Consider the following 51,094-nt stretch of genomic DNA (forward strand, 5'->3'; position numbering starts at 1 on the left):
GCCCCGTACCGACGAGCGATACGGGGCCGATGCGCGTTCCGGTACTCAGTGGTGCCCGAAGTTGGGATCCCGCTTCTCGGTGAAGGCGGCCATGCCTTCCTTCTGATCCTGGGTTGCGAACGCCGAGTGGAACACTCGCCGCTCGAAGCGCACGCCCTCGGACAGCGTCGATTCGAACGCGCGGTTGACGGATTCCTTGACCATCATCGCGATCGGCAGCGACATGTCGGCGATCTTCGACGCCGTGGCGATGGCCTCGTCCATGAGGTCGATCGCCGGGACCACCCGCGCGACCAGACCGGCCCGCTCGGCCTCCTCGGCGTCAATCGTCCGCCCGGTGAGGCACAGGTCCATCGCCTTCGCCTTCCCGACGGCCCGCGTGAGTCGCTGCGAGCCACCGATACCCGGGAGGACACCCAGCTTGATCTCGGGCTGACCGAACTTCGCCGAATCCGCGGCGAGCAGCACGTCGCACATCATCGCGAGCTCACAGCCGCCCCCGAGCGCATACCCGGCGACGGCGGCGACGATGGGCTTGCGGGCCGCGGCCAGCCGGTCCCACGCCGAGAACCAGTCGTCGAGGTACATCTCCATGAACGACTTGCTCTGCATCTCCTTGATGTCGGCGCCGGCCGCGAACGCGCGATCCGAGCCGGTGATCAGGATGGCGCCGATACCGCGGTCGCGCTCGAAGTCGTCGACGGCGGCCACCACCTCCGACATCAACTGCGCGTTCAGCGCATTGAGCGCCTCGGGACGGTTGAGCGTGATCATGCCCACCCGACCCGTGCGTCCGACCAGAATGGTCTCGTAGTCCGTCATCGAGTGCCTCCGTTCGACCTGTCCCTGATGTCCCTGATGATCGCCGAGAAGTCCTCCCCGCCGTGTCCGGTCTCGTGGAACCGCCGGTACAGCTCGGCCGCGCGCATGCTGAGCTCGGCATCGACACCGTTGGCGCGCAACGCGTTCGATGCAAGACCGAGATCCTTGTCCATGAGCGCCGCAGCGAACCCCGGCTGGTAGTTGTTGTTCGCCGGGCTCGTCGGCACCGGTCCCGGGACCGGGCAGTTGGTGGTGAGCGCCCAGCACTGCCCCGACGCGTTGGATGCGACGTCGAACAGTGCCTGGTTGCTCAGGCCCAGCTTCTCGCCCAGCACGAACGCCTCGCTGATCGCGATCATCGAGACGCCGAGGATCATGTTGTTGCAGATCTTCGCCGCCTGGCCGACGCCCGGACCGCCGCAGTGGACCACCTTGCGGCCCATCACCTCGAGCAGCGGGTGCGCCGCCTCGAAGTCCTCGTCGGCGCCGCCGACCATGAACGCGAGGGTGCCCGCGCTCGCGCCCATGACACCGCCTGACACCGGAGCGTCGACGCTGCGGTGTCCGGCCAGCTCGGCCAGCTCGTGGGCCGCGCGGGCGTCGGCGACGTCGATCGTGGAGCAGTCCACGAACAGCGTGCCCGGCCGCGCTGCCGCCAGCAGCCCACTCTCGTACAGGTCCAGCACGTGCTTGCCGCTGGGCAGCATCGTGATGACGACATCGGCGTCGGTGGCCGCGGCGTGCGCCGACGGGGCGACGGTCACGCCGTCTCGGCGGGCCTGGTCGAGCGCGGCCTCGGCGAGGTCGAACCCGTTGACGCGGTAGCCCGCCTTCGCCAGGTTCGCGGCCATCGGACCGCCCATGTGGCCTAGTCCGACGAACCCTACGGTGACATCGGTACTGCTCATCGCTGTTCCTCCCCACTCACGAGTGCCGCGGTCAGGCCCAGTTCGGCCTCGCCGAGCGACTCGAAGAATCGATCCACGTGTTCGTCGGTGACCGCCTCGAGGGTCGACGGCGACCATGCGGGGTTACGGTCCTTCTCTACCACCTGCGCCCGGATGCCCTCCACCAGATCGTGGGATCCGAGGCACGCCAACGACACCCGGTACTCCTGATCCAGCACGGCCTCGAGGCGGTCGAGCTCACGCGCGCGCCGCAGCGCCCGCAACGTCACCTTCGCCGCGGTCGGCGACTTCGCGAGGATCTGGTCGGCGGCGGCATCGGCCTCCGGGATGCCGCTGGAGCGCAGGTTCGCGACGATCTCCTCGACGGTGTCGGCCGCGTAGGCCGCGTCGATCCAATCCTGCCGGGCCGCCAGGTCCGACGCCGGCGCAGGCTCGGCGAACTCGGCGAGCGCCGACTCCACAGATCCGCCGACGAGTGCCTCCTCGAGGGCGGCGATCCGGTCGGACGGGACGAAGTGGTCGGCGAAGCCGCAGTGGATCGCGTCGCCCGCCGTCAAACGCGCCGTGGTGAGCGCGATATGGGTCCCGAGTTCACCGGGCGCCCGCGACAGCAGGTAGGTGCCACCGACGTCGGGCACGAATCCGATGCCCACCTCCGGCATCCCGATCATCGACCGCTCGGTCACGACCCGGACCTTGCCGTGCGCCGAGACGCCGACGCCGCCGCCCATGACGATGCCGTCCATGATCGCGACGTACGGCTTGCCGTAGCGGGCGATCGCGGCGTTGAGCACGTACTCGTCCCGCCAGAAGTCCCGCGAGCCGTTACCGCCCTCGCGGGCATCGTGGTAGATCGAGACGATGTCGCCGCCCGCGCACAGGCCACGCTCGCCGGCGCCCCGCAGCAGCACCGCGCGGACCGCGTCGTCGTCCGACCATTCGAGCAGCGCGGCGGCCATCTGCCGCACCATGGCATGGTTCAGTGCGTTGATCGCCTTGGGCCGGTTGAGTGTGATCCGCCCGAGGTCGCCGACCCGGTCGACAATGACCTCGCGGACCTCGGCGTCGTCGCTTCCGAGAGATTCGCTCACGCCGGGCCCGCCGATCCGACGACCGAGCGGGCCACCACGATCCGCATGATCTCGTTGGTCCCCTCCAGGATCTGGTGCACCCGCAGGTCACGCACGATCTTCTCCAATCCGTATTCCGCCAGATAGCCGTAGCCGCCGTGCAGCTGCAGCGCCTTGTTCGCGACGTCGAACCCGGTGTCGGTGGCGAACCGCTTGGCCATCGCGCACAGCTCCACCTTGTCCGCGGTGTCCGCGTCGAGCGCGTCCGCGGCCCGCCACAGCAGGGTGCGTGCGGCCTCGAGCTCGATCCGCATGTCGGCCAACTGGAACTGCAGCGCCTGCGACTCGATCAGCGCCGACCCGAACGCCTTGCGCTCCGCGAGGTACGCGACCGCCTTGTCGAGCGCGGCCTGCGCCCCGCCCACCGAGCACGCGGCGATGTTGAGCCGCCCGCCGTTGAGCCCCTTCATCGCGATCCGGAAGCCCTCGCCCTCGCCACCGAGCAGGTTCGCCGCCGGCACCCGCACCTCGTCGAGGATCACCTGGCGGGTGGGCTGCGCGTTCCAGCCCATCTTCTTCTCGTTGGCGCCGAACGACAGTCCGGGCGCGTCCTTCGGCACGATGAACGCCGAGATGCCGCGGGCGCCGACCGACCCGGTCCGCGCCATGACGACGTAGACGTCGGAGGTGCCGGCCCCGGAGATGAACTGCTTGACGCCCGTGAGGACGTAGTCGTCGCCGTCGCGAACGGCCTTGGTGCTCAGGGCCGCCGCGTCGGATCCGGCGCCCGGCTCGGTGAGGCAGTAGCTGCCCAACTGCTCCATCGACGCCAGTCCCGGCACCCAGCGGCGCCGCTGCTCGTCGTCGCCGAACTCGTCGATCATCCACGTCACCATGTTGTGGATGGAGATGTACGCGGCGATCGACGGGCAGCCCGTCGCGAGCTGCTCGAAGATGCGGACGCCGTCGAGTCGGGTCAGGCCGGAGCCGCCCACGTCCTCGCGGATGTAGATGCCGCCCATGCCGAGCGCGCCGGCCTTGCGCAGCACATCCACCGGGAAGTGCTTGGTCTGGTCCCATTCGATCGCGTTGGGCGCCAGGTACTCCGCGGCGAAGTCGCGCGCGGTGTCGCTGATGGCGCGCTCGTCGTCGGAAAGTCTGAACATTGCCTTCGCTCCTAGTTCGTCGTCAGGATCACGCTGTGGCCGCCGTCGTCAGAGAGATTTCGCGATGATCCCCTTCATGACCTCGTTGGCACCCGCGTAGATCTTCTGCACCCGTGCGTCCTCGTACATGCGGGCAACGAGGTACTCGCGCATGTACCCGTAACCACCGTGCAGCTGCACGCAGCGGTCGACGACCTCGCACTGTTTGTCGGTGAGCCAGTACTTCGCCATGGCCGCTTCCGCCGCGTCGAGGTCTCCCCGCAGGTGTTCCCGGATACAGTGGTCGAGAAACACCTCGCACGTTCGTGCAATCGTCTGACACTCGGCGAGTTCGAACGCCGTGTTCTGGAACTCGAACAGGCTGTGGCCGAACGCCTGCCGGGACTTGACGTAGGCGACGGTTTCCTCGACGGCCCGGTTCATGGCACCCGACGCCTGGGCCGCGATGATCAACCGTTCCTGGACGAGTTGCGCGACGAGCTGACCGAAGCCTCGGCCCTCCTCACCCAACCGGTTCGAAACCGGAACCCTCACATCGACGAAGGACAGTTCGGAGGTGTCCGCGGCGTGCTGCCCCACCTTGTCGAGCACCCGTCCCACCGTGAATCCGGGGCAGTCCCGCAGGTCGACGATCAACAACGAGATTCCCCGGGCGCCGGCCTTGGGATCCGTCTTGACCGCCAGGACGATCATGTCGGCCGACGAACCGTTGGTGATGAACGTCTTGGAACCGTTGACGACGTAGTGGTCGCCGTCCCTGACGGCCGTCGTCCGGATGGCCTTGAGGTCGGACCCTGCGCCCGGTTCGGTCATCCCGATGGCGCCGAGGATCTCCCCGGACGCCATGCCGGGCAGCCAGGTCCGCTTCTGCTCCTCCGTGCCGTACTCGTTGATGTAGTGCGCGACGATTCCGCTGTGTACGGAGACCCCGAACGCGAGGTCACCCGCATAGCCCTGCGCCTCGAACACCGCGAGATCGTGCGCGAACGTACCTCCGCCGCCACCGTATTCCTCGGGAATCGAGCAGCAGAGCAGTCCGAGCTTGCCGGCCGTGTGCCAGACGTCGCGATCGATGCGGCGCTGCGCCTCCCACTTCTCGTTGTTGGCGACGACCTCGCGTTCGAAGAATCCGGCCGCCAGTTCGGAGAGCGCCCTGACCTCGTCGTCGTGCCAGCTCGGCACGTACTTCTTCACCGCGTCAGTCCATCGTGGGGATGACGAAGTGGTCCGCATGCTCCTTGACACCGGAGGGCCAGCGCTGCGTGACCGTCTTGGTCTTGGTGTAGAAGCGGATCGAGTCCGGACCGTGCTGGTTGAGGTCGCCGAATCCGGACCGCTTCCAGCCGCCGAACGTGTGGTAGGCGATCGGCACGGGGATCGGGACGTTGACGCCGACCATGCCGGTGTCGACCCGGGCGCAGAAGTCGCGGGCGGTGTCACCGTCGCGGGTGAAGATCGCGACGCCGTTGCCGTACTCGTGCTCGCTCGGCAGGCGCAGCGCCTCCTCGTAGTCGTGCGCGCGCACCACCTGCAGGACGGGTCCGAAGATCTCCTCCTTGTAGATCCGCATCTCCGGGGTGACGCGGTCGAACAGCGTTGCGCCGGCGAAGAATCCGTCCTCGTGGCCGTCGAGCGTGAAGCCGCGGCCGTCGACCACCAGCTCGGCGCCCTCGTCGACACCGATCTGCACGTAGTTGTTCACCCGGGCCAGGGCGTCGGCGCCGACGAGCGGGCCGAAGTCGGCGTTCTCGTCGTCGGAGGTGCCGATCCTCAGCTTGCCGACCCGCTCGGTGAGCTTCGCGACGAGCGCGTCGGCGGTCTCCTCACCGACCGGCACGGCGACCGAGATGGCCATGCAGCGCTCACCGGCGGAGCCGTAGCCGGCGCCGACGAGGGCGTCCGCGACCTGGTCGAGGTCGGCGTCGGGCATCACGATCGCGTGGTTCTTGGCACCGCCGAAGCACTGCGCGCGCTTGCCGTGCGCCGCGGCGGTCTCGTAGATGTACTGCGCGATCGGGGTGGAGCCGACGAAGCCGAGGGCCTTGACCCGCGGATCGGTGAGCAGCACGTCGACCGCGCCCTTGTCACCGTTGACGACGTTGAAGACGCCCGGCGGCAGGCCCGCCTCGAGGAACAGCTCGGCCAGCCGCAGCGGCACCGACGGGTCCCGCTCGGACGGCTTGAGGATGAACGCATTGCCGCACGCGAGAGCGGGCGCGGCCTTCCACAGCGGGATCATCGCGGGGAAGTTGAACGGCGTGATGCCGGCGACCACGCCGAGGGGCTGACGCATCGAGAACACGTCGATGCCGCTACCGGCGCTCTCGGTGTACTCGCCCTTGAGCAGGTGCGGGATACCGACGGCGAACTCGACCACCTCGAGGCCGCGCTGGATGTCGCCCTTCGCGTCGGCGATGGTCTTGCCGTGCTCGGAGGACAGCAGTCGCGCGAGCGGCTCCATCTCCTCCTGGATCAGCTGCAGGAACCGCATCAGGACGCGGGCGCGGCGCTGCGGATTCCATGCCGCCCACTCCCGCTGCGCATCAACAGCATTCGCGATCACTGCCTCGGTCTCGGCCTTGTCGGCGAGCGGCACGCGCGCCTGCACCTGCCCCGTGTTGGGGTCGTACACGTCGGCGAATTGGCCGGACGTTCCGGGGGTGCGCTTGCCGCCGATGAAATGGGAGAGCTCTCGAACGCTCATTGTCCGAACCCGTCCTTTGCTGGTCGCTGCGGGGAGGCGAAGGAGACACACGTCACCTTCAACATTCTTCGCTGATCCTATAGTTGGAAGTCCATGTAAGTCCAGGGTTTGATCCCGACAATTGCCCGAACCGCAGCTCAGGGGGTCAAAGGTGGGCGAGAATGACGATCCGTACGCCTGCCTCACGCCGTTGTCTGCAGGATGGAGATCACCCGATGGACTCCCCGAGCACACCGCTACTCGACGCGATCGATCACCCGCTGAGCCGTCGCTCGCTCATGGGCGGTGCCGGCGCGCTACTGCTGGCCGGCATGGCGGGCGCGACCACGCGTGCGGGCGCATCCCCGCAACCGGCCGTCGCCCAACAGCCCGGCAGCGTGCCGCGTCGACCCAACATCGTCGTCGTGATCACCGACCAGGAACGCCGACCGATGTTCTGGCCCGAAGGATGGGCGGAGCAGAACCTGCCCAACCGTAAACGGCTGGCCGACACCGGATTGTCGTTCGACAACTCGTTCTGCAACGCGGCGATGTGCTCGCCGAGTCGCAGTACGTTCTTCACCGGCCTCTACCCGGCGCAGCACGGCGTCACCGCGACACTCACCGAGGGCGGGACGGTCTCCCCCACCGAGCCGACCCTGCCACTGGACAGCCAGAACATGGCCAAGCTGCTGGAATCGGCCGGCTACAACGTGCACTACCGCGGCAAGTGGCACATGAGCAAGGGCTCCGACGGCGGCGACCCGTCCGGCGCCGATCTCGCCGCCTACGGATTCCAGGGCTGGATTCCGCCCGAGGGCGGCCAGGACACCAACCCCGACCACTTCGGTGGCGGGTGCGCCGATCTCGACAGCCGCTACGCGGCCGAGGCCGTGGACTTCCTGCACGGCCTCGCCGCCGGCGACGACACCCCGTTCGCGCTCATCGTCTCGTTCGTCAACCCGCACGACGTGCTGGCCTATCCGCAGACGTGGGACGCGATCAACGGAACCTGCGACAACTACGGTTCCGACGCCCCCGGCATCTTCCAGCAGGGCATCGAACTGCCACCGACCTACGACGAGAAGCTCGCCGCGAACTTCAAACCCACCGCGCAGGTGCAATCCGAGTTGCTGCTGGCCGCCGGACTCGGACCGCTGGTCGGCCCCGACGCCGCCCACAACTACGCCAACTTCTACGCCTACATGCACGAGGTGGTCGACGAACACATCGGTGCCGTGCTCGACGCGCTCGAATCCCAGCCCGGCAGAAGGGATTCGACGGTGGTGATCCGGATGTCGGACCACGGCGAGATGGGACTCTCGCACGGCGGGCTGCGGCAGAAGGTGTTCAACGCCTACGAGGAGACCCTCCGCGTGCCGATGGTCATCAGCAACCCGGTGATGTTCCCGCAACCGGTGCGGACCGGCGCCCTCGCCACACTGATCGACGTGATGCCCACGCTCGCCACCCTCGCCGACGTCCCCGACCGGTCCGCGTGGGACTTCAAGGGCGTCGATCTGATGCCGGTCGTGACCGACGCGGCCGCCCACCCGCAGTCACCGAGCGCCGAGGTGCAGGAGGTCGTCCACTTCACCTACGACGACCAGAACTGCGCCACCCCCGACGGACAGAACATCGTCACCCAGCCCAACCACATGCGCACCATCCGGGACCGACGCTGGAAGTACTCGGCCTACTTCGACCCCGCCGGTGTGGTGCCCCCGCAGTTCGAGATGTACGACCTCGACACCGACCCGCTCGAACTGCACAACCGCGCCGATCCGTTGAACATCACGTGGTTCGCACCGGCACAGGCGATGACCATGCACGCCAAACTGTTCGAGGCCATGGACCGCTGCGGCACCACCCCGGCGAAGGGCCTGAGCCCGGTGCCGTTCGGGAGCTAGTCGGCGGCCCTCCGACAAGTCCTCGCATCAGTTCGAGACTTCGTCGGAACGCGCACTGCGCCGCTGAACGAAAACGTCGTCGGCGGTCCCGAAACTCACTTCGCCCATAGACTCTCCGCTCCCAAGGCAGGCCGTTCTATCCGATCGTGATGCGCCGTAAGCACGTTGTCTCGACCAGATCCCAGTCCAAGTCGACTCCCAGGCCCGGTTTGTTGGGTGCTCGCACATGTCCGGTGTCGTCGACTCTGATGTGGTCGAGGGCCGCGAACTCCATCGGCTCGATGGGCATAGCCTGTTCGAAGTAGCGGCAATTCGGATAGGCAAGCATGAGGTGGAGGTTTGCCGCCTGGGAGAGCGTGTACCCCCAGGATTGAAGCTCGACATTCATCGAACTCGCACGGGCAAGTTCCATCACGCGGCGCGCACCGGTAATGCCGCCGGCCAGCGTGGCATCGACGCGCGCGTGATCCCAACAACCCGCCTCGATACCGGATCTGATGAGCTCGGGCGTCAGAATCTCATTGCCTGCAGGCAGAATCTCGATTCCAAGCTTGCTCCGCAACCATCGATATCCGTCGAGGTCGGCGTCGGGTAAGGGCGCCTCGAACCACGTGTAATCCAACTCCTCGAGCCGCCGGCCGACCCGGAGCGCATCGCGACGGCTGTACCGGCCCTCGACGTCGAGCATCCATGCGACATCCAGATGCCCGTAGCGCTCGGCAATCGCGTCGACCAATTCCAGGTCACGGTCCGGGTAGCACCAAGTGTGGAATTTGACGGCCCGATACCCGGCATCGAGGTACTCGGCCGTCGCATCCAAGTACTCACCGATCGTGGGGAAGAAGGGCGTGCTCGCGTACGCCTGAATCTCGTGGCGGAACCCGCCCAGTAGTCGGTACAGCGGCACACCCAAGGATTTCGACTCGAGATCCCACAATGCAATGTCCAGCGGCGCCAGCGAAACCGGAAGCATCGAGGCACACCGGTTCGCCATCAGCACATGCAGACGTTCGCGCTGGGTCGGATCCTGCCCGATCAGCGCACTACCGACATGCTCGATCGCATGTCCCAGTGCGACGTCGACACCGCCCTCCGTCCACGAAATCGCCGCACCCACCCCGAATCGACCGTCGCTTGCGGTGATCCGAACGATCGTGTTGGTGATGTGCAGCTCGTCGTAGTGCGCAGAGGTGCGATATCGAGCGTCAGGATTCGCGAGGACGAAGACATCGACGGACTCGATGAACCCCGGTTCTGCAACGCGGGATTCGGCGATTCCTCGATCGAAGTTCGATGCAGTCATGATTGCCCACCCCAGCCGATCCTGACCCGGTACCGCTCGAGCAGGTCCTCGTCCAGTTCGATTCCGAGGCCGGGACGATCGCTGACCAGAACGTGTCCATCGACAAGAGGCGGCGGGTTCGTCACCAAACTCGTCGACAACGGGCTTGTACTGCGCGAGTATTCGACCAGGTCGCCGCCAGGCGTTGCCGCGAGGAATTGCACCGTGGCCGCCAGCAGAATGCCGGTGCTGAATCCGTGCGGGACCAGGCGGGTGCTGTACTCGTCGGCCAGTGCCTGGATCCGCCGCATCTCGGTGATCCCACCGCATCGGGTGATGTCCGGCTGGACGATGTCGGGCGTTGTCTCACGGATGAACTCGGCAAACTCGGCTCGTGTGGTCAGGCACTCTCCACCTGTGATCGGTGTGCCCGACGCCTCGGCGAGGCGCCTCAACCCGTAATGGTCATCTGCTGCGAGCGGCTCCTCGATCCAGGACAGACCGAACTCGGACATGCGCCGTTCCTGCTCCTGCGCATACCGGTAGTTCCGCCACCGGTACACGAGGTCGACGGCCAATTCGGCATCGGCGCCCACTTCGTCACGTACCGACCGCAGTACCGCGGCATCATGCTCGGGATCGAGTCCGAACAATCCCCCGCCCAGTTTCATACGGTTCAGGCCCTCCTCCTGGAGTCCTGCGACGATGCGCCGGTTCGCATCGGGGTCGTCGTCAGGAATGAAGGTGCCGTAGGCGGGGATCCGATCGCGCACCCGGCCGCCGAGGAGCCGGTGGACCGGCTCACCGTAGTACTGCGACGCGATGTCCCACAGGGCGATATCGATTGCGCTGATGGCGTGAATGGCAGCGCCGCGGCGGCCCATGTAAGACGAGTACTCGTACATCTTTCGCCACATGCGCTCGATGTCGAGCGGATTCTCGCCGACCAGGATCTCGCGCAGGCCGATGCTGGTGGAATGCGACGACGGTGTGTCCACGAGCGCACACATCACGGCAGGAGAGCTGTCGGCCTCGCCGATGCCGATCAGTCCTTGATCGGTGTGAACCCGGACGAGGAAGGCGTCCTCACCCCACTCGCACTGCTCGGTCAACCCAGGAACCCGGAGCCAGATCGGCTCGACGTCAATGATCTTCATCGCGGCGTGCTGCTCTCTTTCTCCAACGCGTCTTCCGCTGGGTCCGCAATCTCCTCCGGTCGCACGAGCCCGGATTCGGGATCGACTCGGGGACCGTCCTGCCGAAGCCACCGGGTGAGGCCGACGATCTGCATCCCGAGCAGGAACAGAAACGGAATCGCGGTCAGTGTCAGACCTGTCTTGAGCGTCCCGAGGTTTGCGTTGATCGCCAACATCGCCATCGGAATCGCTGCGAGCATGACGACCCAGAACAGACGGAGGCCGCGAGCGGGATCGGTGCCCACCGGGAGGTTTCGGGTGCTCACCGCCGCAACTGTGAACGAGGTGGCATCCATGTGGGACGCCAAGAACAGCAGCATGATCACGAAGTAGACCACCGAGAACACCTGCCCCAGCGGCAGGGAGTTCAGCAGCTGCGCCACCGCGAAGTCGCCACCGCGCGTGGTGAGCAGCTCGGGCGCGTTGACGGTGCCGTTGACGGTCTCGTTCATCGCGTAGCTCGACAACACGCCGAAGAAGAACATGATTCCGGCGCACCCGCCCACTACCAGCCCGATCACCGTCTGACGAATGGTGCGGCCCTTGGAGACTCGCGCAATGAAGATCGCGACACCGGGCAGGTAGGAGATCCAGTACAACCAGTAGAAGACGGTCCAGTCACGCGTGAACGAGCCCCCACCATTGGGATCGGTGAACAACGACATATGGACGAAGTTCTGGATCTCGAGCCCGAGACCGTTGGTGATGTTGTTGGTGATGAACTCGGTCGGGCCGATGATGTACACGACTGCAGCGAAGCCGAACGCAGCGAGGACCGCGATCTTCGCGAGCTTCTGCAAGCCCTTGTCGATACCGATGAACGAGCTCAAGCCGAACACCAAGGTAGACCCAGCCAGGATCACGGCCTTGATCCAGAACGAGTCCTCCACTCCGGCCAGCCCGGATACACCGGCCGAAACCGTATTCACCGTGACCGTGACCGTGAGGATCAGGCCACCGAACGTACCGAAGAGGAACAGCAGGTCGATCACACGACCCCAGACGCCGCCGGCGCGCATACGCCCGTTTACGGCCTCGATGTTGCCGGCATAACTGAGTCGTCGTCCCCGCCGAACGTGGAAGTAGTACGCCATCGAGATGCCCGCCACCACGTACATCGACCAAGCAATCGGACCCCAGTGGAAGAACGCATAGGCGATTCCCATGTCCATCGCTTCACGAGACTCAGGTTCGATGTTGAGTCCTGGCGTTTGGTAGTAGTACGCCCACTCCATGAAAGCCCAGTACATCGTCGCCGAGCCGAGGCCGGCGGAGATGAACATGAACAGCCAGCTGGGCGTGGAGTATTCAGGCTTGCCCTCGCCGAGCTTGATCTTTCCGAAACGCGAGATAGCAAGCCCGACGGCAAGGATGAAACAGCCGAAGCCCATCAACTGGACCGGCGCACCGAATATGCGTGTCGAGGCGTTGAACACCGTATTCGCGCCGTTCTGCGCTTGGTCCGGCCAGATCAAAAGCGCGACGACGACCAACCCGACAACGACGAGGGCGCCGATTGCCAGGACGAGATCCACTCTCGGTCGACGAGCCGCCGACGCTTCCGCTACCGCCGGCGCGGTATCCACTGCGGTCATTTCTTCTCCTATGAAGCGAGATGCGCTCACTCGGCGCGTTCGGCACCCAGCACGTCCAGGTGGGGGGAATTGGTATCGAGAATGTGGGCCTTGAGGGCAGCGAGGCTGCTGTCGAGATCCCCGGTACGGAAGGTGTCCACGAGTCGACGGTGGTCCTCGAGGAATGAGGTAAGGGCCCCGGTCCTACCGGTTTGCAGGGCAAAATGCATCCGAATCCGTTGATGGATGGAATCCCAGATGCTGCGGGCGGTCACCGAATCGCATGAATCGACGATCAGTTCGTGGAATCGGATGTCGGCGATGTTGAAGGCCTCGATATCGCCGCCGTCGACGGCGCGCTCCATGTCCGCGAGCACCACCGAGAAGGCGTCGAACACGTCCGAGTCGAATCGCTTCAGCCCCTCTTTCAGGGCGAACTGCTCGACATCGACTCGGATGGGCAGCAGCAGTCCCTCTACCTCGTTGCGAGAGATCGAGGCCACTTCGGTACCGGTATAGGGCGTCGAAATGATCAAGCCCTGCAGTTCGAGAACGACGAGAGTTTCACGGACGACCGATCGGCTGACGCCGTACTCGTCCGCCAGTTCCTGCTCGATCACGCGAGAACCCGGAGCCAGCTCGCCGTTGAGGATCTTCCGGCTGAGCTCCGCGACGAGCCGGTCCTTGAGCGAGAGTTTCACGAGTTTCCCCACTTCGACATCCCTTCATCGTCAATCGATTGACGATTGTCGACAATAATTGATCGTGATCTCCGACACAAGCCGGTCGCATCTGGGGCACCCAGTCCTCCACCGACGGTCATGGTTCAGTTCCGGTGCCTGATCTCGGGAATGCAGATCCCGTCGAGGCATCGACGAGCCCCGAAGTTGGCCGCCTTGGCGACAGAGAAGGTGTGGGGAGTACGCACGCGACGGACCGTCTCAGCCGGCACACCACCGCATCGTCGAGGTGAACGGGTGCAGGCCGGTGCCGGTGACGAGCCTGCACGCTGGCACCGTCACTGCGGCGCGCAGTCGTCCTGCACGACACGGCCGGACGCGAGGAACTCGGTCACCAGCCCACCGCAACTCGAGCCGACCGTGGAACCGTGCACGCTGTCCTCGATCGTGAGGAGCCGACCGCCCATCGCGTCGTGCGCGTCTAGTGCCCACGGGTACGGCGTCACGAACTCGTCGCGGTGCCCGATGATCAGCAGGTCGGTGCCGGTGTTCGCCACGGAAGTCGGCTCTCCGTCGAGTGGCCAGCCCGTGCACAGACTGATGCCGGGCACGTCGGAGTCGGCCGGGAATTCGATGCGCCGCTGCGGGTCTCGTCGAATGTCGGCGTTGAGCGCCCGATGCTCGGCCAGCTGGGTCTCGGTGTCGCCGACGGGTCCGAGGCTGTTGCAGATGTACGCGGTTCCCGCCGTCGGGTTCACCGCGTGTTCCAGGAAGTCCTCGGTCGACGGATCGAGCGGCGTGTCGTCGCCCGCGGCGCCGGGATCAGTGTCCGACGGCACGTCGGGCTCGTCGGGGGCGGGCGCATCCTCCCCCTCCGGCACGATGTCGTTCGGCTCGGGCACGAGCCCGGGCGGAGCATCCGGGTCGGCGGTCGCGAGCACTCGCAGAGCCTCGGCAGCGGATGTACCCGTGTAGTCCATGCTGTCGAGCACCACGCGGCGCAGATGTTCGGGGAAGCGGGACTGCAACTCCGCCCCGAGGACCGTGCCCCACGAGACACCGAGGAAGTCGACGGTGTCGAGACCGAGGGCCCGCCGCACCGCGTCCAGGTCGCGGGCCGCGTTCGCGGTGGTCATGCTCGCGACGAGGCCGGGATCGACGCCGACACAGTCCGCGTTGGCCTCCGCGATCGATTCGGCGTACGCGGTGAGGGCGGCGTCGTCGGTGTCGGGATCATCCGGCTCGGGACACGCGAGGCCGGTCGAGGCACCGGTCCCGCGCAGGTCGATGCCGACGACCGTGCCGCCGATACCGAGCGACGATGCGACCGTCGCGGCCATGCTGCGTCCCTCGACTCCCGGACCGCCCGGATTGACGAACAGCGTGGGGGCGCCCGGATCGGTGCCGGCGACCCGGCTCAGTGCGAGTTCCACTGTCCTGCCGTCGGGGTCGTCGTAGTCCAGTGGCACGTCGACGCTCGTGCACTGCAGACGCTCGACGACGCCCGGGTCGATGCCCAGATCCGTCACGTAGTCGGCCAGGTCGCCGCACGGACCCCACCCGAGCGACAGCGAGGTGGCCGTCTCGGTCGCGCCGGCGCAACCGGACAGGACCGCGCCGCACACGGTCGCGAGCACTACCATCGGTCGCCGCGCCGTCACCGGGCTCCGCTCGCCGCGAGGAACCGGGTGGTCGCAGCGTCGGCCGGGAAGAACGATTCGATCGCCAACTCCGACACCGTCACATCCATCGGGGTGCCGAATACCGTTGTCGTGCTGAGGAACGCGAGATCGTGACCGTTCACGCGGAGGCGCAGCGGCACCACGAGCGAGACCCCGCCCTGAGGAACCGCGTTCTCCCCACCGGGATAGGCCGCCAGTTCGTCGCGCAGACAGTGCAGCTCGCGGTCCCCGGTCGCCTCGATCTGGTGGTCGAGCCGGTGCAGCACGTGTGCCCGCCACTGCCCGAGGTTGGTGATGCGCGGCGCCATCCCGTCCGGGTGCAGGCTCAACCGCAGCACGTTGACGGGCGGCTCGAGCAGCCAGGCGGCGGCGCCGTCGGTGAGCAGTCCGATCGCCGAATTGGCATCGATCATGTTCCAGTGCCGGTCGACGACGACCGCCGGCAGCGGATCGTGCGCCGCGAGAATCTGCGTGACGGCGTCGACCACCGCCGACATGGGGACGTCGGCGAGCACGTGCTCAGGGAACGCCGGGGCGAAGCCGGCCGCCAGCAGCAGCGTGTTGCGGTCGCGCAACGGAATGTCGAGCTGTTCGCCCAGACGGAGCAGCATCTCCCGCGTCGGCTGCGCGCGGCCGGTCTCGAGGAAACTGACGTGCCGCGTCGACACCTCGGCGCGATTGGCCAGGTCGAGCTGGGTCATCCGCCGATGCCCCCGCCACCGGCGGAGCAGTTCCCCGACCGGCTCGGTGGTCGTCTCCTGTGCCGCGGTCATGGCACCACAGTAGAAGCTCCGGGGAACGGTCCCCATTACCTCCGAGGTAATCGACCGGACGCCGCATGCCGGGCAGATTCGTTTCCGCAGGCCGCCGACCGGCAGCCCACCGGAAACGACGGAGCGAACGATGAACGACTTCGACACCCTGATCCAGCGCTACCTGGCCACCTGGAACGAGACGGACACCGGCAAGCGTGATGCGATGGTCGCCGAACTGTGGGCCGACGACGGCCGCTACGTCGATCCCATCGGCGCCGCCGACGGTCCGGCCGCGGTGAGCGCGCTGATCGGCTCCGTGCAGCAACAGTTCGCCGGCATGCGTTTCGAACTGGCCGGCGGCATCGACGCACACCACGATCAGGCCCGCTTCACGTGGGAACTCGGCCCCGTCGACGGCGAGGCGCTGGTGGTCGGGTTCGACGTCCTCGAACGCGACCACAACGGCAGGATCCGACTGGTTCTCGGGTTCCTCGACAAGGTCCCCACGGCCTGACGGGCGAGGTCGCGCCCGCGACACCCCGCGGAGCTACGAGCCGAACATGATCAGGTCGGCGATACCGGCGAAGAAGTTCCAGGTGTCGGCGAAGATCTGGCCGACCACTGCGGCGAGCGGCCACAGTGGTTCGGGCAGACTTCCGAGCGGGTTCGGACCCGGAGGGCTGGCGTTCGCGACACCACCACCAACGAGCAGGAGCACACCCACGAGCGCGACGGCGGCGGTAATCCTGATCCTGTTCATACCCGGTGTATCCGGGCGGATCGGTCGCCCGTTACCGCCGTCGCGGATCGCGTGCGCCGAGCGCGCGGTAGCAGGCGCCGAGGTCACGCAGCGCCGACACCACTTCGGAGGGATCGTCGGTGTCGGCCTGCAACACCTTGCGGAGCAGCGCGGGGTCCAGGTCGTCCGTTGCCGCGCAGTATTCGACGGCGGGCAGCTCGGGCAGGTGCGCGCCGTCGCCGAAGTAGTCGTCGGCCCCGGCCGGCGGCTGCTCGTCCTCGCCCCCGACGCTGCGGATCAGGGTATCGAGGTCCAGGCCGCGGAGGGCGAGCATCGTGAGGGGATCGTGGTCCACCCGCTCGGCCAGCAGGTAGGCGACGGCCGCGACGTGCTTGCACGGCCAGCCCGGGTCGGGGCACGTGCAGTCGAAGTCAAGTTCGCCGCTGCTGCCCGGCAACAGCATCGGCGCCAATTCCTGCGGCACAGCGCCGGACGCGAGCGCAGCGAGCATGCCCGGCGTCGAACGCACCGTCTCCACGAACGCCGCCACCTCGTCGTCGTCGAGGGTGCGCAGCGTCAGCACCGAGGTGAACGGCGCGATCTGGCTGCCCTGCACCTCGCCGGTGACCCGTCCGGGCGCGATGTGGAGGGCCACCACCTGGCCGCCGCGGGCATAGGTGCGTCCGCGACTGAGCCGGCCGGTGTCGCCCGCCCGCTCGAGTACCTCGGTCAGGGCGCGGCCCCACCACCCGCGTGCGAACGCGCCCCGCTTGGACTGCGCCTCGACACCACCGACCACCCGGAGCCGCGGGCCGAAGCCGCGGAAGTCCGGGCGTCCGTCGCGAGGACTCATCGACACCACCTCGTGCAGGCTCTCATTCGCCGACCGCCTCGTCGCCGAGGGTGAGCAGGTCGTGCAGTTGGTCGGTGCTCATCTCGGTGATCCACCGCTCGCCCGTGCCCACCGCGAGGTCGGCCAGTTCCTGCTTGGTGGAGAGCATCGCGTCGATGCGTTCCTCGAGTGTCCCGACGCACACGAGCTTGCGGACCTGCACGTCGCGCCGCTGCCCGATCCGGAAGGCCCGGTCCGTCGCCTGGTTCTCCACCGCCGGGTTCCACCAGCGGTCCAGGTGGACAACGTGATTGGCGGCGGTGAGGTTCAGTCCGGTGCCACCGGCCTTGAGGGAGAGCAGCATGATCGGCGGTCCGTCGTCGCCCTGGAACTGCTCGACCATGCGGTCCCGTCGCGCCTTGGTGACGCCACCGTGTAGGAACGGCACCTCCACCCCGAACCGCTCGGACAGGTACGGCACCACCAGGTCGCCGAACTCGCGGAACTGCGTGAACAGCAACGCCCGTTCGCCGTCGGCGGTGACCGATTCGAGGATGTCCTCGACCAGGCCGAGCTTGCCGGACCGGTGCCGGCCGCGGCGCAGCACCCCGGACCCGTCGCCGAGGAAGTGCGCCGGATGGTTGCACACCTGCTTGAGCCGGGTGAGCGCCGAGAGCACCGCTCCCTTGCGCTGCATGCCCTCGGTGTCCTTGATCTGCTTCAGCATCTCGTCGACCACCGCCCGGTACAGCGCGGCCTGCTCCACGGTGAGGTTCGCCCGCACCGTCATCTCGAACTTGTCGGGCAGGTCCGAGATCACCGTCGGATCGGTCTTCACGCGCCGCAGGATGAACGGCGAGGTCACCGCCCGCAGGCGGGACACCGCCGCCTCGTCCTGCTCGCGTTCGATCGGCACGGAGAACCGGGCCCGGAAGGCCTGTGCGCTGCCGAGCATGCCGCGGTTGACGAAGTCGAGGATCGAGCGCAGCTCGTCGAGACGGTTCTCCACCGGGGTGCCGGTGAGCGCGATCCGGTGCTGCGCGGGGATGGCGCGCGCGGCCCGCGCCTGCGCGGTGGCCGAGTTCTTGATGTGCTGCGCCTCGTCGAGCACCACCCGCCGCCACGCCTGCTCCCCCAGCGCCTCGACGTCGCGGGCCAGCAGCGAGTACGTGGTGATGACGAGGTCGCTGTCGCGCACCGCCGACGTCAACTCGTCACCGCGGCTGCGCCCGGCGCCGTGGTGCACGTGGACCCGCAGGTCGGGCACGAACCGGGCGGCCTCGCGCTGCCAGTTCCCGACCACCGACATCGGGCACACCAGCAGCGTCGGATGTTCGGACCGTTCGTGGGCCAGCAGCGCCAGCAACTGCAGCGTCTTGCCCAGGCCCATGTCGTCGGCGAGGACGGCGCCGAGCCCCGTCTCGCTCATGAACGCGAGCCAGTCCAGGCCGCGCTGCTGATAGGGCCGCAGGATCGCGTGCAGCCCCGCCGGCTGCGGCACCGGCGTCGGCTCGAGGGTGCCGTCGAGCAGGGTGCCGACCCACCCGGTGGCGTGCACCTCGTCCACCGGCACCGGGGGACGCTCCGCCTCGGTGAGCTGCCCGAACAGCCCGCCCAGGGTGCCGTCCTCGCCCGAGTTGCGCTGCGTCACATAGCGGGCGGCCTGCGCGAGGACGGTGTGATCGGCCTGCACCCACTTCCCGCGCAGGCGCACCAGATCGCTCTGGGTGCCCGCCAGCCGGACCAGTTCGTCGGGGGTGAGCACGACGTCGCCGAGCGCGAGTTCCCAGTCGTAACCGACGATCTCGTCCATGCCGACGGCACGGTCCTCGGCCGCCGCGGGCACCGGGGGCGAGGACACCTTGACCCGCAGCGACGGCGAGACCACCGCCCACGCGCGCGGCAACAGCAGCGTGATCCCGGCCGCGGTCAGCTCCCGCGCCCCGTGCAGCACCAGATCGGTGACGACCGGGGTGGGCAGCAGCAGGTCGAGGCTGTCCGGGTCGGTGGGCACGTCCCGCAGCCGCGGATACGCCGCGACCGCGGCCGCGAGCTTGCGGACCCCGATCTCGAGCAGGCGGGAGTCCGTGCGATGCAACAGGATCGGATTGGGCGCCTCACCCTCGGGCCGCAGGCACACCTGCAGGCGCCACAGCGCGTCGTCGAGGAGTTCGGGTTCCGCGCCCGCCTCGTCGGTGTCCTCGGCCTGCCCCTCCGGCTCCACCAGCCGCAGCACCAGTTCCGGTTCGTCGACGGTGAGGCTGCCCCGCCACGCCTCGAGACCACTGGCCATCCGGTTGTTGCCGCCGTCGTACGGCTCGCCGCGCAGCAGCGCCCGCAGCAGCGGGTGGTCCGAGTCCCGATCCCCCAGCAGCTCGCGCACCACCGCATCGGTCAGCTCGGCGACGAAGTCGTCGAGGATCTCCCGCGGGCTGCCCTCGTGCCGCTGCACCGGCGGCATCGCCGCGGCCAGCTCCGCGAGCCACGCGCGCTGCCGCTCGCCACCGAGCAGCCGCCACCGCGGCCACCAGTGCCCCTCCGCCCGGTACAGCTCGGGCACGACGCGCCCGGCGCGCGCCCAGCGTTCGACGCCGCGGGCCACGTGCGCCAGGTACCGCAGGTCGCCCGAGATCCCCGGAACGCCGTCCGGCACCGCGAGCAGGACGTCGGCGGCCTCGGCCGGAGCCAGCGCCAGGACCGGCACCCGCAGCGGCTCCACCCCGACCGCGGCGGGCACGTGCACGGTGTGGTGGCGGCGGAAGCGTCGGCGCAGCACGCGGCCGAGCGCCTCGGGCAACTCGGGCAGCTCAGAGTTCGGGCCCCGCCACAGCATGAGGCCCGCTCCCGGCGACCAGAGCCCGTGCAGCATGCGGTCCATCCAACCAGCCGCCGMCGACAAACCTGGAGTTCGCCCCGTCACCAGGCCCATACTGGGCAGACGCACAACCGGGAGCGGTCATGACGATCATGATTCAGGTCTTCGAACAGGTGTATTCGCCCACCACACCGTGGCAGCAGCGCAAGGTCGCCTTCGTCGACGCCGACCACATCGTCGCGATGCGCCTCGACGGCCAGTCCGGGGTGTGGCTCGACGTCACCAAGCAGGGCGAATCGCATCGGCTCGCCACGACGAGCTCGCCGGAGCAGGCCATCTACTTCCTGCTCAGCGTCTTCAGCACCATGGCCGAGTGCCGACAGAACGGCGGGTCGTGGCTGATCGGCCACGACGGCGTCGGCGCCGGTTCGATCCGCGCCGCGAAGTTCCCGCACTCCTGACGTCCCCTGTCGGTGCGGTCCGGCACACTGACCGCGGCAGGTGAGCGTCCGGGGAGGGGCAGCGGTGAGACGGGTTCGGGTTGTGCTGTGCGCCGCGGCGGTCGCACTGGTGTCGTGGTCGGCCGGGTGTGCGATCGGGCCGAGCACGTCGGCGCCCGCTCCCGGTAGCCCCACCCGCGCCGCGATCGACGACCTCCTCGCCCGTGCCCAGGTGGTGGCGTCCCGTCCCGACGCGCCCGGCTACCAGCGCGGCTGCAAGGCCGGCCAGGGCTGCGTGTTCGGCCCGTCGTGGTCCGACGACCATTCCGGACCCGCGGGCCACGACGGCTGCGACACCCGCAACAACGTCCTGGCGGCCGACCTCACCGACATCACGTTCCGGGAGGGCACCCGCGACTGTGTCGTGATCGCGGGCGTGCTCGCCGACCCGTACTCGGGCCGGCGCATCGAGTTCACCAAGCAGGACGCGGGCGCCGTGCAGATCGATCACGTGTACCCGCTCGCCGCGGCGTGGGACATGGGTGCCGCCACGTGGTCGCCGGAGCAGCGACGTGATTTCGCGAACGACGTCACCTACAACCTGCTGGCCGTCAGCGGACCGGAGAATCAGGCGAAACGCGACAGCACACCGTCGGACTGGCTGCCGCCGGATCCGGCGTACCGGTGCTTCTACGTCGGCAAGTATCTCGGGGTCGCCGTGCGCTGGGGACTGCCGATCACCGCGGCGGACCGAGACGCGATCGACGATGTCGCCGCCGGGTGCGCGTGACGAGTTCCCCGCGCGAGGTCGGGCCGCCGGTTAGCGTGGACGGGTGAGCCGAACGATCACCGGAGATGTCAGCAAGGACACCCGCCTCTGCATGTCGCTGTCCGGACGGCCGAGCAACATCGGCACCCGTTTCCACAACTATCTCTACGACGAACTGGGCCTCGACTTCGTCTACAAGGCGTTCACCACCACCGATCTGCCGGCAGCGGTCGCCGGGATCCGCGCCCTCGGGATCCGCGGGTGCGGGGTTTCGATGCCGTTCAAGGAGGCATGCATCGAGCACGTCGACGTGGTGCACCCGTCGGCCTCGGCGATCGACTCGGTCAACACGATCGTCAACGAGGACGGCGAACTGCACGCCTACAACACCGACTACCAGGCGGTCGCCGATCTGCTGCACCGCGCCGAGCTGAGTCCGGAACTCACGGTCGCGGTCACCGGCAGCGGCGGCATGGCCAAGGCCGTGGTCGCGGCGTTGCGGGACAGCGGCTTCCGGACCGTCACCGTCGTCGCCCGCAACGCGGACACCGGTACCGCTCTCGCGCGAACCTACGGGTTCGAGTGGCAGCCCGAACTCGGCGCCGCGCACCCGCAACTGCTGGTGAACGCCACCCCCATCGGGATGGCCGGCGGCCCCGAATCCGACGCGCTGCCGTTCCCCGAGGCCGCCGTCGTCGCCGCGCAGGCCGTGTTCGACGTGGTCGCGCTGCCGCCCGACACGCCCCTGGTCCGGCTCGCCACCGAGCACGGCAAGACCGTCGTAACGGGCGCCGACGTCATCGCGCTGCAGGCGGCCGAGCAGTTCGTGCTCTACACCGGAGTCCGCCCCACCGACGAGCAGATCCGGCGGGCGTCGGAGTATTCGAGGTCCTAGATGGCCGAACTGCCGCCCGCCGAACCGGGAGAGACGCCGAGCGCACGCCTGGCGCGCAACTTCAGCGAGCTCCTGCAGGAACTGCGGGTGGCGCAGGCGGGAGTGCAGATCCTGTTCGCGTTCCTGCTCGCGATCGTGTTCACCGACGTCTACGCGGAGCAGTCGGCGTACGTCCGAGGACTGCACCTGGTGACGATGCTGTGCGCCGCGGCGTCGTCGGCGCTGCTGATCGCGCCGGCGGTGTGGCACCGGATCCTGTTCCGGCACCGGCGTCGGGAGGAGATCCTGCGCTACGCCAACCGGTGCGCGCTCGCCGGCTCGGCCTTCCTCGCGGCCACCATGACGGGGACGGTCCTGATCGTCGCGGAGGTGGCCGTCGGCGGGTGGTTCGCGAAACTGATCGGTGTGGCCACGGCGGTGGTGTTCGTGGGGCTGTGGTTCGTCGTGCCGCGGCTGCTCCGTCCGGACGACGAGCTGCCCGCGTGAATTCCGCGCTATCGTCTGAACTCATGGCAGCCCCCGACGAGCCCGAGCCTCGCGCCGAGGCCTATCCCGCACTGTGGCCGGTACCCACCCGCTGGGCGGACAACGACCACTACGGGCACGTCAACAACGTCACCTACTACTCGTACTTCGACACCGCGGTCAACGGATGGCTGATGGCGAGCACGGGCCTCGACATCCGCGAGCTGCCGGCCATCGGGATCGTCGCCGAGACGTCGTGCCGGTTCGTCCGCGAGCTGTCGTTCCCCGACCAGCTGCACGTGGGTCTGTCCGTGGAACGGCTCGGCACCAGCAGCATCGTGTACGCGCTCGCGATCTTCCGCGAGGACAGCGACGGGATGCTCGACCTCGCGGCGACAGGTCGGTTCGTCCACGTCTACGTCGACGCAGAGACTCGCCGCCCGGTCCCGATCCCACCCGAGATCCGCAGCGCCGCACACCTACTCACCACGGATGCCAACTGACTCCGCTCAGTTCAGGCCCACGGCATCCGCGGTGGCGACCGCGCGCCTGACGACGCCGTCGATCAGTTCGGCGGTCGGTCCGCCCCGCTCGGCGCGGTTGCGGGGATCGTCCGTGGTGCGCCGCAGCACCCCCTCGGCGATGATCGCGAGCTTCCACAGCGCCAGCACGTGCCAGAACCCGACCGCGGACGCATCCCGTTTGGTCTCGTGGACGTACACCTCGACCAGCTCGTCCCGCATCGGGAATCCCTCGAGCGTCGACGCCATGAACGGGCCGGCGACGCCGTCGCCCCGTTCGGGCCAGTAGGCGAGCAGACCGCCCAGGTCGGCCAGCGGGTCGCCGAGTGTGGACAGCTCCCAGTCCAGCACCGCCACGACGCGACCGTCGTCGGGCGAGGTGATGACGTTGCTGAGGTGGAAGTCGCCGTGTACCAGCGTGGTTTCGGTCTGCTCCGGGACGTTGCGCGCGAGCCGGGCGGCGAGTCTCTCGATGTCGGGCAGGTCGTGTGTCTTGGACTGGGCCCACTGCGCGGACCACCGCTTGAGCTGGCGCTGCGCATACGGTGCGTGGCTCGCGAGGTCGAGCAGGCCGGCGCTCTCGAGGTCCACACGGTGAATGCTGGCGAGCGCCTTGGGAAGCGACAGGCCGATGGCGCGGCGGCGCTCGGGGCTGAGCTGCTCGGCCACGGCTTCGTGGTCGATCACGAGGCCGTCGACGTAGCTCATCAGCACCAGTGGGACATCGGTGACCGCCGGATCCGTCGTCAACGCAAGCATTTTCGGCACCGGGACGTCGGTGCCCTGCAGCGCGGCGAGGATGCGGTGCTCACGAACCACGTCGTGCGCGGACGCCAGTAACTGTCCCAGTGGCGGACGCCGCAGCACCCAGCGTCCGCCGCCCGAATCACGAACGGCGAAGGTGAGATTCGACTGCCCGATCCCGATCCGCTCGAACGACAGCGGCGCTATCGCGCCGACTCCCAGGCCGGCGATCCATGTCGAGACGGCATCCTCGTCGAGACCCACAATGCCCACTTCACACCACTCCCCTGCCGCGTCTCGTGTGTTGCTCCCGTTTGGTTGAACAGTTCGAACAAGCTGCTGAAAACAGTCGGCGAAACGGCCGATTCCACGGCGTCGAACACACCCCCGCCAACATCCGTCCGCCGATGCTAGCCGCCCGAAAGCTCCGATGCGGGCATTACGGCGCGCGGCCTTCGGCGGTGCGCTCGAGCAGCGGGGCGGTCCGCGGCCCCACCAACTCCCGCATCACGAGCGCCATGTTGGTGCGCTCGACACCCGGGATCTTCAGGATCTGCCCCGCGAGCCGGTAGAGGTCGTCGGCGTCGGTCGCGACCACCTTCACCGACAGATCGGTCAGGCCGGTCATGCCGTACACCTCGACCACCTCGGGGATGTCGGCGAGCGCGTCGACCACGGCGTCGAGCTGGTGCTGGTCCACCCGGGTGGAGACGAAGGCCGCGAGCGGATAGCCCAGCGCCCGCGGATCCACCAGCCGGTCGAATCCGCCGATGGCACCGGATCCCTCCCACCGCGCCAGCCGCGCCTGGACGGTGTTGCGGGAGAGCCCGAGCCGCTGTGCGAGTTCCACGCCCGTCGCGCGGGGATTGTGCGACAGCTCGAGCAGCAGTCGGGCATCGGTGCCATCCAGAGTGGTCATATTTCGCAGTGTGCCCGCCGAAGCACCCCCGGAGTTGTGCATTGTGCTGAATCGTTGCAACTTCGCTTGCGCAGATCGCGGGACGGTGGATGCTGTGAGGTAGAGCACTTGCATTCGGCGTCCGCTCACGAGGCGGCCCCGGATCCCGGCAGCGAGGTGACCCACGATGGCCGACAAGATCGCCTTCCCGGTGCAGCTGGTCCAACCCGACGGACGACGCGTGCACCGCCCCGACTACGCAGCGCTGGTCGCCGACATCGGTCCCGACCGGCTGCGCGATCTGTACGAGGACCTCGTCGTCGTCCGGCGCATCGACACCGAGGCCACCGCGCTGCAGCGGCAGGGCCAGCTCGGGATCTGGGCGCCGCTCCTGGGGCAGGAGGCCGCGCAGATCGGGTCCGTGCGGGCGCTCGAGCCGGACGACTACATCTTCACCAGCTACCGCGAGCACGCCGTCGCGTACTGCCGCGGCGTGGATCCGGCGGTGATGACCCGGCTGTGGCGCGGGTACGCGTTCTCGGGCTGGGATCCGGCGTCGGTGAACATGACGAACCCCGCGATCGTGGTGGGGTCGCAGGGCCTGCACGCCACCGGCTACGCCCTCGGCGCGCACCTGGACGGCGCGGAGATCGCGACCGTCGTCTACTTCGGTGACGGCGCCACCAGCCAGGGCGACCTCGCCGAGGCGCTGGGCTTCGCGACGAGCCTGGGGGCGCCGGTGGTGTTCTTCTGCCAGAACAACCAGTGGGCCATCAGTGAACCCGTGCATCTGCAGAGTCCGGCGCCGATCGCGGCGCGGGCCGCGGGCTACGGAATGCCGGCGGTCCAGGTCGACGGCAACGACGTGCTCGCCGTTCTCGCGGTGACCCGCCAGGCCGCGCGACACGCGCGCGAGGGCGGCGGGCCGTCGTTCGTCGAGGCCATCACCTATCGGATGGGCCCGCACACCACCTCCGACGACCCCACCCGGTATCGGACCGCGGCGGAATCGGAGGTGTGGAAGGCGCGCGATCCGATCGACCGGATGCGCCGTCTCCTCGAACGCGAGGGGCTGTTCGACGACGCCCTCGCGGACCGGGTGCAGGCCCGTGCCGACGAGGTCGCCGCCCGGCTGCGGGCCGGGGCACTCGAGGCGCTCGACCCGGATGTCGACGAGTTGTTCGAGCACGTGTACGCCACCGACCATCCCCTGCTCGACGAGGAACGCGCCGAGTACCGGGCGTACCTCGACACGCTGACCGCCGGTGAGGAGGCCCTGTCATGACCACCACGACACCCACGACCACGATGGCCCTCGGCGCCGCGCTGAACGCGGGACTGCGCAGGGCGCTCGAGGACGATCCGAAGGTGGTGCTGATGGGCGAGGACATCGGCAAGCTCGGCGGCGTCTTCCGGATCACCGACGCACTGCAGAAGGACTTCGGACCGGCCCGCGTCATGGACACCCCGCTCGCCGAATCCGGAATCGTGGGAACGGCGTTCGGGCTCGCGTTGCGGGGCTATCGACCCGTGTGCGAGATCCAGTTCGACGGCTTCGTCTATCCCGCGTTCGACCAGATCGTCTCGCAGGTCGCCAAGATCCACTACCGCACCCGCGGTCACGTGAAGGCGCCGTTGACGATTCGCATCCCGTACGGCGGCGGCATCGGCGCGGTCGAGCATCACTCGGAGTCCCCGGAGGCGTACTTCGCGCACACCGCCGGGCTGCGCGTGGTCAGCCCCAGCACCCCGGCGGACGCGTTCGCGATGATCCGGCAGGCGATCGCCCTCGACGACCCCGTCGTGTTCCTCGAGCCCAAGCGTCGCTACTGGGATCGCGGCGAGGTCGACGTCGATGCTCTCCCGGATCTGCCGCTGCATCGGGCCCGGATCGTCCGGCCCGGCACCGACGCCACGCTCGTCGCCTACGGCTCGATGGTCCCGACGGCGTTGCAGGCCGCGGACATCGCCGAGTCCGAGGGCACGTCCCTCGAGGTGGTCGACCTGCGGTCGCTGTCCCCGATCGACTTCGACACCGTGGAGTCGTCGGTGCGGCGGACCGGTCGGCTGGTCGTGGCGCACGAGGCCCCGGTGTTCGTCGGCCTCGGCGCGGAGATCGCGGCGCGCATCGCCGAGCGGTGCTTCTACCAGCTCGAGGCGCCCGTGCTGCGGGTCGGCGGCTTCGACATACCGTACCCGCCGGCCAAGCTCGAGAAGCATCACGTCCCCGACGCCGACCGCATCCTCGGCGCTGTCGACGAGGTGCTCGCGGCATGAGCAGCGAGGCACTCGCATCATGACGCGGATCGAGGAGTTCCGGCTGCCCGACCTCGGGGAGGGACTGACCGAGGCCGAGCTGGTGTCGTGGGCGGTGGCCGTCGGCGACACCGTCGAGCTCAACCAGGCGATCGGGGAGGTCGAGACCGCGAAGGCGCTGGTGGAGTTGCCGTCGCCGTTCGCCGGTGTCGTACGCGAACTGCTCGCCCGGCCCGGCGACACCGTGCCGGTGGGCGCGTCCCTGATCCGGGTGGAGACCGACTCCGCGACGCCCCCGAAGCCGGCCGCGGAGACGTCCCGGGCCGATTCGGTGCTGGTCGGCTACGGGCCGTCCGCCCCCGCCCCGAGCCGCCGGCACCGTCGCGCCGGTCCGGTACACCGCGATTCGGCCACCCGCCCCGACGCGGTGCGCCGGCACCAGGCGCGGCCGGCCCCGGCCGGGACCGACGGGACCGACGGGACCGACGGGGCGGACCCGCGGGAGACCCGGACCCCGATCCGCGGGGTGCGGCGGGAGACGGCGTCGGCCATGGTGCGCAGCGCGTCCACCGCCCCACAGATCACCGAGTTCCTCACCGCCGATGTCACCGAGACGGTGCGACTGCTCGAGCAGCTCCGGTCGTCGGACCGGTTCACCGGACTGCACCTCACACCGCTGGCCCTGGTCGCGAAGGCGGTGCTGGTGATGCTGCGGTCGCATCCCGGTCTGAACTCGTCCTGGCTCGAGGACACCCAGGAGATCGTCACCAAGCACTACGTCAATCTCGGCATCGCGGCGGCCACCGAACGCGGGCTCGTCGTCCCCAACATCAAGGACGCCGAGAACCTGACACTGCCCGACCTGTGCCGGGCCCTCACCGACCTCACCGACACCGCGCGCGCCGGGGAGGCGACACCCGAGCAGCTGTCGGGCGGGACGATCACGATCACCAACGTCGGGGTGTACGGCGTCGACGCGGGCACCCCGATCCTCAACCCGGGCGAGGCCGCGATCCTCGCCCTCGGCGCGATCAACCGTCGGCCGTGGGTGCACGAGGACCGGCTCGCGATCCGCGAGGTCACCACACTGAGCCTGACGGTGGACCACCGCCTCGTCGACGGCGAACAGGCGTCGCGGTTCCTCGCCGATCTCGGGGCGGCGCTCACCGACCCGGTACCGACCCTGCTCGCGCAGCTGTGACCGGTCCGGCCGCCCGGCACCGGAGTTCGGTACAAAGGGGTACGTGAACGCCCAGCAGACGGACCGGCCGCTCCACCTGCGATCGGCGCGTGCCGCGATCTTCGGGGTGTTCGGGATCAACGGCTTCCTGCTCGCGATGTGGGTGGTCCACATCCCGGCGATCGAGGCGCGCACCGACATCTCCCATTCGACGCTGGGGTCGCTGTTGCTGCTCCTCGCGGCGGGCGCGATCGCGGGCATGCAGCTGTCGGGTCCGCTGTCGGACCGGTTCGGCAGCCGACGGCTGGTGGCGCTCAGCGGCACCCTGCTGTCGATCGCCGTGATCGGGCCCGGCCTGGCCGGCAACGCGTGGCAGCTCGGCTTGGCGCTCACGGTGTTCGGGTTCGGCAACGGCGCCCTGGACGTCGCGATGAACTCGCAGGCCGTCTACGTCGAGCAGGCGTACCGGCGGCCGATCATGTCTGCGTTCCACGGCATGTTCTCGATCGGCGGCGTCGCCGGCTCGCTCGTCGGGGCGGCGACGTTGGCCGCGGGCTGGTCGCCGCTCGTCGCGCTGGGCGGGTCCGCAGTGGTCGGTCTCGTGGGGATCGCCGTCTGCACGACGCGGCTGCTGCCGCCGTCCGCGCATCCACAGCCGGAGCATCACGAGACCCGGCCACGGGGGCGGTACTCGACCCGGGTGGTCGCACTCGGTGCGGTCGCGTTCGTGCTGATGCTCGCGGAGGGGGTCGCGAACGACTGGAGCACGCTGCAGGTCAAGGAGCATCTCGACACGACCGCCGCCGTCGCCGCGCTCGCGTTCGGAGGGTTCTCGCTGACGATGACGCTGGGCCGCTTCACCGCCGACCGTGTCAGCGCGGCGCTCGGTCCCGTCGCGATCGTCCGGTACGGCACGCTCATCGCGGCGGCCGGCATGGCGCTGGTGATCGTCTCGCAGTGGCTGCCGACGACGCTGCTCGGGTGGGCACTGTTCGGCCTGGGCCTGTCCGGGTGTGTGCCGCAGATCTTCACGACCGCGGGCAATCTCGGAACCGGCGCGGCGGGCGCGAACATGTCGCGCGTCGTGGGCATGGGTTACATCGGATTCCTCGCCGGGCCCGCGACCATCGGGTGGGTCACCCAACTGGTGCCGCTCACCGTCGCGATGGTGGTGCCGCTGGCCTGCGTACTGGTGGCGGCGTGCTTCGCGGGTGTCGTCCGGCGCCCCACGAGCCGGCCCGTGCAGGTGTGAAAGTCCCCCCGAAACTCGGTCTCCCGAAACGGCGGAAGGGTCCCTTCACACGCTGGGAGCGTGTGAAGGGACCCTACGACTGTCGAGCGGAGGGGGAGTCACCCGGCAGCTGCCGTCTTCCGTGATTCCCGAAGCGGCTACAGGGCCTTGAGCTCCTCGGTGACCTCGGAGACCATCTTCTTCGCGTCGCCGAACAGCATGGAGGTCTGGTCGGCGGTGAACAGCGGGTTGTCGATACCGGCGTAGCCCGACGACATGGACCGCTTGAGGACGATGACGGACTTGGACTGGTCGACGTTGAGGATCGGCATCCCGTAGATCGGGCTGGACGAATCCTCGCGGGCCGCGGGGTTGGTGACGTCGTTGGCGCCGATGACGACGGTGACGTCGGTGCGGGAGAACTCGCCGTTGATGTCGTCCATTTCCTTCATCGCGTCGTACGCGACGTCGGCCTCGGCGAGCAGGACGTTCATGTGTCCGGGCATGCGGCCGGCGACCGGGTGGATCGCGTACTTGACCTCGACACCCTTGTCCTCGAGCAGCGCGGCCATCTCCTTGACCGCGTGCTGGGCCTGCGCCACCGCGAGACCGTAGCCGGGCACGACGATGACCTGGTTGGCGTACGCCATCTGGATCGCCGCATCCGACGCGGAGGTGGCCTTGACGGTGCCACCCGACGCGGCACCGGCGGCGCCGCCGGCGTCCCCGCCGCCGAACGAGCCGAAGATGATCGCCGGGATGGACCGGTTCATCGCCTTGGCCATCAGGTTGGTCAGGATCGAGCCCGACGCGCCGACGATCATGCCGGCGACGATCATCGCCTGATTGTTCAGCGCGAGACCGGCGGCCGCCGCGGACAGACCGGTGAGGGCATTGAGCAGCGAGATGACGACGGGCATGTCGGCGCCGCCGATCGGCAGCACCACGAACAGACCCATGACACCGGCGGCGACGAGCAGGCCGACGATCAGCCACGGCGACTGCGGGTCGCCGTCGGCGCCCAGGCCGATGTAGATCGCGAGACCGAGCGAGACGAGCGCGAGGACGATGTTCGCCAGCTGGAACAGCTTGGCCGACGCGACGACCTTCTTCTCGAGGTTCTTGTTGAGCAGTTCCTGCAGCTTCGCGAACGCCACCAGCGAGCCCCAGAACGAGACCGAGCCGATGATCGCGGCGAACAGCGAGCCGACGATGAACGGCGCCGACGGCACCGCCTCGACGGCGGTGAAGCCGTCGGAGTTGAGGAACTCGGCCCACGCGATGAGCGCGACGGTGCCGCCGCCGACACCGTTGAACAGGGCGACCAGCTGCGGCATCGCGGTCATCTTGGTGCGCAGCGCGGGCGGGACACCGAGGATGATGCCGACGGCCAGGCCGCCGATGATCAGGCCCCAGTTGTCGGTGTCGCGGATATCGATCAGGACCGCGACGACGGCGACGAGCATGCCGACCGCGGCGATGTAGTTGCCGCGCACGGCGGTCTTCGGGCCGGTCAGGCCCGACAGACCGTAGATGAACATCGCGAACGCGACGATGTACAGGATCGTGACGAGGTAGCCCATCAGGCGTCAGCCCCCTTCTTCGCAGCCGCCTTCAGGGCGTCCTTCTTGGGCTTGAACATCGCGAGCATGCGGTCGGTGACCACGAAACCACCGACCACGTTCAAGGTGCCGAACACCAACGCGACGAACAGAATGATCTTGATGCTCCAGGGCGCGTCACCGGGCAGATGCCCGAGGACGACGAGCGCGCCGAGCACGACGATGCCGTGGATGGCGTTGGTGCCCGACATCAGCGGCGTGTGCAGCGTGTTCGGCACCTTGGAGATGACGGCGAAGCCGACGAACCCGGCCAGGACCAGGATCGCGATGTTCGCGAGCAGTTCGTTGTACATCAGGCGTTCGCCTCCTCACGGGTGACGCAGGCGGCGGCGAGGATCTCGTCGTCGAAGTCCGGCGCGAAGGCACCGTTCTCGTCGAGCATCAACTCGATGACCGCCTGCAGGTTCTTCGAATACAGCTCGGAGGCGTGCTCGGGCATCGTCGCCGGCAGATTCAACGGCGAGCAGATCGTCACACCGTGCTTGACCACGGTCTGACCGGGCTCGGTGATCTCACAGTTGCCACCGGTCTCACCGGCGAGGTCCACGATCACCGAGCCGGGCTTCATGCCCTGCACCGCTGCGGCCGTCACCAGACGCGGCGCCGGACGACCCGGCACCAGCGCGGTCGTGATGACCACGTCGAAGCCCTTGATCGCGTCCTCGAGCGCCTGCTGCTGCTGGGCCTGCTCGGCCTCGGTCAGCTGACGGGCGTAGCCACCCTCGCCGGCGGCATCGATGCCGAGATCGAGCCACTGTGCACCGACGGAGCGGACCTGATCGGCCACCTCGGGGCGCACGTCGTAGCCGGTGGTGCGGCCGCCGAGACGCTTCGCCGTCGCCAGCGCCTGCAGACCCGCGACACCCACACCGAGGACCAGCACCGTCGCCGGCTTCACGGTGCCCGCGGCGGTGGTCAGCATCGGGAAGTACCGCGTCGACTCCGACGCCGCCACCAGCACCGCCTTGTAGCCGGACACGTTCGCCTGCGACGACAGCGCATCCATCACCTGGGCACGCGAGATACGCGGGATGGCCTCGACCGCGAAGGCCTGCACGCCGGCCGCCTTCAGATCCGCGATCCGGTTGTCCGCGTTGCGGGGCGCCAGGAAGCCGATCAGCGTCGAGCCCGAGCGCAGCTTGGCGATCTCGTCGGTCGACGGCGCGGCCACCTTCGCCACGATGTCCGCGGACCACGCGTCACCGATGGTGGCACCCGCCTCGACGTACAGCTCGTCCGGAATCAGGGCGGCCAGGCCGGCCCCGGACTCGACAACGACGTCGACGCCCTTGGCGGACAACGACGCCACAACCTTCGGCACCAGCGCCACCCGCCGCTCGTCGTCGTTCGTCTCCCGAACGACACCGACCGACGGGCGCACCTGTGCCGCGCTCTTCGATGTATCCAATGTTTCGACTTCCTGCGTTAGATGGTGTGCACGCCACGACGGGCGGCAACTCTCGAGCGATCGACGGACGATGACCCGATCGATGCAAGTGGTCCACGATGGTAAGCAGAACTACCGTGAGCAAGGGAACACACGCAAGTCGTCAGTGTTGTCTGAATCGAGTCCGAACAGAGGTATACCACTGTAAGGAACACATTTTGTGATACAGCTCACTAATTCACATGGACGTAACTTGGCGCCGAAATAGGCCCAAGACACGGAGGTGAGAGATGCCCGTCAAGACGGTGGAGATCGAACGTGTGTACGACCATCCGGGTGCCGAAGCGGGCTTCCGCGTCTTCGTCGACCGGCTCTGGCCACGGGGGCTGCGCAAGGATTCGTTCCACTACGACGACTGGGCCAAGGAGCTGGCCCCGTCCACCGAGCTGCGCCGGTGGTACAGCCACGACGTCGCCGAGTTCGGCGAGTTTCGGTCCCGTTATCTCGCCGAGCTCGAGTCGCCCGACGGCCGCAGCGCCGTGGAGCGCGTTCTCGAGCTCGCGCACGACCGTCCACTCGTCCTCCTGACCGCCACCAAGGACGTCGAGCACAGCCACGCCGCGGTACTGCGTCAGTTCCTCAGGGACGTCACGTAGCGGGCCCGGAGTTGATGCTTGACCAACTTGCCTGTCGGAGTGCGCGGTAGGTCGTCCGCGAAGTCGACCGAGCGCGGCGCCTTGTAGTGCGCGACGCGGTCGCGGACGTAGTCGAGCAGCTCGCGCGCGAGGTCGGCGCTCTTCGTCACACCGTCCGCCAGCTGGACAACAGCCTTGACCTGCTCCCCCATCTCCTCGTCGGGCACCCCGATCACCGCGACGTCGTACACCTTGGGATGCAGGGTCAGCACGTTCTCCATCTCCTGCGGATAGATGTTGACGCCGCCGGAGATGATCGTGAACGCGGCGCGGTCGGTGAGATAGAGGAATCGCTCGTCGTCGATGTAGCCGATGTCGCCGCTCGTCGTCCAGGTCGGATGGTCCGGGTGCTGCGCCGACGCCGTCTTGGCCGGATCGTTGTGGTACTCGAAGGGCAGCTCGGCGCGCTCCCAGTAGACGGTGCCGATCTGCCCCACCGGCAGCTCGCGCCCGTCCTCGTCGCAGATGTGCACGATCCCGAGCACGCCGTCCCGGCCGACCGAGCCCGGATGCGCGAGCGCCTGCGCACTGTCGATGAAGGTGACCCCGGACCCCTCGGTGGATGCGTAGTACTCCTGGATCACCGGCCCCCACCACTCGATCATCGCCCGCTTGACGTCCGGCGGGCACGGCGCCGCGGCATGGACGGCGACCTGCAGGCTGGAGACGTCGTAGCTGTCCCGAACCGCCTTGGGCAGCTTCAGCATTCGCACGAACATCGTCGGCACCCACTGGCTGTGCGTGACCTTGTACGTCTGGATCAGGTCGAGCGCCTCGGCGGGCTCGAACCGGTCCATCACGATCACGGTGCCGCCGACGGAGTTGATGGTTCCGCAGAAGCGCAGCGGCGCTGCGTGATACAGCGGCGCGGGGCACAGATAGACGGTGTCGGAGTCGAATCCGTACATGGGCGCGAACACCGCGGTGTACGGGTCCGTCGTCTCGTGGACCTCGCCGCCGGGCAGTTTGGGCTTGATGCCCTTGGGCCGGCCGGTGGTGCCCGACGAATACAGCATGTCCTGGCCGCGCGGCTGCGACTCGAGCGGTTCGACGGTCTGCGCTGCGAGCACCTGCTCGTAGTCGTCGTAGCCGGCGAGCGCGCCACCGAACACGAGCCGGCGGCGGACCCGGGGAAGATCGGCCGGGTCGTCCGGGAGCGCCGCGGCCGCGTCGGCGGACACGACGAGAACCGATGCCCCGCAGTCGTCGACCACGTACGCGGTCTCGGCCGCGGTGAGGTGCCAGTTGACCGCCGTGATGTAGAGACCGGATCGCAGCGCGGCCCAGTACACCTCGAGCATCCGCAGGTCGTTGCCCGCGACCATCGCGAGGTGATCGCCCGGCCGCATCCCCACCTCCCGCAGGTACCGGGCCAGCCGCAGGGACCGTTCGTCGAGCTGCCGATACGTCAGCTGCTCACCGGTGGCGGGCCGGATGATCGCGGGCTTGTCGGGGGTGGTGGCTACGAAGTTTCCCGGGAACACGGCAGCTCCTCATGTGAACGATCGTCTCGCGCTTCGGTCTGGCCCGATCGTCCACCACCACGCGCCGCTCCGTGACGGGTTTCGCCCGAATCGCCGGATCCCGACCGGGTGCGCTCTTTCGATGTGTCATGGCGTCGCACGGGAGGCCGATCGGTCATAGAGTGACAGGGTGACCACCGACACATCCGATGCTGCCGCGCCCGCCGGCGACGAGGCGATCACGTCGGTGGACTTCCACTTCGATCCGATGTGCCCGTTCGCGTTCCACGCCTCGCGCTGGATCCGGCACGTGCGGGCCGAGACCGGCATCGACGTCGACTGGCGCTTCTTCAGTCTCGAGGAGATCAACCGCCGCGACGATCAGAAGCAGCAGCAGTTGCATCCATGGGAGCGGGACTGGGCCTACGGCTGGTCGCTCATGCGGATCGGTGCGCTGCTGCGTCGCGAGAGCATGGATCTGCTGGACCGCTGGTACGCCGCGACCGGCCACCTGCTGCACGTCGACGGTGGAAAACCGCACGACCCGGATGTCGCACGGGATCTGCTCGGCAGACTCGGACTCGACCCCGGCCTGCTCGACGCCGCGCTGGCCGACCCGACCACGCACGACGACGTCCGGGCCGACCACGACCGGGTGGTCGCGGCGGGCGGGTTCGGTGTCCCGACGCTGTTCGTGCTGGGCACCCCGCTGTTCGGGCCCGTCCTGGTCGATCCGCCCGAGGGCGAGGCCGCCGTGCGACTGTGGAACATGGTGACCGAGATGCTCGAGTTCCCCCGCGTCTACGAGCTTCAGCGTGTGAAGGGGCCGGCGGACGCGGCGGCCATCGGTGAGGCGCTGGCCCCGTACCTGCGGGGCCGGGACTGGCAGAGCGTCAATCGTGGTGAGGTCGTGGACCTTTCCGGACTGGAAACGGAGCGAGATACATGAGCGAGTTCCCCCAGGGCATGCTGGTCGATGCACTGTCCGAGCAGTGGGCAGTGCTCGACGATGTGCTGTCCACGGTCGAGGGCGATGCGTGGACCACGCCGACGGCCCTGCCGGGTTGGACGGTGCGCGACATCGTCTCGCACATCATCGGGACCGAATCGCTGCTGTCGGGCCTGAAACCCCCGGAGACGGCGATCGACGTGCACGCACTCCTCCACGTGCGCAACGAGATCGGCGCGCTCAACGAGCGCTGGGTGGAGGGCCTGCGAGCCCATACCGGGGCGCAGACTCTCGCGATGTTCCGCGAAATCACGTCCAGCCGGCGCGAGGTGCTCGCCGACATGACGCAGGGCGACTTCGATGCTCCCGCAATGACGCCGGCGGGTCCGGCCACGTACGGACGGTTCATGCGTATCCGGTTGTTCGACTGCTGGATTCACGAGCACGACATCCGCGATGCGCTGGGCGCCCCCGCGGGCGACGAGGGCGGCACCCGCGGCGAGCTGGCGTTCGCGGAGATCGCGGGCGCGCTGGGGTTCATCGTCGGCAAGCTGGGCGGTGCCCCCGAGGGTGCCCGGGTCACGTTCGAGCTGTCCGGCCCGCTGGCCCGCACCATCCACGTCGAAGTCGACGGCCGGGCCGCGGTGGTCCCGCAGCTGTCCGCACCGGCGACGTCGACGATCGCGATGGGTTCGCCGCTGTTCACCCGGCTCGCCACGGGCCGCACCACCGCCGCCGAGCACACGTCGGAGTTCGAGCTCGGCGGCGACGCCGAGGTGGGCCGACGGATCGTCGACCACCTCGCCTTCACCGTCTGAGCAACCGTGCGACTGTTCCTGGCGTCGTGCCGGTTCGGTCTGCACGTGGACCGGTTCGTCGAACTGGTCGGCGGCCCCGGCCCGATCGCGGTGATCGCCAATGCCGCGGATGCGTGGCCGGCGCGGGCCCGGGACTCGGCCGTGGTGAGCGACGTCGTGCCGCTGCGCCGTCTCGGGTTCCTGCCGTCGGAGGTGGATCTACGCCACTACGTCGACCGGCCGGCCGCTCTCGCGGAGACGCTCTCGGGATTCCGGTCGGTGTGGGTGCGCGGCGGCAACACGTTCGTCCTGCGTGCACAGCTGGCACGAAGTGGTGCCGACGACGTCCTGCGGGATCTCCTCCGCCGTGACGCCCTCGYCTACGCGGGCTACAGCGCCGGCGCGTGCGTCACGGCACCGTCCCTCGTCGGGGTGGACAGCGGGGACGATCCGGGCGAGGTGGCGCCGACCTGCGGGGTGCCGCCGCGCTGGGACGGGCTGGGCCTGATCGACTTCTCGATCGTGCCGCACTGCGTGGGTTCGGACACTCCCCCGGACGCACAGAACCCCGGCGACGACGCGGCTCGCATGATCGAGGCCTGTCGCGGTGCCGGGGTTCGGTATCGGGCGTTGACCGACGATCAGGCGATCGTCGTGGATGCGGAGGCCACCGCGTTGCTGTAGCCGCCGACGGCGGCCGGTTCGCGGCGCTCCTCGCGCGGGGCCAGCCGGTCCAGTGCGGACCAGGTGATCTCGCAGCGCTTGACGGTCATCTCGTCGGCCTCGGAGAGCAGGGCGGTGAGCAGGGTCTTCGGGTTGCGGTCCCACGACGCGTCGATGCGGCCCACCTGGTGGTTGGTGAACAGCCCGGAGCCGGCCACGGCCGAGACCCAGTCGTTCACGTCACCGCGGTGGATGCGCTCGAGGGCGTTGTAGTCGACTCCGCCGTCGAGGAACTCGTACGAGAACATTGCGGCGACGTAGTCCTCGATGCAGTTCGAAGCGCTCACAATTCTGCGCCCCTTTCTCCCCGACGGCCTAGCCCTCACCACCGGAAATAACAGATCCGGAAACAAGGAGATGTCCATGGTCATATCGCGTAACGCTTTGATTGCGTGGTGCGTTGAGAACGACGCTAACGCGGCGAAAGACGTCGGCGTTACTGTTTGATCATAACGATTGAATAACGTCTCCGAATTTCGCGCTCGAGGCTACAGCCAGGGAAAATACGCGTTAAGTTCGAACGAACGGTCCTGTTTTTCTTGTACAGGAGTTCATTTCGCGGTCGCGCGGGAACCGGCCCGCATCAGGTACGACGCGAGCCGGTTCCCCCGCCGGCCGGGGCCTAGCGTGCGGAGTGCGGCGCGCCCATTCCCGGATCGATCCGCACGGGACCGTCCGCGGACGGCGCGACCGGGAAGTCGAAGATCGCGGTCGGCAGGTACACCGTGGCGCACGAGTTCGGGATGTCGACGACGCCGGACAGGCGGCCCTCGATCGGCGCGGCGCCCAGCAGCAGGTACGCCTGCTCCGGGCTGTAACCGAACTTCGTGAGGTAGTCGATCGCGTGCAGGCACGCCCGCTGGTAGGCGAGGTGCGAGTCGAGGTACCGCTGCTCGCCGTCGAGCGTCACCGACGTGCCCGAGAACGCCAGCCACTCCGAATACTGCGGATCGGTGTTGCCGGGCATGAAGATCGCGTTCTCCGACACGCCGTACGTCTCCATGCCGCCCTTGATCAGGTCGACGCGCAGATCGATGAACCCGCCCATCTCGATCGCACCGCAGAAGGTGATCTCGCCGTCGCCCTGCGAGAAGTGCAGGTCCCCCACCGACAGCTTGCCGCCGTCGACGAACACCGGATAGAACACGCGACTGCCCTTGGTGAGGTTCTTGATGTCCTGGTTGCCGCCGTTCTCGCGGGGCGGGGCGGTGCGGGCGGCCTCGCCGGCGACGCGGTCGAAGTCGGCGCCGGTGAGGGTGCCCAGCACCGCGTCGCGCGGTTCCGGTGGCAGCGCGAGCGGCGGCACCCGGTCCGGATCGGTCGCGATCAGCGCGGCCTCACGGGTGTTCCACCTGCCGAGCAACTCGTGCGACGGCGCGGTGCCCATCAGGCCCGGATGCACGATGCCGGTGAACTTGACGTGCGGCACGTGCCGGGACGTCGCGGTCTGCCCGGAGAAGTCCCACACCGCCTTGTAGGCGTCGGGGAACTGCTCGGTCAGGAAGCCGCCGCCGTTGTCGCGCGGGAAGATGCCGGTGTACCCCCAGCCCTGGCCGGCGAGCGGACCCGAGTCCTCCTGCGGGATCGGTCCGATGTCGAGGATGTCGACGATCAGCAGGTCACCGGGCTTGGCGCCCTCCACCGCGAACGGCCCCGACAGCGTGTGCACCGTGGTCAGCGGGGCATTGAGGATGTCGTCGGCCGAGTCGTCGTTGCGGATCGCGCCGTCGAACCATTCCCGGCAGTGCACGCGGAACGAATCGCCCGGCTTCACCGTGACGGCGGCGGGGATGTCGGGGTGCCACCGGTTGTGGCCGATCTTCTCCTGCTCGGTGAACTTCTTGCGCGAATCCAACGGGAACAGCAACTCGGGCATACGGATCTCCTTCACGACGCGAGGGGAAAGACTCAGGGGCGGGGCAACTTTCGGTGCAGCGGATTGGTGGTGACGTTCTGCACCGCCGTGCGGGCTCCGGGGCGCGGGCCCGAGACCACCGCGGGCTCGCTCGCGGACCGGGCGGTCGCGTCGAGCAGACGCATCTGCGTCGACGAGCCGTGGCCGAGCCGCGGGCCGGTGATCTGACGGCGCGCGTCGGACGCGCAGGCGGGGCAGGCGGAGCTGTCGGGGACGGTGGCCATCGAGTAGGTGCGGTCGAACGGACCGCACTGCGCGCACCGGAACTGATAGAGGGGAATGACCGCGTCCTTTCGCCGGGGCAAGGATCGAAGTCCCTCAGACGTTAACCGAGGCGGCACCCGATCGCGCGGCAGACGACTTGTCCGCCGTGTCCGGAAAGGCGAAGCCCGAATCTCGTGACGCGTCCGCTCCCGCGGGGCCACACTTGAGGCGACACCCCCGATCGTGGATTCGAGGAGCGTGCGTATGGCCGACGGGCAACCGTTCATCCCACCGAGTGCGGTGGATGTGGACCTCTCCGCGGTCGGATGGGCGCAGAACCGGACCATGTCGGACTTCGAGACCGGCATGTGGCGGATGGAGGAGGTGCGCCCCGAACTGCGCACCCCCATCGTCGCCGTCGACGTCCTCGACCGGGCACCGGACTGGGATCGGTTGGTGCGGGCGCACGAATGGGCGTCGCACATCGTTCCCCGCATCCGGATGCGCGCGGTGGAACCGGCGTTCGGCCTCGGCAATCCGGTGTGGTCGGTGGACCCCGAGTTCGACCTCGACTACCACCTGCGCCGGGTGCGGTTGCCGGAGCCGGCCGACCTCGACCACGCGCTGCGGATCTGCCGGCACCTCGCCACCGAACCGTTCGACAAGGCCCGCCCGCCGTGGATGGCGATGCTCATCGAGGGCCTGGGTGACGGCCGCGCCGTCTACGTCGTCAAGACGCATCACAGCATCACCGACGGCATGGGCGGCATCCAGATGATGGCGCTGCTGCACAGCCGCCGACCCGAACCGACGCCCGACAAGCCGGACCGCGCGCCCGCGCCGCCCGAGCACCTGTCGGATCTGTCCGCGCTGGGGCTCGAGGTGCTCACCGAGGTGCGCCGCGCCCCGAGCCGGATCGCCGACCTGGTCTCCGGCTCGGCGCGGGCCGCGATCACCGCCGTGACCCGGCCGTTCGACGCGGCGGGAGAGGTCCTCGACTACGCGAACTCCCTGCGCCGCGTCATCCAGCCGCCCCCGGCGACGGGCTCTCCCCTGCTGCGCAACCGCGGTCTCGGGCGCTGGTTCGGGGTGCTCGAGGTGGAGTTGCCGGTCCTCAAGGGCGCGGGCCACGCGGCCGGTGGTTCGGTCAACGACGCCTACATCGCGGCGCTGCTCGGCGGCTTCCGCCGGTACCACGAGGAGCTCGGCGAGTCCGTCGGCAAGATCCCGATGGGCATGCCGATCAACATGCGGGCCGCGTCGGATCCGTCCGGCGGCAACCGGATCGCCGCGGTGCGGTTCGCGGGGCCGGCCACCGAACCGGATCCGGCGTTGCGGATCCGCAAGGTCCGCGCGATCGTGCTGGCGCTGCGGGAGGAACCGGCCCTCGACATTGTCGAGGCGGCGTCGCCGCTGCTGGTGCGGCTGCCGACCCGGCTGCTCGCCGAGTGGTACCTGTCGCAGTCCAAGGGGCTGGATCTGCAGGCGTCCAATGTCGCGGGGGTGCCCGTGCCGGTGTATCTGGCGGGGGCGCGGATCGAGCGGATGTTCCCCTTCGGCCCGGCACCGGGCTGCGCCGTGATGGCGACGATGGTCTCCCACGTCGGGACCTGCTGCATCGGCGTCAACCTCGACACCGCCGCGGTGACCGAACCGGCGCTGTTCATGCAGTGCCTGCAGGAGGGTTTGGACGAGGTGGTGGCGCTGGCCGGCGCCGCGAAGGGAGCCGAGGGATGACCGAACACGGCGCACAGTCCACACACCCGACGATCTATCTCACCGAGCCGATGACGGAGACCGAGGAACGCGCACTGCGGACCTGGCTGGGGCACCAGGAGTCCGAAACCGGATCGCCGACGGTCACGTTCGCGAACACCGATCAGGCACTGTCGGCCCTGACGCGCCGGGACGACGACCCGATGGTGACACCGGTACGCGTCGTATGGCTGCCCGATATCACCAACGGCCATCGTGCGCAACGGCTTCGGGATGTACTGTCCGCGAGGGACCCGCTCCATCTCGGAGCGAACGCGCAGCGCCGGGTGCTCCGCACCGATCCGGCGCGCTGCCGGGTCATCGAGGGGGACGCCGCGTCGCTGAGCGAGCTACGGGACCGGCTGGCCGAACGCGGCGGCGGATCGCTGCCCAACTTCATCCGTCGTCAGGCCGCGCTCGCGCTGGAACGGGCCGAACGCAGCCTGCTCGGCACGCAGTACAAGGTGTCCCGGTTCGTGGTCGAGGAGATCACCGACACCAGCCGGTTCACCGCGGGGATCAAGAACCTGGCCGCCCGGCTCAATCTGACCGTGGTGGACGTCGACCGCCAGGCCCGCGCCGACCTCGACGAGATGGTGGCGGCGCAGAGCCGGCGGGCGATCGCGCTGTGGGATCAGCTGGGCCGCTACTTCTCCCGCGCGTATCGCCTGGACGTGGACACCACCCGGTTCGAGGAACTGCGCGAGCTCAACCGGGAGCATTCGCTGGTGTTCCTGCCCAGCCACCGCTCGTACCTGGATCCGCTGGTGCTGCGGCCGGCGCTGCTCGCCAACGACTTGCCGCTCAACCACGTCATGGGTGGACTCAACGTCAGCTTCTGGCCGATCGGTCCGATCAGCAAGCGGTCGGGCACGGTGTTCATCCGCCGCAAGTTCGACGGCGACGAGATCTACAAGTGGACGCTGCGCGAGTACATGCGGTTCCTGCTGAACAAGCGGTTCAACCTCGAGTGGTACATCGAGGGCGGGCGGTCCCGCACCGGGAAGCTGCGCCCACCCCGATACGGGCTGCTCACCTACCTCGCGAAGGCGTTCCAGTCGAGCGACGCGTCGGACGTCTACCTGGTCCCCGTCTCGCTGGTGTACGACCAGCTGTACGAGGTCAGCGCGATGGCCGCGGAGGCCCACGGCGCGGAGAAGCGCAAGGAGAGCATCCGCTGGCTGGTCGGCTACGTCCGGGCGCAGGGGCAGCGCCGCGGCGTCGCGCACGTGACGGTGGGACGGCCCCTGTCGCTGCGGGATTCGCTGGCGCAGGAGGACGATCTGCGGCTGGCGATCCAGAAGACCGGCATCGAGGTGAGCCACCGCATCAACGAGGTCACCCCGATCACGGCGTCGTCGCTGGTGATGCTCGCGTTCCTCGGCATCGAGGACCGGGCGCTGACGGTGCCCGAGCTGGGCTTCATCCTCGGCCCGATGGTCGACTACATGACCGCCCGCAAGCTCCCCACCGCCGGCGACGTCGATCTCACCAACCCGCAGGTGATCCGGAAGGCGCTGTTCACCCACCTGGACTCGGGAGTGCTCAAGCGGTTCGACGAGGGCAACGAGCGGGTGTACTACCTGGGCCGGGACCAGKGGCTGGTGGCGGCGTTCTACCGCAACAACACCATTCACTTCCTGCTGGTGCGGGCGATCGCCGAGATGGTGCTGGTCGCGGCCGTGGACGAGAAGTTCGCGGACCCGCTCGCCGACGGCTGGGCGGAGGCCAAGGCCATCCGGGATCTGCTCAAGTTCGAGTTCTTCTTCAGCGACAAGGAGACCTTCCAGGAGGAGCTGCGCGCGGAGCTGAGCCTGATCGACCCGGCGTGGGAGAGCGATCTGAGTAAGACGGAGCACGTGGAGCACATCCTCTCCGAGGTCCGCCCCTATCTGGCGCACCGGGTGCTGCAGCCGTTCCTCGAGGCCTACGAGGTGGTGGCCGATCATCTGCTGGATGCGCCGGTGTCCGAGGACTTCGACGAGAAGACCTTCGTCGCCGGGTGTCTCGCACTGGCCCAGCAGCGGCGGTTGCGCCAGCAGCTCGCGAGCAGCGAGTCCATCTCGTCGGAGCTGTTCGCGACCGCGCTGCAACTGGCGCGCAACCGGAAGCTGATCGAGGTGGCCGATCCCGAGGTGCCCGAGCGCCGGCTGGCGTTCGCCGAGGAGGTGCGGACGCTGGTGCGCCGGGTCCGGGAGATCCGCGCACTCGCGCACGTGAAGCTCGATCAGGTGAAGGGCGCCGACTCGGCCGCCCAGATCGTGGGCGATCCCGGGGCGGAGTTGGACCGATGAACCGGCTGGGAGATCTCTACGCCGCCATCGCGGCCGCACCCGAGGGCCCGTCGACGCTGGCGGCCTTCGACCTGGACGGCACCCTCATCACCGGCTACTCGGCCACCGTGGTGTATCGGGATCGGCTGCGCCGCTTCGACATCAGCATCGCCGAGCTGCTCCGCACCACCGGCGCGGCGTTCGACACGCAGTTCCGCGGCGCCGACGTGGGCCGGCTGATGGAGATCGCGGTGACCGGGCTCGCCGGTCGGCGCGAGGACGAGCTGCGGGAGTGGAGTCAGCGGCTGTTCCGGCAGCAGATCGCCGCGATGATCTTCCCCGATGTGCGACGGCTGCTGGACGCGCACCGGCGGGCGGGGCACCGGATCGTGATGGCGACGTCGGCGACGACGTATCAGGCGCAGTACGTGGCCGAGGATCTCGGGATCGACGACGTGCTGTGCAGTCGGCCCGAGGTGGTCGACGGGATGCTGACCGGCGCGCTCACCGGTCCCGCCCTGTGGGGTCCGGCGAAGGCGAAGGCGTTGCGGGACTTCGCGAACGAGGTCGGGGCGCCGCTGTCGGAAGCGTTCGCGTACTCCAACGGCGTCGAGGACGTCCCGATGCTCGATTCGGTGGGGCGGCCGGTGGCGCTGAACCCGGACCGGAAGCTGGCCGGGCTCGCGCGGACCGAGGGCTGGCTGTCGGTGAATCTGCCCAAGCCGGAGCGGGGTGCGACGCCGATCGCGACGCTGCGCACGGCGACCGCACTGGGCGCGCTGGGCGCGGCCACCATGGTCGGTATCGGAGCCGGGGTGTTGACAGGAAACCGTCGCACCGCCGCCAATGTCGTGGGCACGGTGGGGCCGGATCTGGCGCTGACGATCTGCGGGATCGACGTGAAGATCACCGGCGAGGACAACGCGTGGAAGGACCGGCCGGCGGTGTTCATGTTCAATCACCAGAGTTCGCTCGACCTGCTGCTGGTGGGCAAGGTGGTCCAGCGGGACGCGACGGGCGTGGCGAAGAAGGAGGCGGCGCACGATCTGCGGTTCGCGGCGATCGGCACGCTACTGGATGTCGCGTACGTGGATCGGACGGACAGCAAACAGGCCCGCGCGGCACTCGGGCCGGCGGTGGACAAACTGAAGGACGGCACGTCGATCGCGATCGCCCCGGAGGGCACCCGCTCCCCCACGCCGAGACTGGGCCGATTCAAGAAGGGCGGCTTCCACATGGCGATGCAGGCGCAGGTCCCGATCGTGCCGATCGTCATCCACAATGCCGGGGACCTGATGTGGCGGAACTCGTTCGTCGCTCACCCGGGCACGGTCTACGTCGACGTCCTCGACCCCATCGAGACCAAGGACTGGAACGTCGACGACCTCGACCAGCACATCGCCGAGGTGCGGGGCCGGTTCGACGAGGTACTCCGGGCGGGGCCGGTGAAGGCCTAGGGTGTCTCTCCTATTTCGGGACCTTCGGGTCGGTACAGTGCCCCATATGATCCGAAACGCCCGGTTTGTTCCTGTGCTGCTTCTTGCTGCCGCGCTCAGCGCCTGCGGTTCCGACGACGCCGACACGGCCGCCCCGGAGGTCGCGCCCGACGAGGTCGCGGTCGCCGACGAGGGTGCGGCGAGCGCCGCGGGCGCGGAGGTGTTGGCGCGGTTCACGAGCTGCGACGACGTCTCGCCTGCGGTGGCGCAGTACATTGCAGGGCTGCAGGAGAGCTCGTCCAATGCGGTCGACGAGTACGGCGCGATCTGCAACTGGGAGACCCCGGACGGCGCCACGTCTCTGAGCGAGATCCGTGGCGTCGAGGTTCTCATCGAGCCGGGGACCGGCGAGGTTCCGACGGTGCAGGACCTCGAGGCCGGCCAGCTCGTCCTCCTCCCGGACGCCGAGCTCGCGAAGGCCGGTGGCGTCGCCTACACCCTCCCGGTGACGACGGCGGTCGCCGGGGTGATCGTCACCACGGTCGCARCACCCGATGTCAAGGTGACGATCACCGGCGGGCAGTGGGACGACATGCCGTCGCTGGACGGTCCGGCCGCGGTGTCGGCCGCCAAGCAACTGATCGGCACCTAGCGAGCGCCCCGGGATGGAGGCGGCCGGGTGGACGACGACTGCTCGTCGTGTCGCCGATCCGGCCGCCTCCATTCAGAAGATATGCACTGGCCGCCTCAGCTCCCGATCACGGGCGGGGCGGCCAGTGGAAGCTTGCCGATCAGTTCGCTGCCGTTGTCGACGTTCACCAGGTAGCCGGGCGTCTTGTGCTCGGATTCGTCGTCACCGCGGCCGCGCGCCCCGGCGCCGGGCATCATGCCGGCACCTGCCGCGCCCGGTCGGGCTCCCGCCGCGCCCGAGCCCGATGTCGTCGCCGCGGTCGCGCCTGTCCCGCCTGCGGAACCGGATCCCGATCCGGAACCGATTCCACCGCTGAGGATTCCACCGGATCCGTAGCCGCCGAGAGAACCTGCACCCGATCCGCCTCCTCCCCCGGATCCCAGTCCGCCGGCGCCGGCGGAGTAGCTGCCGATTCCCGATCCCGACGTTCCGAGACCGGACTGGCCGAGTCGGGTGCCGTCACCGCCCGACGCCGCCGCGGGCGCAGTCCAGGCGGAGGCGGGCGTGGTTACGGCGTCGGTCTGGTTGGGGTTCGGCGCGAACTGGTCGCTCGCGCCGGGCTGGGCGCCGGCTGCCGCGGGGTCGAAGCCGCCGACTCCGGGGGCTGACCCGGCGCCCGGGGTTCCGCCGGGCAGCGGGGCACCCGGCATCGGTGTCGGGTTGTGCGGTGATCCCGAGTTCGGTCCTGCGTGCGGCGCATACGGGTTCGATCCGCCGCTGCCGGGTGCGCCGCCACCGGGTTGGGTTCCGTCGAGGCCGGTGGGGCCGTCGCCGATTCGGGGCGGTTCCGGGAGCCTCGGGACGTTGGTGTCGGCCTGCTGCATCACGGGGGTGTAGACGGTGCGCATGATCTCGATCGCCTGCTGGTGTGCCTCGTCCTGCTCGTGGAGGACACGTTTGAGGATCCCGACGCTGGGCAGCACCCGGTTCAATGCGGATTCGAGGATGCCGCGCTCGGCGACCGGGGGCAGGGTGGCTTTCACCTGGTCGACACCGGTGGCCGCTTCGGTGATCTTGGTGCCGATGAGGGTTCCAGCCTCTGCCAGCTTCCCCGACTCGGTGACGTATCTGTTCGTTGCAGCGACGGCGGAGTCTTTCGCGATGCCCTCCCACTTGCCTTCGGTCTCGTGGGTGATGAAGTCGCGGAAGTCATTGAGCGCCTGCTCGAGTGACTCGCCGATCTTCGTCCAGCCTTCGGCACTGGCGCGGAGCGAGCCGCCGTTCATCGCGTCGACGGCGGCCTTGATGTCCTCGTGTGACATCGTCTCGAACGCTTCGGGCGACCCGAGCGCGGGGGCATCGAACTCTCCACCGAACCGGCCGTACAGCCCCGCCTGCTGCAGGTAGATCTCGTCACGCTCGGTATTGCCGGCCGCCTGCTCGTCCCGGACGCGGTCGCGCTCGTTCAGGTCGTAACCCGTCACGAGATCGACCAGAGCATTGCCCGGATCGCGGACGAGCCCGTACGCCTCCTTGCCCAGGTCGCCGATGAAGTCGGTGAATCCCATGTGCTTCCCCCCTCCGCTAGCCCCGGCGTCAGAAGCCGGCGTCCACGTTCGTCAGTGATTGCTGATTGGCATCCTCGGCCGCCTGGTACTGGGCGCCGATCTTTGTGAACAAATCGCGCATCTGCGCAACGACCACGATGTGGTCGGCGATCGCGCGATCCAGCGAATACTCGCCACCCGAAGCTTTCCGCTCGAACTTCCCGGCGAGAGCCACACCGGATGGCAGTGTGCCCAAACCGTCGATCTTCGCCAACCTGACGGCTGAGTCCCGCAGCGCGTTCATCCGCGCCAACAGTTCGTCGCACTTCTGCGCGCAGTTCTTCGCGACACCTGGTTCCAGATACAGCTGTCCTTCACCTACAGCAGTTGCCAGTGTCGTCCAGCCCTGGAGATCGTCAGCCATTGTGAGTTCCCATCAGTCGACCAACTATTGCGGGATATGGGGAACAAGAGCTCGAGCGGACTGGACCGCAATCTCGCACGGCTCCTGCGTATCTCGGGGTGGGGTCAACACGTGGAAACCCACGGACACCAGCACTGCTCCTGCGCCCGATACCATCGCCACATCACACGACTCACGGTCCGTATCCGCTACCTCTCGGTACGTGACGCCCGCTCGGTCCCCCAGTTCGACCGGGGCGAAGTCTTCGTTCTTGCCGTTGGACCTGACGTCGTCCATGGTCTTGTTCGTTGCATAGACCGTGAGCGAATATCGCGGTCCGCTCCACCCGCAGACGTTCCAACCCGGCTGCTTGACTCCCATGATGTCCCGCTCTTCGGTTAAGAGATCGACGTCCTGCGAGCGCACCACATCATCAGGAATGTCGTCGCACGGACTGAACGCGGGCTCCCCCAACGCGACTGCCTCCGGGTCAGCCGTCCCCGACACGGTTCCCGAACCACACGCCGCGAGCGCCAGTCCAGCACCTATCAACCCCACCGCAGCAACCCAACGCACCCGGCACCCCTCCCTCAACGCAGACCCGCTCCACCCTAAACAGACGCATCACACCCGCGTTCGGTTCCATACCGATGGCGAATCGGATCCGATCGCTGTCAGAAACCGCCACCCGCGGTGGTCAACGCCTTCTGGTTCGCGTCCTCTGTCGCCCGGTACTGGGCGCCGATCTTGGCGAAGAGATCGCGCATCTGCTCGACTTCGGCGATGTGATCGGCAAGCGCTCGGTCCAGTGAGTAATCGCCGCCCGAGGCCTTGCGTCCGAACTTCGCCGCCAGCGCGACGCCGGACGGAAGCGTTCCCAGACCGTCGACCTTGTCGAGTCGCTTAGCCCTGGCCTGCACCGACTTCAGCTCTCGAACAAGCTCTTCACATCGCCGCGCACATCGCAGGCCGACATCTCCGTCGAGAAGTAGTTCTCCTGATTCAGCTGCGCGAGCGAGACCTGACCAGCTCGCGTCCGGTGTTCCGATTGTCGTCATGGCTCCCCCATCTAGCTATCGAATTGACTCTAAGCAGGTAGGTATCCGACCAACCCCCGAGTCGCACGAGTCGCTATGACGCAGGGATCCTCGACTACGGCATCGACCCCGAGGTAGGAGACCGAGATCAGCACGGCGCCACCACTGGTTCCCACCGCAACGTCACAACTCCTGCGATCCGTATCCGCGATCTCACGGTATGAGAAGCCACTGCGGCCTTCGAGATCAACCGGCGTGAACTCAGTGTTCTTCTGATTCGCTCGAACGTCGTCGAGTGAATGGTTCGTGGCGAACACACTGAGCGACGGACCAGCGCCCATCCACCCGCAGATGTTCCACCCTGGCTGCTTTACACCCATGATGTCCCGCTCTTTCGTCGTCGGATCGACTCCGAGCGAGCGAACAACATCATCCGGAATGTCATCGCACGGGCTGAACACCGGTTCCCCCGCGGCGACGCCCTCGGTTTCAGCGTCACCCGACACAGCCTCCGAGCCGCATCCTGCCAGTACCAGCCCCGCACTGATCAGCCCCACGACCGTCACCAAACGCATCCGGCATCCCTCCCTCGATCCAGACCCGCTCCACCCTAAACAGACGCACTGGACTCGCGTTCGGTTCCACCTCTAGCGAACTGTCCCATTCCACCAACGCGTGGTAGCGGCAACCCCTCACACCAGCGACGACAGTGAACCATCGGGGATGTGTATCCAGCCCTCACGCTCGGCGGGATCTCGGTCGGCCGGCGCGGGCAATCGCGTCCGCCCGGTGGCAGCAGCCCTCGCGATCACCGCCGCCACCACGGCGTCGAACGCGTCGTCCGACGCCACGCACCGGCCGCGGAACTCGCCGAGTTCGAGCCCAGGCAGCGCCTCCTCGAACCGTCCGACCAGCTCCTCGCGGTTCGCGCGATTGGCGGCACCCTTGTATCCCCGAAACGGCAGACCCCACTGCTGCAGCGCAGCCGCCGGATAGACCTCGACCACCGTCCCGTCGACGCGGTTCACGTCGATCCCCGTCATCGCGAGCTGGGCCAGCAGGCCCGCGCACCGCAACGCCACGTGCGCGATCAGGTCCGCCGAGACACTCAGCGGCACGATGCCGGTCACCTCGTGGACGACGCGGTCGGTGCGCCGACGCACGAGGGGCAACCTGCCGACCCGGCTGTTGAGTTCGAGCTCGCGCGACGGCTCGCGTCGATGGTGCGCGACCACGAACTCGACGAACGCGTCCGGCCACCCGAACGGAGCGTCGATGCCGCACTTGTCGGCGCCCGCCACGGCCTCGATCAGTTGATCGTCGGTTGCACCGAGTCGCAGATCGACCACCCGCGCGGCCCCGCGGTCCCAAACCAGGCTCGCGACTGCGGTTTTCGACGGTTCGGCGGCCAGGTCGATGCCGACGGTTCTCATGCCGTCACGGTAGTGGCCACGTCACCGCATCACCGGCAGCACCTGGCCGCTCGACCGCCCCGATGCCGCCTCGATGAACGCGCGCGGATCCGGCACCGCCGCCAGCACGTCGCGGGTGCGCTCGAGTGCCTCCGTCTCCGGTGCCGGACCGCCGACCGCGTCGACGACGTCGAGCAGGTGCACGGTCGCCTCGAGGATCGCCATGTCCATGAACGCGCCCAACGACACCGAGCCGAGGATCGGGTGTGGGATGACGGTCTCGCGGGTGAGTCCGGTCATCCGCGCGAGGCCGTCGGGCAGTTCGACGTCGAACCGCTCGACCAGCGTCTCCCGTCGGGCGTCGGCCGCCAGCTCGCGGACCATCTCGGCGAGCTGCGCGTGCATCGGCTCCGAGATTGCAGAGTCGGCGTTGAAGACGCGGAGCATCTGCGCCGCACTCGTCACCTCCGCGACACCGTCGGATGCGGGCTGCGCGAGCATCGCGATCATGACGTCGGGCGTGACGTGGACGTAGAGGTCGCGCACGGTCCAGCCTGGCAGCCGGGTCTCGGTCATCCACTGCTCCTCGGACAGCTCGCCGGCGCGCTTCGCCCACGCCCGCCACAGCCGGATCAGCAGATCTCGGTCCCCGTCGAAGCTCGATGCCACAGTGTTCCCCCTCTATTCGGTTTGGTTTCCGTGTCCGACGCTAACGGTGTCGGGTCGCCTCCGGCCGAAAACCAGGCATCCGGGGGATGATGGATTCATGACGACGGTCGATCCCGCGGTGCTGGACGAACTCATCGACGCGCTGCCCGACGGTTCGGTGCTCACCGACCCGGACGTGATCGCGGGCTATCGCCAGGATTGGGCCGCGGACCCCAACGCCGGCACCCCGATCGCCGTGGTCCGCTCGACCTGCACCGAGGACGTGCAGGCGGCGATGCGGTGGGCGTCGGCGCACCGGGTGCCGGTGGTGCCGCGCGGGGCGGGGTCAGGGCTGTCGGGCGGGTCGAGTGCCGTCGACCGCGGCATCGTCCTCAGCACCGAACAGATGCGGGAGATCACCGTCGACCCGGTCACCCGCGTCGCCGTCACCCAGCCCGGACTGCTCAACGCCGAGGTCAAGCAGGCCGCCGCCGAGCACGGACTCTGGTACCCGCCGGACCCGTCGTCGTTCGAGATCTGCTCCATCGGCGGCAACGCGGCCACCAACGCGGGCGGACTGTGCTGCGTCAAGTACGGCGTGACCACCGACTACGTGCTCGGCATGCAGGTGGTTCTCGCCGACGGCACCGCGGTGCGTCTCGGTGGTCCGCTCCTCAAGGATGT

General features: G+C 68.4%; 51 protein-coding genes. 20 read left to right on the top strand and 31 right to left on the bottom strand.

The genetic code is table 11. The annotated features are described in order from the left end of the window. Positions 1 to 45 precede the first annotated feature (45 nt). Genes AB4Z09_RS19630 through AB4Z09_RS19655 form a run of 6 tightly spaced genes read right to left on the bottom strand, consistent with a single transcriptional unit; the run spans position 46 to position 6,670 of the window. Positions 46 to 822, bottom strand: coding sequence for an enoyl-CoA hydratase (locus AB4Z09_RS19630; RefSeq protein WP_174909453.1), 777 nt, complete (start codon positions 820 to 822; stop codon positions 46 to 48). Then, a complete protein-coding gene (gene mmsB, locus AB4Z09_RS19635) occupies positions 819 to 1,730 on the bottom strand; it encodes a 3-hydroxyisobutyrate dehydrogenase (RefSeq protein ID WP_442240490.1) in 912 nt (303 codons plus the stop codon). Before mmsB ends, AB4Z09_RS19630 begins: the two co-directional genes overlap by 4 nt. Continuing rightward, positions 1,727 to 2,821: an enoyl-CoA hydratase/isomerase family protein gene (locus AB4Z09_RS19640; protein WP_174909449.1), complete on the bottom strand. Its 1,095-nt coding sequence runs from the start codon at positions 2,819 to 2,821 to the stop codon at positions 1,727 to 1,729. Before AB4Z09_RS19640 ends, mmsB begins: the two co-directional genes overlap by 4 nt. Further along, positions 2,818 to 3,966 carry an isobutyryl-CoA dehydrogenase gene (locus AB4Z09_RS19645; protein WP_114722219.1) on the bottom strand — a complete coding sequence of 383 codons (1,149 nt, stop codon included), beginning with the start codon at positions 3,964 to 3,966 and terminating at the stop codon, positions 2,818 to 2,820. Before AB4Z09_RS19645 ends, AB4Z09_RS19640 begins: the two co-directional genes overlap by 4 nt. A gap of 48 nt (positions 3,967 to 4,014) precedes the next feature. Further along, complete coding sequence (locus AB4Z09_RS19650; RefSeq protein ID WP_174909447.1) at positions 4,015 to 5,160, bottom strand: acyl-CoA dehydrogenase family protein; 1,146 nt, start codon at positions 5,158 to 5,160, stop codon at positions 4,015 to 4,017. 4 nt (positions 5,161 to 5,164) lie between these two features. Beyond that, positions 5,165 to 6,670, bottom strand: a complete 1,506-nt coding sequence (locus AB4Z09_RS19655; protein ID WP_114722221.1) for a CoA-acylating methylmalonate-semialdehyde dehydrogenase — start codon at positions 6,668 to 6,670, stop codon at positions 5,165 to 5,167. A 215-nt stretch (positions 6,671 to 6,885) separates the two neighbouring features. On the opposite strand from AB4Z09_RS19655, the gene AB4Z09_RS19660 reads away from it, so the two are divergent. Next, positions 6,886 to 8,559 carry a sulfatase-like hydrolase/transferase gene (locus AB4Z09_RS19660; RefSeq protein ID WP_442240491.1) on the top strand — a complete coding sequence of 558 codons (1,674 nt, stop codon included), beginning with the start codon at positions 6,886 to 6,888 and terminating at the stop codon, positions 8,557 to 8,559. 136 nt (positions 8,560 to 8,695) lie between these two features. On the opposite strand, the gene AB4Z09_RS19665 is transcribed toward AB4Z09_RS19660, so the two are convergent. The 6 genes from AB4Z09_RS19665 to AB4Z09_RS19690 all read right to left on the bottom strand — a co-directional run bounded on the left by AB4Z09_RS19665 (position 8,696) and on the right by AB4Z09_RS19690 (position 15,746). Then, complete coding sequence (locus AB4Z09_RS19665) at positions 8,696 to 9,862, bottom strand: mandelate racemase/muconate lactonizing enzyme family protein (RefSeq protein ID WP_442240492.1); 1,167 nt, start codon at positions 9,860 to 9,862, stop codon at positions 8,696 to 8,698. After that, positions 9,859 to 10,998 (bottom strand): mandelate racemase/muconate lactonizing enzyme family protein, encoded by a 1,140-nt coding sequence (locus AB4Z09_RS19670; RefSeq protein ID WP_442240493.1) that lies wholly within the window; start codon positions 10,996 to 10,998, stop codon positions 9,859 to 9,861. The genes AB4Z09_RS19665 and AB4Z09_RS19670 overlap by 4 nt, the downstream gene beginning before the upstream one ends. Further along, positions 10,995 to 12,632 carry a BCCT family transporter gene (locus AB4Z09_RS19675; RefSeq protein WP_429517953.1) on the bottom strand — a complete coding sequence of 546 codons (1,638 nt, stop codon included), beginning with the start codon at positions 12,630 to 12,632 and terminating at the stop codon, positions 10,995 to 10,997. The genes AB4Z09_RS19670 and AB4Z09_RS19675 overlap by 4 nt, the downstream gene beginning before the upstream one ends. A gap of 26 nt (positions 12,633 to 12,658) precedes the next feature. Continuing rightward, positions 12,659 to 13,324, bottom strand: coding sequence for a GntR family transcriptional regulator (locus AB4Z09_RS19680; RefSeq protein WP_114722226.1), 666 nt, complete (start codon positions 13,322 to 13,324; stop codon positions 12,659 to 12,661). A 305-nt stretch (positions 13,325 to 13,629) separates the two neighbouring features. After that, a complete protein-coding gene (locus AB4Z09_RS19685; protein WP_442240494.1) occupies positions 13,630 to 14,952 on the bottom strand; it encodes an alpha/beta fold hydrolase in 1,323 nt (440 codons plus the stop codon). Continuing rightward, positions 14,949 to 15,746 (bottom strand): helix-turn-helix domain-containing protein, encoded by a 798-nt coding sequence (locus AB4Z09_RS19690; RefSeq protein ID WP_442240495.1) that lies wholly within the window; start codon positions 15,744 to 15,746, stop codon positions 14,949 to 14,951. The genes AB4Z09_RS19685 and AB4Z09_RS19690 overlap by 4 nt, the downstream gene beginning before the upstream one ends. Positions 15,747 to 15,876: 130 nt before the next feature. Here AB4Z09_RS19690 and AB4Z09_RS19695 point away from each other — a divergent pair, with 130 nt between their 5' ends. After that, complete coding sequence (locus AB4Z09_RS19695; protein ID WP_114722228.1) at positions 15,877 to 16,242, top strand: nuclear transport factor 2 family protein; 366 nt, start codon at positions 15,877 to 15,879, stop codon at positions 16,240 to 16,242. A 33-nt stretch (positions 16,243 to 16,275) separates the two neighbouring features. Here the strand turns inward: AB4Z09_RS19695 and AB4Z09_RS19700 are convergent, their stop codons facing one another. The 3 genes from AB4Z09_RS19700 to AB4Z09_RS19710 are packed head-to-tail and all read right to left on the bottom strand — an operon-like array spanning position 16,276 to position 20,168. After that, the gene (locus AB4Z09_RS19700) at positions 16,276 to 16,488 is read right to left on the bottom strand and encodes a hypothetical protein (RefSeq protein WP_114722229.1); all 213 of its coding nucleotides are present in this window, start codon (positions 16,486 to 16,488) and stop codon (positions 16,276 to 16,278) included. Between the two features lie 31 nt (positions 16,489 to 16,519). Then, on the bottom strand, positions 16,520 to 17,320 hold the full coding sequence (locus AB4Z09_RS19705) for an SWIM zinc finger family protein (RefSeq protein ID WP_174909438.1): 801 nt from the start codon (positions 17,318 to 17,320) through the stop codon (positions 16,520 to 16,522). A gap of 22 nt (positions 17,321 to 17,342) precedes the next feature. Continuing rightward, a complete protein-coding gene (locus AB4Z09_RS19710) occupies positions 17,343 to 20,168 on the bottom strand; it encodes a DEAD/DEAH box helicase (RefSeq protein WP_174909436.1) in 2,826 nt (941 codons plus the stop codon). A gap of 89 nt (positions 20,169 to 20,257) precedes the next feature. Between AB4Z09_RS19710 and AB4Z09_RS19715 the strand changes: the two genes are divergently transcribed. The 5 genes from AB4Z09_RS19715 (at position 20,258) to AB4Z09_RS19735 (ending at position 23,186) form a co-directional block, all read left to right on the top strand. Beyond that, positions 20,258 to 20,575, top strand: coding sequence for a hypothetical protein (locus tag AB4Z09_RS19715; RefSeq protein ID WP_442240496.1), 318 nt, complete (start codon positions 20,258 to 20,260; stop codon positions 20,573 to 20,575). A gap of 64 nt (positions 20,576 to 20,639) precedes the next feature. Continuing rightward, a complete protein-coding gene (locus AB4Z09_RS19720; protein ID WP_174909434.1) occupies positions 20,640 to 21,344 on the top strand; it encodes an HNH endonuclease family protein in 705 nt (234 codons plus the stop codon). A gap of 43 nt (positions 21,345 to 21,387) precedes the next feature. Then, positions 21,388 to 22,218, top strand: a complete 831-nt coding sequence (locus tag AB4Z09_RS19725) for a shikimate 5-dehydrogenase (protein WP_174909432.1) — start codon at positions 21,388 to 21,390, stop codon at positions 22,216 to 22,218. Continuing rightward, a complete protein-coding gene (locus AB4Z09_RS19730; protein WP_174909430.1) occupies positions 22,219 to 22,704 on the top strand; it encodes a DUF6328 family protein in 486 nt (161 codons plus the stop codon). A gap of 23 nt (positions 22,705 to 22,727) precedes the next feature. Then, a complete protein-coding gene (locus AB4Z09_RS19735; RefSeq protein WP_174909428.1) occupies positions 22,728 to 23,186 on the top strand; it encodes an acyl-CoA thioesterase in 459 nt (152 codons plus the stop codon). A gap of 6 nt (positions 23,187 to 23,192) precedes the next feature. On the opposite strand, the gene AB4Z09_RS19740 is transcribed toward AB4Z09_RS19735, so the two are convergent. Together AB4Z09_RS19740 and AB4Z09_RS19745 are read right to left on the bottom strand one after the other, a co-directional pair. Beyond that, complete coding sequence (locus AB4Z09_RS19740; RefSeq protein WP_174909426.1) at positions 23,193 to 24,221, bottom strand: phosphotransferase family protein; 1,029 nt, start codon at positions 24,219 to 24,221, stop codon at positions 23,193 to 23,195. 166 nt (positions 24,222 to 24,387) lie between these two features. After that, on the bottom strand, positions 24,388 to 24,867 hold the full coding sequence (locus AB4Z09_RS19745) for an Lrp/AsnC family transcriptional regulator (RefSeq protein WP_114722237.1): 480 nt from the start codon (positions 24,865 to 24,867) through the stop codon (positions 24,388 to 24,390). Between the two features lie 166 nt (positions 24,868 to 25,033). Here AB4Z09_RS19745 and pdhA point away from each other — a divergent pair, with 166 nt between their 5' ends. The 4 genes from pdhA to AB4Z09_RS19765 all read left to right on the top strand — a co-directional run bounded on the left by pdhA (position 25,034) and on the right by AB4Z09_RS19765 (position 29,534). After that, positions 25,034 to 26,131, top strand: coding sequence for a pyruvate dehydrogenase (acetyl-transferring) E1 component subunit alpha (gene pdhA, locus AB4Z09_RS19750; RefSeq protein ID WP_442240497.1), 1,098 nt, complete (start codon positions 25,034 to 25,036; stop codon positions 26,129 to 26,131). Further along, the gene (locus AB4Z09_RS19755; protein ID WP_442240498.1) at positions 26,128 to 27,123 is read left to right on the top strand and encodes an alpha-ketoacid dehydrogenase subunit beta; all 996 of its coding nucleotides are present in this window, start codon (positions 26,128 to 26,130) and stop codon (positions 27,121 to 27,123) included. Before pdhA ends, AB4Z09_RS19755 begins: the two co-directional genes overlap by 4 nt. A gap of 19 nt (positions 27,124 to 27,142) precedes the next feature. Next, positions 27,143 to 28,303 carry a dihydrolipoamide acetyltransferase family protein gene (locus AB4Z09_RS19760; RefSeq protein WP_442240499.1) on the top strand — a complete coding sequence of 387 codons (1,161 nt, stop codon included), beginning with the start codon at positions 27,143 to 27,145 and terminating at the stop codon, positions 28,301 to 28,303. A 136-nt stretch (positions 28,304 to 28,439) separates the two neighbouring features. Then, complete coding sequence (locus AB4Z09_RS19765; protein ID WP_429518173.1) at positions 28,440 to 29,534, top strand: MFS transporter; 1,095 nt, start codon at positions 28,440 to 28,442, stop codon at positions 29,532 to 29,534. 137 nt (positions 29,535 to 29,671) lie between these two features. Here AB4Z09_RS19765 and AB4Z09_RS19770 read toward each other — a convergent pair whose 3' ends face one another. From AB4Z09_RS19770 to AB4Z09_RS19780, 3 genes are read right to left on the bottom strand one after another with little or no spacing between them, the layout of a single operon-like run. Then, on the bottom strand, positions 29,672 to 31,096 hold the full coding sequence (locus AB4Z09_RS19770; protein WP_114722242.1) for an NAD(P)(+) transhydrogenase (Re/Si-specific) subunit beta: 1,425 nt from the start codon (positions 31,094 to 31,096) through the stop codon (positions 29,672 to 29,674). Beyond that, the gene (locus AB4Z09_RS19775) at positions 31,096 to 31,428 is read right to left on the bottom strand and encodes an NAD(P) transhydrogenase subunit alpha (RefSeq protein ID WP_114722243.1); all 333 of its coding nucleotides are present in this window, start codon (positions 31,426 to 31,428) and stop codon (positions 31,096 to 31,098) included. Before AB4Z09_RS19775 ends, AB4Z09_RS19770 begins: the two co-directional genes overlap by 1 nt. After that, complete coding sequence (locus tag AB4Z09_RS19780) at positions 31,428 to 32,543, bottom strand: Re/Si-specific NAD(P)(+) transhydrogenase subunit alpha (RefSeq protein ID WP_114722244.1); 1,116 nt, start codon at positions 32,541 to 32,543, stop codon at positions 31,428 to 31,430. Before AB4Z09_RS19780 ends, AB4Z09_RS19775 begins: the two co-directional genes overlap by 1 nt. 269 nt (positions 32,544 to 32,812) lie before the next feature. Here AB4Z09_RS19780 and AB4Z09_RS19785 point away from each other — a divergent pair, with 269 nt between their 5' ends. Further along, complete coding sequence (locus AB4Z09_RS19785) at positions 32,813 to 33,178, top strand: DUF488 domain-containing protein (protein WP_114722245.1); 366 nt, start codon at positions 32,813 to 32,815, stop codon at positions 33,176 to 33,178. Here AB4Z09_RS19785 and AB4Z09_RS19790 read toward each other — a convergent pair. Further along, complete coding sequence (locus tag AB4Z09_RS19790) at positions 33,154 to 34,701, bottom strand: AMP-binding protein (protein ID WP_442240500.1); 1,548 nt, start codon at positions 34,699 to 34,701, stop codon at positions 33,154 to 33,156. The genes AB4Z09_RS19785 and AB4Z09_RS19790 overlap by 25 nt on opposite strands. 217 nt (positions 34,702 to 34,918) lie before the next feature. On the opposite strand from AB4Z09_RS19790, the gene AB4Z09_RS19795 reads away from it, so the two are divergent. The 3 genes from AB4Z09_RS19795 to AB4Z09_RS19805 are packed head-to-tail and all read left to right on the top strand — an operon-like array spanning position 34,919 to position 37,110. After that, the gene (locus tag AB4Z09_RS19795; protein ID WP_442240514.1) at positions 34,919 to 35,629 is read left to right on the top strand and encodes a mycothiol-dependent nitroreductase Rv2466c family protein; all 711 of its coding nucleotides are present in this window, start codon (positions 34,919 to 34,921) and stop codon (positions 35,627 to 35,629) included. Next, the gene (locus tag AB4Z09_RS19800; RefSeq protein ID WP_442240501.1) at positions 35,626 to 36,447 is read left to right on the top strand and encodes a maleylpyruvate isomerase family mycothiol-dependent enzyme; all 822 of its coding nucleotides are present in this window, start codon (positions 35,626 to 35,628) and stop codon (positions 36,445 to 36,447) included. Before AB4Z09_RS19795 ends, AB4Z09_RS19800 begins: the two co-directional genes overlap by 4 nt. Before the next feature lie 6 nt (positions 36,448 to 36,453). Beyond that, a complete protein-coding gene (locus AB4Z09_RS19805; protein WP_442240502.1) occupies positions 36,454 to 37,110 on the top strand; it encodes a Type 1 glutamine amidotransferase-like domain-containing protein in 657 nt (218 codons plus the stop codon). Here AB4Z09_RS19805 and AB4Z09_RS19810 read toward each other — a convergent pair. The 3 genes from AB4Z09_RS19810 to AB4Z09_RS19820 all read right to left on the bottom strand — a co-directional run bounded on the left by AB4Z09_RS19810 (position 37,068) and on the right by AB4Z09_RS19820 (position 39,369). Beyond that, complete coding sequence (locus tag AB4Z09_RS19810; RefSeq protein ID WP_442240503.1) at positions 37,068 to 37,436, bottom strand: hypothetical protein; 369 nt, start codon at positions 37,434 to 37,436, stop codon at positions 37,068 to 37,070. The genes AB4Z09_RS19805 and AB4Z09_RS19810 overlap by 43 nt on opposite strands. A gap of 335 nt (positions 37,437 to 37,771) precedes the next feature. Then, positions 37,772 to 39,025: a formamidase gene (fmdA, locus tag AB4Z09_RS19815; RefSeq protein ID WP_114722316.1), complete on the bottom strand. Its 1,254-nt coding sequence runs from the start codon at positions 39,023 to 39,025 to the stop codon at positions 37,772 to 37,774. 32 nt (positions 39,026 to 39,057) lie between these two features. Further along, entirely contained in the window at positions 39,058 to 39,369 is a 312-nt protein-coding gene (locus tag AB4Z09_RS19820) for an FmdB family zinc ribbon protein (RefSeq protein ID WP_254622880.1), read from the bottom strand. Between the two features lie 163 nt (positions 39,370 to 39,532). Between AB4Z09_RS19820 and AB4Z09_RS19825 the strand changes: the two genes are divergently transcribed. From AB4Z09_RS19825 to AB4Z09_RS19840, 4 genes are read left to right on the top strand one after another with little or no spacing between them, the layout of a single operon-like run. After that, positions 39,533 to 41,005: a wax ester/triacylglycerol synthase domain-containing protein gene (locus tag AB4Z09_RS19825; RefSeq protein ID WP_174909409.1), complete on the top strand. Its 1,473-nt coding sequence runs from the start codon at positions 39,533 to 39,535 to the stop codon at positions 41,003 to 41,005. Further along, entirely contained in the window at positions 41,002 to 43,317 is a 2,316-nt protein-coding gene (locus AB4Z09_RS19830; protein WP_442240504.1) for a glycerol-3-phosphate 1-O-acyltransferase, read from the top strand. Before AB4Z09_RS19825 ends, AB4Z09_RS19830 begins: the two co-directional genes overlap by 4 nt. Then, the gene (locus AB4Z09_RS19835; protein ID WP_442240505.1) at positions 43,314 to 44,753 is read left to right on the top strand and encodes an HAD-IB family hydrolase; all 1,440 of its coding nucleotides are present in this window, start codon (positions 43,314 to 43,316) and stop codon (positions 44,751 to 44,753) included. The genes AB4Z09_RS19830 and AB4Z09_RS19835 overlap by 4 nt, the downstream gene beginning before the upstream one ends. Before the next feature lie 46 nt (positions 44,754 to 44,799). After that, a complete protein-coding gene (locus AB4Z09_RS19840) occupies positions 44,800 to 45,384 on the top strand; it encodes a hypothetical protein (protein WP_442240506.1) in 585 nt (194 codons plus the stop codon). A gap of 95 nt (positions 45,385 to 45,479) precedes the next feature. Here AB4Z09_RS19840 and AB4Z09_RS19845 read toward each other — a convergent pair whose 3' ends face one another. The 7 genes from AB4Z09_RS19845 to AB4Z09_RS19875 all read right to left on the bottom strand — a co-directional run bounded on the left by AB4Z09_RS19845 (position 45,480) and on the right by AB4Z09_RS19875 (position 50,431). Beyond that, entirely contained in the window at positions 45,480 to 46,931 is a 1,452-nt protein-coding gene (locus tag AB4Z09_RS19845; RefSeq protein WP_429518007.1) for a PPE domain-containing protein, read from the bottom strand. Between the two features lie 28 nt (positions 46,932 to 46,959). Next, the gene (locus tag AB4Z09_RS19850) at positions 46,960 to 47,334 is read right to left on the bottom strand and encodes a hypothetical protein (RefSeq protein WP_442240507.1); all 375 of its coding nucleotides are present in this window, start codon (positions 47,332 to 47,334) and stop codon (positions 46,960 to 46,962) included. A gap of 24 nt (positions 47,335 to 47,358) precedes the next feature. Next, positions 47,359 to 47,889, bottom strand: coding sequence for a DUF3558 domain-containing protein (locus AB4Z09_RS19855; RefSeq protein ID WP_442240508.1), 531 nt, complete (start codon positions 47,887 to 47,889; stop codon positions 47,359 to 47,361). Positions 47,890 to 47,987: 98 nt separating this feature from the next. Beyond that, on the bottom strand, positions 47,988 to 48,233 hold the full coding sequence (locus AB4Z09_RS19860; RefSeq protein ID WP_442240509.1) for a hypothetical protein: 246 nt from the start codon (positions 48,231 to 48,233) through the stop codon (positions 47,988 to 47,990). A 167-nt stretch (positions 48,234 to 48,400) separates the two neighbouring features. Next, positions 48,401 to 48,925: a DUF3558 domain-containing protein gene (locus AB4Z09_RS19865; RefSeq protein WP_442240510.1), complete on the bottom strand. Its 525-nt coding sequence runs from the start codon at positions 48,923 to 48,925 to the stop codon at positions 48,401 to 48,403. A 117-nt stretch (positions 48,926 to 49,042) separates the two neighbouring features. Continuing rightward, positions 49,043 to 49,783: a DUF429 domain-containing protein gene (locus tag AB4Z09_RS19870; protein ID WP_442240511.1), complete on the bottom strand. Its 741-nt coding sequence runs from the start codon at positions 49,781 to 49,783 to the stop codon at positions 49,043 to 49,045. A 21-nt stretch (positions 49,784 to 49,804) separates the two neighbouring features. Further along, positions 49,805 to 50,431: a maleylpyruvate isomerase N-terminal domain-containing protein gene (locus AB4Z09_RS19875; protein WP_442240512.1), complete on the bottom strand. Its 627-nt coding sequence runs from the start codon at positions 50,429 to 50,431 to the stop codon at positions 49,805 to 49,807. 97 nt (positions 50,432 to 50,528) lie between these two features. Here AB4Z09_RS19875 and AB4Z09_RS19880 point away from each other — a divergent pair. Then, a partial coding sequence (locus AB4Z09_RS19880) for an FAD-binding oxidoreductase (protein WP_442240513.1) occupies positions 50,529 to 51,094 on the top strand: 566 nt, incomplete at its 3' end.

This window comes from Rhodococcus sp. TAF43, from assembly GCF_052113525.1.
Taxonomy (GTDB): domain Bacteria; phylum Actinomycetota; class Actinomycetes; order Mycobacteriales; family Mycobacteriaceae; genus Prescottella.

Bases quoted from the DNA above. Each gene is read 5' to 3' on its own strand.
- AB4Z09_RS19630 (WP_174909453.1), bottom strand. From the start codon at position 822: ATGACGGACTACGAGACCATTCTGGTCGGACGCACGGGTCGGGTGGGC.
- mmsB (WP_442240490.1), bottom strand. From the start codon at position 1,730: ATGAGCAGTACCGATGTCACCGTAGGGTTCGTCGGACTAGGCCACATG.
- AB4Z09_RS19645 (WP_114722219.1), bottom strand. From the start codon at position 3,966: ATGTTCAGACTTTCCGACGACGAGCGCGCCATCAGCGACACCGCGCGC.
- AB4Z09_RS19655 (WP_114722221.1), bottom strand. From the start codon at position 6,670: ATGAGCGTTCGAGAGCTCTCCCATTTCATCGGCGGCAAGCGCACCCCC.
- AB4Z09_RS19660 (WP_442240491.1), top strand. From the start codon at position 6,886: ATGGACTCCCCGAGCACACCGCTACTCGACGCGATCGATCACCCGCTG.
- AB4Z09_RS19665 (WP_442240492.1), bottom strand. From the start codon at position 9,862: ATGACTGCATCGAACTTCGATCGAGGAATCGCCGAATCCCGCGTTGCA.
- AB4Z09_RS19670 (WP_442240493.1), bottom strand. From the start codon at position 10,998: ATGAAGATCATTGACGTCGAGCCGATCTGGCTCCGGGTTCCTGGGTTG.
- AB4Z09_RS19675 (WP_429517953.1), bottom strand. From the start codon at position 12,632: ATGACCGCAGTGGATACCGCGCCGGCGGTAGCGGAAGCGTCGGCGGCT.
- AB4Z09_RS19690 (WP_442240495.1), bottom strand. From the start codon at position 15,746: ATGACCGCGGCACAGGAGACGACCACCGAGCCGGTCGGGGAACTGCTC.
- AB4Z09_RS19695 (WP_114722228.1), top strand. From the start codon at position 15,877: ATGAACGACTTCGACACCCTGATCCAGCGCTACCTGGCCACCTGGAAC.
- AB4Z09_RS19700 (WP_114722229.1), bottom strand. From the start codon at position 16,488: ATGAACAGGATCAGGATTACCGCCGCCGTCGCGCTCGTGGGTGTGCTC.
- AB4Z09_RS19705 (WP_174909438.1), bottom strand. From the start codon at position 17,320: ATGAGTCCTCGCGACGGACGCCCGGACTTCCGCGGCTTCGGCCCGCGG.
- AB4Z09_RS19710 (WP_174909436.1), bottom strand. From the start codon at position 20,168: ATGCTGCACGGGCTCTGGTCGCCGGGAGCGGGCCTCATGCTGTGGCGG.
- AB4Z09_RS19715 (WP_442240496.1), top strand. From the start codon at position 20,258: ATGACGATCATGATTCAGGTCTTCGAACAGGTGTATTCGCCCACCACA.
- AB4Z09_RS19730 (WP_174909430.1), top strand. From the start codon at position 22,219: ATGGCCGAACTGCCGCCCGCCGAACCGGGAGAGACGCCGAGCGCACGC.
- AB4Z09_RS19735 (WP_174909428.1), top strand. From the start codon at position 22,728: ATGGCAGCCCCCGACGAGCCCGAGCCTCGCGCCGAGGCCTATCCCGCA.
- AB4Z09_RS19745 (WP_114722237.1), bottom strand. From the start codon at position 24,867: ATGACCACTCTGGATGGCACCGATGCCCGACTGCTGCTCGAGCTGTCG.
- pdhA (WP_442240497.1), top strand. From the start codon at position 25,034: ATGGCCGACAAGATCGCCTTCCCGGTGCAGCTGGTCCAACCCGACGGA.
- AB4Z09_RS19755 (WP_442240498.1), top strand. From the start codon at position 26,128: ATGACCACCACGACACCCACGACCACGATGGCCCTCGGCGCCGCGCTG.
- AB4Z09_RS19760 (WP_442240499.1), top strand. From the start codon at position 27,143: ATGACGCGGATCGAGGAGTTCCGGCTGCCCGACCTCGGGGAGGGACTG.
- AB4Z09_RS19765 (WP_429518173.1), top strand. From the start codon at position 28,440: ATGTGGGTGGTCCACATCCCGGCGATCGAGGCGCGCACCGACATCTCC.
- AB4Z09_RS19770 (WP_114722242.1), bottom strand. From the start codon at position 31,096: ATGGGCTACCTCGTCACGATCCTGTACATCGTCGCGTTCGCGATGTTC.
- AB4Z09_RS19775 (WP_114722243.1), bottom strand. From the start codon at position 31,428: ATGTACAACGAACTGCTCGCGAACATCGCGATCCTGGTCCTGGCCGGG.
- AB4Z09_RS19785 (WP_114722245.1), top strand. From the start codon at position 32,813: ATGCCCGTCAAGACGGTGGAGATCGAACGTGTGTACGACCATCCGGGT.
- AB4Z09_RS19800 (WP_442240501.1), top strand. From the start codon at position 35,626: ATGAGCGAGTTCCCCCAGGGCATGCTGGTCGATGCACTGTCCGAGCAG.
- fmdA (WP_114722316.1), bottom strand. From the start codon at position 39,025: ATGCCCGAGTTGCTGTTCCCGTTGGATTCGCGCAAGAAGTTCACCGAG.
- AB4Z09_RS19825 (WP_174909409.1), top strand. From the start codon at position 39,533: ATGGCCGACGGGCAACCGTTCATCCCACCGAGTGCGGTGGATGTGGAC.
- AB4Z09_RS19835 (WP_442240505.1), top strand. From the start codon at position 43,314: ATGAACCGGCTGGGAGATCTCTACGCCGCCATCGCGGCCGCACCCGAG.
- AB4Z09_RS19845 (WP_429518007.1), bottom strand. From the start codon at position 46,931: ATGGGATTCACCGACTTCATCGGCGACCTGGGCAAGGAGGCGTACGGG.
- AB4Z09_RS19850 (WP_442240507.1), bottom strand. From the start codon at position 47,334: ATGGCTGACGATCTCCAGGGCTGGACGACACTGGCAACTGCTGTAGGT.
- AB4Z09_RS19865 (WP_442240510.1), bottom strand. From the start codon at position 48,925: ATGCGTTTGGTGACGGTCGTGGGGCTGATCAGTGCGGGGCTGGTACTG.
- AB4Z09_RS19870 (WP_442240511.1), bottom strand. From the start codon at position 49,783: ATGAGAACCGTCGGCATCGACCTGGCCGCCGAACCGTCGAAAACCGCA.